We start from the raw sequence: 57,041 nt of genomic DNA on the forward strand, positions 1-57,041 counted from the left end.
CCAGAACCGACGTTCATGCTCACGCGGCAGATCGGGCTTGGTGAACTTCCTCATCACAACTCCTCAGACGAGGTGTTGCGTCACTACCTAGAACTCGCCGCACGTGCGTCTACCCCTGGTGCACCAGGCCCGCCCGTCGTGCGGATGTCGACCACGTCATCGAGTACGACCACGACGCGGAGGCCGAAGGTCGCGACCAACCCGGCCCCACGACCACCTCCAACCTGGCCTGCCTGTGCCGGTTCCACCACCGGCTCAAGACCCACTCCTCGTGGCGCTACACCATGGTCGCGCCAGGTGTGTTCGAGTGGACCAGCCCCCACGGCCACCGCTACCTCCGTGATCGATACGGAAGCCGCGCGATCGATGGACCGGGTCTCGTGACGGGCGCCAGGGCGCCCTCCTCGACCAACGAAGAGCCCGAGCGACCATGACCCCGCCCCGCACCCCGCCAGTCCCGACGATGGCGGGGCCACAATCACGTTCGGAGGTCCAGCGCTCGGTGACCCCGTACCGGAGTTCCGGTGCGTCCATCGACAGCTATCCGGTGGGGACAGTCCCGCTCGAGCCGTCGTGCTCGGGCTGCCACCGAAGCAGCTCCACCAGGAGGTCTTCCTGGCTGGCAGCGCTGTCGAGGCGCAGCACCGGCTGATGGCGATCCTGCATCCACCTCTCGTGGACCACGCGGCTCCGCCCGCCGAACGCGGGGTCGTCGTACCCTCGCGCCCAGTCCATGAACGCCGTCCACGCGGCCTCGTCGAATCCTGCCCCGGCCCTCCGGTGGACCTCGCGAGCTTCCAGGCGTCGCAGCCTCTCTGCGGGGTCGAGCGTCAGGAACACGATCGCGTCGCACTCGTCGACGACCTCGTCACCCCAGCCCACCATCGACCCCGACAACACCCACGCCTCGCGCGGGACGAACAGGTCGCGCATCAGGGTCACCCGCTCGGAGTCGCGCCGCCGGTCGACGTACGGCGGATCGGTCGGCACCCAGAAGTAGTCATCGGCGTCGGCGTGCGGGACCGACCAGTGGTTCGCCAGGGCCCGCGCCAGCGTGGTCGTCCCGGAACCGCTGGCGCCGAGCACATGGACTCTGCATCGCCTCATGGCGCCAGGCCTGCCGCTGGACAGGAGTGGGACGAGGGTCGACGCACCACGGAGGCGGGCGCGGAGATCAGCAGGCCAGCCACAGTGGGAAGGGTCGTGCTCCTCCGTCGGGGAGCCGCACCCAGCGGTAGCCGACCTCGGCGGCGACCTTCTTCCCCTCTCGCAAGCACGGTGGGTCGCCCTGACCCTCCTGCCCGCCGGCGGACCAGGCGACGGACTCGACGTCGAACCCGAGCTGCGTGCCGTCACGCCCCTGGAAGCTCGCGAAGCCGCTCGCCTCGTCCTGCAGGACGACGACCCCCTCCTCGACGCTGAGCGGCACACTGCCCCACGGCAGTCGGGAACCCACGACCAGTCCGACGACCGCCGCGGCGAGCACGGCGACGATCACCAAGGGCATCCGAAGGGTTCGCGACACAGCTGGCTCGATTCGCTAGGCGGGTCGCGATCGTAGTACCAGCGGGGCGCGCACGCTATGGAAGCCGGACGGTGCCGCAACCCGAGATCGCTCCAGGTGGTGCCAGCGAGAAAGCGACGGTCCGGACCTCCCGCCAGGTGCGGTCAGTCCTGCCACCACCCCAGGACGGACTGACCGGCGGGCGAGACGAGGAAGGCCGCGAACGTCGCCGCGGTGACGAGCACGGCCACGTGGAGGTGCCGCGTGGTGCCGCCCGGGCCACCGTCACGGAGCAGTGCCAGCAGGCTCGCCGCAGCCGCGAGGCCCGCTCCCAGCGGAGCGAGGACCACGGCCAGCGGTCCACCGACGCGCCACAGGACGTCCGTGCCGGCCGGGGGAGCGAAGCCAGTGACGGCGTACGGGAGCACGACGAGGGCGACGAACCCGATCACGGCTGCCACGACGATGGTGACGGCCAGCCGCGCGTCCGACGTCGCCGCACGGTCGACGGCGGCTCTCGTCGGCGGGAAGCGGCGCTCCATCGAGCCATGATGGCGGAGGCGGACCGGGGCCACAACGGTCGCTCGCACGGCCGCGTGCTCCCGCCCGAGCCGGACGGCCGGCGCGAGCGCACCCGGGTGGCGCGCGCAGCCGCGCACCTAGGATCGCGGCATGGCCGACCCGCTGCTCGAGATCGCCGACGAGCTCTACGCCCTGCCGTTGGCCGACTTCACCCCGGCTCGCGACGCGCTGGTCAAGGAGCACAAGGCCGACAAGCCGCTCGCCGCCTCGATCAAGGGGCTCCGCAAGTCCTCCCTCGCCGCATGGGTGGTCAACCTGCTCGTGCGCCGCGACCCCGACCAGGTCGACCAGGTGCTGGCCGTCGGTGCCGCGCTGCGCGAGGCGCAGGAGAACCTCGACGCCACCCAGCTGCGGGAGTTCACCAAGCAGCGGCGCCAGCTCACCGCCTCGGTGACGACCGCCGCGCGGCGCATGGCCCGTGAGGAGGGCGTCAAGGTCACCGAGTCGGTGGCCGACCAGGTCGAGGCGACGCTGACGGCGGCGATGCTGGAGCCGGACGCCGCGAAGGCCGTGCGCAGCGGGATGCTCGTCACCGCGCTCGAGGCCACCGGGCTCGGCGACCTCGACCTCAGTGGCGCGGTGGCGCTCCCCGCAGCGCTCGGGTTCAGCGCGAAGGCCCGCCCCGCCCCGGCGCCGGCCCAGGGCCGGCCCCAGCTGCGCGTCGTACCCGACCCCGATGCCGACGCCAAGGCACGTGCCGCCGCCGACGAGCGGCTCGCGGATGCGCGCTCGGTGCTCTCGGACGCGGAGAAGGAGCAGCGTGCGGCCCGGCGGTCGGTGGAGAAGCTCCAGGCGAGGACGCTGCAGATCCAGTCGGAGATCGACGAGCTGCGCACCCGGATCGCCGGGCTCGAGACCGACCTCGAGGAGGTCGACGACGAGCTCGGTGAGGCCGAGGCCGCGCAGGCCGAGGCGCAGGAGGCCGTCGACGAGGCGAGGAGCGAGGTGGACGACGCGAAGGCCGCCCGCGACCGGCTCTAGCCCCAGCCCTTGGCGCGCTCGACCGCGTCGTTCCAGCGGGCGTACGACGCGTCGAGCGCCTCGCGGTCGCCGCCCGGCTCGAAGCGGCGGTCCAGCGCCCACGTGTCGCGGAGCTCGTCGGTGGACGACCACACCCCGGTGCCGAGGCCCGCGAGGAAGGCGGCGCCCAGGGCGGTCGTCTCCACGATCTCGGGTCGCTCGACGGCCTTGCCCACCTGGTCGGCCTGGAACTGGCACAGCAGGTCGTTGGCCGCGGCGCCTCCGTCGACACGCAGCGTGGAGAGCTCGGGCAGGGTCTCGAGCACGTCGCGCACCTCGTAGGCGATCGCCTCCAGCGTGGCCCGCACGATGTGGGCGCGCGTCGTGCCGCGGGTGATGCCGATGATCATGCCGCGGGCGTGCGGGTCCCAGTGCGGGGCACCGAGGCCGGTCAGGGCGGGCACGAACACCACGCCGTCGGTGTCGTCGACGGTCGAGGCGATGGCGGCGGTCTCGGCTGCGCTGCCCACGATCTGCAGTCCGTCGCGCAACCACTGGACCGCGGAGCCGGTCACGAAGATCGCCCCCTCCAGGGCGTACGTCATCTCGCCGGCGGGGGAGCGCCAGGCGGCCGTCGAGAGCAGGCCGGCGTCGCTGCGCACCACGGACGAGCCGGTGTTGGTGAGGATGAAGGAGCCCGTGCCGTAGGTGCACTTCGACTCGCCCTCCTCGAAGCAGGTCTGGCCGAAGAGCGCCGACTGCTGGTCGCCGGCGATCCCGGCGATCGGGAGGGAGAGCCCCAGGAAGGACTTCGGGTCGGTCGGCGCGACCTCGCCCCAGTTGGGCACGAGGTCGGGGAGCGCGTCGCGCGGCACGCCGAAGAGGCCGCACAGCTCGTCGGACCAGTCGCCGGCCTCCAGGTCGAAGAGCAGGGTGCGGGAGGCGTTGGACACGTCGGTGACGTGCCAGGTGCCGCGGGTCATCCGGGCGATCAGGTAGGAGTCGACGGTGCCGACGGCGTACCTCCCGGACTCCACCAGGGCCCACGTGTGCGGCTCCTGCTCGGCCAGCCAGGTGAGCTTCGTGCCGGAGAAGTAGGGGTCCAGGCGCAGGCCCGTCAGCTCGCTGACGCGATCCTCGTGGCCACCGGCACGGAGCCGGTCGCAGATGTCGGCCGTCCGGCGGTCCTGCCAGACGATGGCCCGCCGGGGCGACCCGAGGGTCTCGCGGTCCCACAGCACGACCGTCTCGCGCTGGTTGGTGATGCCGAGCGTCGTGAGCTGCGACGCGTCGACCTTGCCGAGCACCTCGCGCGTCGCCTCGAGCGTGGCCTGCCAGATCTCCTCGGGGGAGTGCTCGACCCAGCCGGGGTGCGGGAAGTGCTGCCGGAACTCCTGGTAGCCCTTGGCCTCGATGCGACCGTCAGGGGTCACCACGACGGCTGTCACGCCGGTCGTGCCGGCGTCGATCGCGAGGACGCTCACTCGGGGCCCCCGCGGCGTTGTTCGACGGAGGAGCGGAGCGGGGGAGGAGAAGAACGTCGTGGGGTGTTCACGACTGCTGCTCCTCGCCGCCGCGGATGATGGCGAGGATGCGGCGGTCGATCCACGCGGGTCGGAGCCCGGGGGCGACACGCATCTCGTAGTTCTCCGAGCCGACCCACTCCCGGAAGTGGTCATGGCCCTCGGCCTTGGCCAGCGCCTCCAGCTCGATCATCAGCGCGTCGTCGACCGGCACCTGCTCCTCGGGCGTGGAGGCGGTCAGGTAGAGCTCGTTGAGGTCGACCAGCCGGGCGAGCTCGGTGACCGGGTCGGCGTGGTCGTCGACGCGCAGGTCGACCGCCACGTCGTCGTGCCCGCCGTAGCCGGCCCCGTCGCGTACGACGAGCAGCGCCGCGGCCTGCCGGCCGCGGCTGTCACCACCCGCGCTGTCGCCCGCCGCCAGGGCGGCGAGCAGGCGCCGCTCGATCGACTGGCCCTCCGAGCCCTGCCAGGCCTGCTCCATGGCGTCGACGACCTCCGGGCCGGTGAGGATGTTGCCCTGGATGGCGTAGCCGCCCCGCTCGCCGCTGCGACCGGTCACCCCGCCCGCCCAGGCGAAGCACTCGGTCCCGGTGTAGGTCGCGGCGTTGCCGTCGGAGTCCACGATCCCGACCTGCCGGTGCTCGCGCCCCTCGTCCTCCTCGACGAGGCGGTCGAGCGCCACCTGGGCGGTCGCGCCGTCGTCGAGGTGGGCCAGTGCGAGGTACTTGAAGGAGAGGTTGGCGTCGGCCTGCGTCGCGATGGCGCCCACCCCGGCGGCCGCGGCAGGGACGGCCGACCCGACGGCCAGGAACTTCGAGGCGACGGCCACGCCCCACGACTCGCCGTCGTCGGACCGGGCCACGATGGAGAACGTCATGTGTCGAAACATAGCCGGGGAAGGCGCAGTCCTAGGGTGAGGTCGTGCTGACGCGTCTCGGATTCCCCCACGTGGGGGAGCACCGCCGCTTCGTGACGGCGATCGTGGCGGACACCGTCGGCAGCGGGCTGTTCATGCCGATCACGCTGCTCTACTTCCTCGCGATGACCGACCTGTCGCTCGTGCAGGTCGGGTCGGCCCTGTCGCTGTCCGCGCTGCTGACGATGCCCGGCGCGTTCGTGATCGGCAGCCTGGTCGACCGCTTCGGCCCGCGCCGGATGATGCTGATCGGCAACCTGGTGCAGGCGCTCGGCATGGTGGCCTACCTGTGGGCCGACTCGCTGGTCGCGGTGGCGCTCTGGACCACCTTGCTCAACATCGGGCGCCAGTCGTTCTGGGGCTCCTTCGGCAACGTCGTCACCGCCATCTCCGCGCCCGGTGAGCGGGAGCTGTGGTTCGGGTTCCTCCAGGCGGTGCGCAACCTCGGCTACTCCGTCGGCGGCGTGCTCGCCGGCATCGCCCTCCAGGTCGGCACCGACGTCGCCTACCAGTCGGTCGTGGTGATCAACGCCGTCACGTTCGTCCTGGCCTTCTTCCTCCTGCTCGACGTGCCCGACCACCGGGTGGCGACCGCGGACGACGCCCCGGTGGAGGGCTGGGGCACGGTCCTGCGCGACGGCCCCTACCTGCGCCTCGTCCTCGGCCAGATGGGCTTCGTGGCGGGGATGATGGTCCTCAACTTCGCCCTCCCGGTCTACGTCGCCGAGACGATCGAGCTGCCCGGCTGGGTGGTCGGAGCCATCTTCACCGTCAACACCGCGCTCGTCGGTCTCGGCCAGGGACTCGTCGTGCGCCGCATGACCGGGCAGGTCCGTGCCCGCATGATGGGCCTGGCGCAGCTGGTCTTCGTGACGAGCTACGCGATGTTCGTCGTCGCCGGCTGGCTCCCGGTCTGGCTGGCCGTCGCGGTGATGCTCGTCGGTGCCGCCGTCTACACCGGCGGCGAGCTCGTGGGCGGCCCGGTCTTCAGCGCCACCGCCGCGGAGGCGGCCCCCGACCACCTGCGTGGTCGCTACCTCGGCCTGTTCCAGCTCAGCTGGGGCATCGGCGGCGCGGTCACCCCGGTGGCCTTCACCTGGCTGCTCGCCCACGGCGCGACGACCCTGTGGTGGGTGCTGGTGGCGGTCGCCCTCGCCAGTGCGGCCTACCTCCAGACCATGCCGCGCACCCTCCCCGCCGCCGGGCTCCGTGTCACCCACCGGGCGGGGGAGGACGCCTCCTGAGGGTGGCGGCGGACGCTGCTCAGGCCTGGCCGGTGGCCGCGAGGAGGTCGGCGAACCAGTCCTGCGTCGCGTCGAACGGCTTGTGCCCGGCGATCCGCTCGAACTCGATGGCCCGCAGCTCGTCGCCCCGCTCCTCGTCGTGGCCGATGACACCGGGCGTGCCGTCGAGCGCGCAGGCGACCGCGAGCTCCGCCATCTCGCGGATCAGGGCCTTGTCGGTCTCGTTGGCCGGGGCGGAGCGGGAGAAGTAGCCCGACTTCTGGACCATCCGCTTCTCCGCGCCGATCGCCTCGGAGAACCGGTCGGCGAAGTAGCGGCCGGGGTTGATGGTGTCGATCTTGACGTGGCCGAAGGGGTCACGCCCGACGGTCTCGCCGGAGGACTCGAGGTCGGCCACGATGTCGTCGATGCCGGCTCCCTCGGCCAGGAAGATGTTGACGCAGCCGATCTCGTCCATCACCGCGCGCAGCCGGTCGGCCTCCGCGCCGAGGTCGATGCCCAGCTCGGGCACGTAGACCGCGTGGATCGCCCACCGACGCGGGTCGAGGCCGATGCCGGGCAGCCACTCCTGCTCGGCGTGCCAGGCCATGTAGTCGCGTGCCGCCGCGGCAGTGAGCCAGCCGCTTGCGCGGCCCATCACCTCGTGCACGATGAGCATGCGGGGGTTCGAGCCGTGCTCGGCGAGCACGTTCTGCGCGAACCGCGACGCCTGCTCGGCGGCCGTCTGCGCACCCAGGCTCTGCCGGATCGGCACGATGTCGTTGTCGATCGTCTTGGGCAGCCCGACCACCGTCAGCTCCGAGCCCTGGGTGCGCAGGTACGCCGCCAGGTCGGCCGCCGCGGTGTTGGTGTCGTCACCGCCGATGGTGTGCAGGACGTCGACCCCGTCGGCCTGCAGGCGTGCCGCGGCGACCGCCAGGGCCGTCTGGCCCTCATCGATGAGGCCGCGGCGACGGCAGTCCTCGTCGTTGGTGAGCTTGACCCGGCTGTTGCCGATCGGGCTGCCGCCGAAGCGGTGCAGCAGGCTCGCGCCCGCCCGCTCCTCGGGCCCGATCACGAGGCTGTTGCCGGTGAGCAGGCCGTGGTAGCCGTGCTTGTAGGCGATCAGCTCGATGGACGGATCGGTGGCGTCGTAGGACTCGATGAGGGCACCCACGGCAGAGGACAGGCAGGGGGCATAGCCACCGGCCGTCAGGAGGGCAACACGCTTCGGCATGGGCAGCAGGGTAGTTAGATCGATCAAAGTCGGGAAGGCCGACGGGCCGTCGTTCCTCGAACGTCGGTTGACCATCCGCGGCCCATCCGTGGCCCATCCGCTGCTCGTCCGTCGCGACACGGCGCGCACCCCGACCTTCGGGTGGTTGCCCGCGGGGCCACGCACGCGTCAGGGTGAGGGACCACCGTGCTCGGGCACGGTCCGACCCAGGGAGTCCCGATGAGCGCGACCGAAGCCAGGCAGCCCGACGTCAACGGCCCGGAGGACACCGACCTCAAGCGGGTGCTCGGCCCCCGGCTGCTGCTGCTCTTCATCGTCGGCGACATCCTCGGCGCGGGCGTGTACGCCGTCACCGGCAAGCTCGCCGGCCAGGTGGGCGGCATCGCCTGGCTCCCGTTCCTCGTCGCCTTCGCGGTCGCGACCATCACGGCGTTCTCCTACCTCGAGCTGGTCACCAAGTACCCCCAGGCGGCCGGTGCGGCGCTCTACACGCACAAGGCCTTCGGCATCCACTTCGTCACGTTCCTGGTGGCCTTCACCGTCGTCTGCTCGGGCGTGACGAGCGCCTCCACCTCGTCGAACCTGCTGGCCGCCAACCTGCTCATCGGCTTCGGCAACGACGACCCGAGCTCGGGTGCCACGCTCGTCACCGCCCTCGTCTTCATGCTGGTGCTGGCCGCGATCAACCTGCGCGGCGTGGGGGAGAGCGTCAAGTTCAACGTGCTGCTGACCATTGTGGAGATGACGGCGCTCGCGATCGTGATCCTCATCGGCTTCTGGGTCATCGCCCGCGGCGACGGCGACCTCGGCCGGATCACCGTCTTCGAGAGCCCCGACGACAAGGGCCTCTTCATGGCCGTCACGATCGCGACCGCGATCGCGTTCTTCTCGATGGTGGGCTTCGAGGACTCGGTCAACATGGTCGAGGAGACCCAGGACCCGATGAAGATCTTCCCGCGCACGATGCTCACCGGCCTGGGAATCGCGGTGGTGATCTACATGCTCGTCGCGATCTCGGTCGTCGCGGTCATCCCGGCGGGCCAGATCGCCGAGCCCACCAACGCCGAGGCCGGGATCCTGCTCGACGTGGTCAAGGTCGGCGCGCCCGACCTGCCGATCGACAAGCTGTTCCCGTTCCTGACCGTCTTCGCCGTCGCGAACACGGCCCTGATCAACATGCTGATGGCGAGCCGGCTGATCTACGGCATGGCGCAGCAGGACGTCCTGCCGCGCTCGCTCGGCAAGGTGCTGCCGGGGCGCCGGTCGCCCTGGACGGCGATCATCTTCACCACGCTCCTCGCGCTCGGCCTGATCAGCGTGGTCACGCTGGACTCGGAGTCGTCGGTGGTGTCGGCACTGTCGGGCACGACGGCGCTGCTGCTGCTGGCGGTGTTCACCATCGTCAACATCGCCTGCCTGGTCCTGCGCCGCGACCCCGCGCCCGACGGAGCCTTCCGGGCGCCGTCGCTCCTGCCTGTCCTCGGGGCGGTCTTCTGCGGCTACCTGCTCGGCCCGTGGGCGCGCCTCGAGGCCGACATGGTGCAGTACAAGATCGCCGCCGGGCTGCTCGCGGTCGGCGTGGTGCTGTGGGTGCTGACCTGGCTGACCAACCGCGGCGTGCGCGCCAAGCGGACCGGTTTCCGCGACATCGACCACCTCGAGCACGACTGAGGCCGCCCGGCCCCGCCGGACAGGCGACACGGCCGGTACGACCACGGGCAGCTGGGGTGTGGCGTCTACGGTGGTCCGGTGACACGACGACCTCTCGGGCCGCTGACGGCTGTGCTGATCGCCTCCGCCCTCGGATGCTCGTCGGTCACTCCCGCCTCGCCGTCGGCGAGCGCCACCCCGGACGACTACCCGCCCGCGAGCGTCGCGTCCGACGGGCCGTCCGACAGCCCCACTGCCAGCCTGGAGCGTGGCGGTCCGCGCGACCGGCCGCTGGTGCCGCGGGCACCCGAGCTGACCGACGCCTACCGCTTCATCTCCACCCCCGACTTCCTCAACCAGGACGTCGCCGACCTCACCGCCGACGGGCGTCGGACGTTCGTCGACCGCCGCACCGGTGAGGTCGCCAACTCCACCAACGACGAGTACGACGCCGCGCTCGACCACGTGCTGAGCGAGATGGCCTCCCACGACACCGACGACGTCCTCGTCGCGGGCGACCTCGTGGAGGGCCGCTGGGGCCGCGACGACTCGCACACCGGCGTCTTCGGGCCGGTGCGCACCCAGGCCCAGCGGCTGCGCGCCTGGCGCCGGGCGGCCGCGGTCTACTACCCGGCCTACCGCGAGCGCTTCGAGTCCCACGGCCTGACGACGTACACCGCGCTGGGCGACCACGAGATCGGCGACGACCCCTGGCGCCGGGGGCGCGACGCGTGGATCGACTTCAAGCGGCGGCACGTGCCGGTGTTCAAGAAGATCTACGCCGACCACATGCTGTCCGACGCCGACGGCAAGCCGCGCTTCACCGACCGGCCGCCCGGCCCGGCCCACGACACCGCCTACGTCGAGCGCCTCGACGACGACGTGCTCCTGGTCACCATCGACGTCTTCGAGCGGCGGGGGGGAGACGTGCACCAGTCGGTCGACCCGCAGCAGCTGCGCTGGCTCGAGAAGGTGCTGCGCCGGGCCCGCAAGGACGACGTCCCGTGGGTCATGGTCCAGGGCCACGTGCCGATGACCGGCAAGGTCCGCACCCGCAACTCCAGCCACCTCGTCTACGAGAAGGGCTACCGCTCCGACCTGTGGAAGGCGATGGTCCGCGGCGGCGTCGACGTCTACCTCAGCGGCGAGGTCCACGACCAGACGGTGCGCGAGCGCGACGGCATCGTCCAGGTGTCGCACGGCTCGCTGCTCTACCGCGGCGAGGCGTCCTACGTCGTCGGACAGGCGACCGCCGACGAGCTCGTGCTCGAGAACCACCAGTTCCGCGGCACGATCGGCTTCGAGGACCGGCTCTGGACCACGTCCCGGTTAGGTGCGCCGGGCCACATCAGCTACCCGGGTGCGTCGGTCGTGACCGGCACGCTCGAGGCGCACCGGACCGCCTCGGGCGGCGTGGAGGTCGACGAGGCCGCCGGGGTGCTGAAGCCCCAGCGCTGAGCCGCCGGCGCCGGCGGCGTTCAGGGGACGGTCACGGTTCGGGTGGAGCGCGCTGGGCGCCGTACCCTTGTCGGGTGAGCTCCATCCCCTCCCTCGAGCAGCTGCACTCCCTCGGGCCCAAGCAGCAGCCGACCTATCCCGATGCCGGGGCCGTCGACGCTGCCGTGGCCCGACTGCGGACCGCGCCGCCGCTCGTGTTCGCGGGCGAGTGCGACGACCTCACCGAGAAGATCGCGGCGGTCACCCGGGGTGAGGCGTTCCTGCTCCAGGGCGGCGACTGCGCCGAGACCTTCGCCGGCGTCACCGCCGACAACGTCCGCAACAAGCTGCGCGTGCTGCTCCAGATGGCCGTCGTCCTGACGTACGCCGCCTCCGTGCCGGTCGTGAAGCTCGGCCGCCTCGCCGGGCAGTACGCCAAGCCGCGCAGCTCCGACATGGAGACCCGCAACGGGGTCACCCTCCCTGCCTACCGCGGCGACGCGGTCAACGGCTACGACTTCACCCCCGAGGCCCGGATCCCCGACCCGCAGCGGCTGGTGGACGTCTACAACTCGTCCGCGGCGACGCTCAACCTCGTCCGGGCGTTCGTCACCGGCGGCTACGCCGACCTGCGCCAGGTGCACACCTGGAACACCGACTTCGTGCAGAGCTCGCCGTTCGGTCAGCGCTACGAGGCGATGGCCGACGAGATCGAGCGCGCGCTCACCTTCATGAAGGCGATCGGCGCCGACCCCGACGAGTTCCACCGGGTCGACTTCCACTCCAGCCACGAGGCGCTGCTGCTCGAGTACGAACAGGCCCTGACCCGCATCGACTCGCGCACCGACCTGCCCTACAACGTCTCGGCCCACTTCGTGTGGATCGGCGAGCGCACACGACAGCTCGACGGGGCCCACGTCGAGCTGCTCTCGCGGATCAAGAACCCGATCGGCATCAAGCTCGGCCCGACCACCAGCCCCGACGACGCGCTGGCCTACGCCGCTCGCCTCAACCCGGAGAACACCCCGGGCCGACTCACCTTCATCACCCGCTTCGGCGCGGGCAGGATCCGCGACGGACTGCCTGCCCTCGTGGAGAAGGTCACCGCCGAGGGCCTCAACGTCGCGTGGGTCTGCGACCCGATGCACGGCAACACCTTCGAGGCGTCCTCGGGCTACAAGACCCGGCGCTTCGACGACGTGATCGAGGAGGTGCAGGGCTTCTTCGACGTCCACCGCAGCCTCGGCACCTGGCCGGGCGGCGTGCACGTCGAGCTCACCGGTGACGACGTCACCGAGTGCGTCGGCGGCGGCGAGGAGATCGACGAGGTCGGCCTGGCCCACCGCTACGAGTCGGTCTGCGACCCGCGTCTCAACCGGGTCCAGTCACTCGAGCTCGCGTTCCTCGTCGCAGAGATGCTGCGCAAGGCCTGAGGCAGCGACCGCCCACCGGGTGAGCGTGGCCGCCCTCAACGGGGCAGATCCGCTTCGATCCGACTAGCCTGCGCGGGTGACCAAGACCCGTGTGCGCGTGACGGCCTGGGTGGCCCTTGCTCCGGCGGTCGCCGTGTTGGTCTGGGGTCTCGTCCACACGGTCAGGGAGGTCTTCTTCCACGGGTTCGCCCCCAGCTGCAGCGACGGGCACCCCGAGTACGACGCCCGGTACTGCGAGCTCCCCGGTGGCCCCTCGTCCCTCCTCGTTGCCGCTTCCGTGGGCGTTGTCGTGCTCGCCCTGGTGGTGCTCTGCTGTGCCCGGCGACGCTCGGGTCGCGCCGGGCTCGCGGGCGCAGACACAGTCGACGCCACTCAAGCCTGAAGTCCGGTCATCGGCAGTTCCGTGCACTCATCGCGCCAGATCCGGGCGTTCTAGGATCAGCACCCGTGGACTTCTATGGGGTTGTGACTCTCTTGGTCGCCGTTGCTTTCGTCGGCCTCCTGGTGGCCGGTCGACGGGACATCGCAAGGGGAGCCAATGCTGCCGTCGCCAGCGGCGCGATGCTGCTCGTCGTCGCAACCATCGTCGGAGTGCTGTTGCTTCAGATGTTGTCCTACTACGTCTGACGACAGGTTCGGCGACCTCCGCTCCATGAGCTCTCGAAGCACCGGGAGCCAGCGCCGGTCGGATCGTCCGGGCATCGGCAGATCCGGTCGTCTGGAGCGTCAACGACGTCACGCAGTGACGGCACCTCGAAGGTTCTGGCTGCTGGCGAGAGCTCCCGCGCGCACCGCTCTGCGGTACCTCGGAGGCGGCTGGTTGGATGACGGTGTGATCGACCTGCGCTCCGACACCCTGACCCGGCCGACCGAGGCGATGCGCGCGGCGATGGCCGGCGCCGAGGTGGGCGACGACGTCTACGGCGAGGACCCCACGGTCGCGGCGCTGGAGGAGCGGGTCGCCGGCATGTTCGGCCACGAGGCCGCGCTGTTCACCCCCACGGGCTCGATGGCCAACGTGCTGGCCGTCGCATCGCTGGTCGCGCCCGGCCAGGAGGTGCTGTGCGAGTCCTCCGCCCACATCGCCCGCGCTGAGCTCGGCGCCCACGGCGCCATCTCGGGCATCACGATGCGCACCTGGACCCATCCGCGCGGTCAGGTCGACCTCGGTGCCATCGAGTCGATGTACGCCCCCGACATGGGACCGTTCTTCGTCCGCACCGCCGCGGTGTCCGTCGAGAACACCCACAACTTCGCCGGGGGCACGGTGCTGCCGCTCGAAGACCTGCGCGCGCTGCGTGCGTGGGCCGACACCACCGGGGCGAGGATCCACCTCGACGGCGCCCGGCTCTGGAACGCCCACGTGGCCACGGGCACGGCGTTGGCCGACTACGGCCGCATCGCCGACGTGCTCGCCGTCTGCCTGTCCAAGGGGCTCGGCGCCCCGATCGGGTCGCTCATGGTCGGCTCGGCGGACGCGATCGCGGAGGCACGCGTGCGCCGCAAGCGCATGGGTGGCGGGATGCGGCAGGTGGGCGTGCTGGCGGCTGCAGGGGCGTACGCCCTCGACCACCACGTCGAGCGAGTGGCCGACGACCACGCGCACGCGCGGCTGCTCGGCGAGGCGCTCGGCCTCGACCCGGAGAGCGTGCAGACCAACATCGTGGTCGTCGAGCGTCCCGACGCCCCCGCGTTCGTGGCTGCGGCCGCCGACCAGGGTGTCCGGATCGCGGCGGTCGGGCCGCGCGCCGTACGCCTGGTGACGCACCTCGACGTCACGCGTGCCGACGCCGACCGCGCTGCCGCCGTGCTGGCACGACTCGGCTGATCGTCAGCCGGCTGCGCGCCACTCCCAGCGGCAGATGACCTCGCCCTCGTGGAGGCTGGCACGGTCACCGGTGTCGGTGAAGTCGCGCGCGAGGTAGAGGCGCCGTGCCCGCCGGTTGGTCTCGCGGGTCCAGACCGAGAGCCGCGTCCATCCCGGGCCGTGCTCCCCGCGTTGCAGCGAGCGGACGAGGGCGCCGGCGACGCCGCAGCCCCACACGGCCGGGTCCACGAACACCATCGACAGGTGCCCGCACGCGGCGTCGGGCCCGTCATCGCCCAGGAAGGGCTCCGCGAGCAGCATCCCGGCCGCTCGCTCGCCGTAGTGGGCGAGCAGGGCCACCTCGCCGGACCCGACCGCGCGTGCGACCTTGGCCGCGACGCGCTCGGTGCGCGCCGGCGTCGGTGCGTTGTCGGTGGCCCGGCGCGCCGCCTCCCACACCGCGACGGCCTGCCGTTGCGACGGCTCGTCCGCGACGGGCGTGATGAGCGTGCGCGGCATGCGTTCAGGCCGCGTTGCGGCCGATGAGCGTGACCTCGCTGATGGCTGTGTAGTCGCGTCCGAGCGGACCGGCCCCCGGAGGGGTCACGGACGTGATGGTGAGGGTGACCGTGCTCGTCTCCACCGGCGGCACCTTGAGCCGCTGCATCGCCGGCCGCTCCGCGAAGGTCTGCTCGACCGAGGTCCCGTCGTCGAAGGTCCAGGTGGCACTCAGGATCCGCCGGTTGTTGGGGTACCAGTCGACGCCGGCGACCTTCTTCGCGTAGCCGTTGACCAGGCCCACCCGGTTGACCACGCCGGGCGCGGCGAGGGTGATCGTGATCGACTGGCCGGACGCGTCGCCGGCCATCCGCCAGGTCGTGGCGGGGTTGCCGTCGCCCATCTGGCCGGCCTCGTAGGCGACCAGGTTGCCGTCGAAGTCCTGCGTCGGCGGGGCGGTGGCGGGGGCGGTGAAGGTGGCGGACTCGGCGAGGTCGAGCCGCTTGCCGACTCCCTGCGGTGCGGCCGAGGTGCCGGAGTCGTCGGGCTCGTCCGAGGTGGCGCCGTCGGGGTCGGCTGCGGCGCTCGACCCGCTTCCCGGCTGCTCGCTGGTGGTGTCGTCCACGGGATCGCTGTCGAACACCTGCAGCAGGACGAGGACCAGCGCGACCAGGGCCAGGGCGCCCCCCACCCAGAACATCCAGGCCGTGCCGGTCAACGGCGCATCCGGCTCCAGCTCGTCGACCTCGTGGTAGGGGAGCAGGTCCCGCTCGGGGTCCCACTCGACGACCGGAGCGGGCGGCAGGGGAGTGGGATCGGCCGCCTGCACGGGAAGTGCGACGGGCGGGCCCTCGCTGACCTCGGCCTCAGGCGCGGGGGCGGGCGGCTGGGGAGCCGGGGCCTTCTCTGCGGGCTCGGCGACCCCAGGCTCGGCGACCGCGGGTCGGCGCACCACGGTCTGCGACGGGGCCACGTGGGGCACGGCCGGAACGGGCGCCCCGATCGGGTGCCCGCAGTTGAGACAGAACCGCCCCACACCGAGGTCGGCCCCGCACTGCACACACGTGTCCACGTGGTCACGATAGGCGGCCCCACCCACCATCGGGCGTTGTTCGCCGCTCAGACGGCGATGTGGGGCACTTCTCCCTCGACCACACGGCGGGGCGCGAGCTCGACGGTGAGCATCGCGACGAGCACCATCGAGCCGCCCAGGAGCAGGCGGGTGGTGAGGTCCTCACCACCGAGCCACACCGCGAAGAACGACGCGAAGACCGGCTCCATGCTCATGATGATGGCGCTGCGCGTCGGCGGCAGGTGGGCCTGAGCCCACGTCTGGCCGAGCAGTCCGAGGGCGCCGACGACGACCGCCATGTAGCCCACCGAGACCCAGTCGGACGTGCGGTCGGGCAGCACGATCCCGTCGTGCACCGTCGCCAGCGTGCAGACCAACGCGATCACCATGATCTGCAGGATCGTCATTCCGACGGCGTCCTGGGCCGTCGACCAGGCACCGAGGCCGACGATGTGGAGGGCGTAGAGGACGGCCGACGACAAGGTGATCAGCTCGCCGTAGCCGATGCTGAAGCCGTTGAGCGCCAGCACGCCGAGGCCGACCGTGGCCAGCGCGACGGCCACCCACGTGATCGGCGGGATGCGGGTCCGCAGGATCGCGGCGGCGAGGAGCGGCGTGCAGACGACGTACAGGCCCGTGACGAAGCCGCTGATGCTGGCCGGGGTGTGCGCGAGCCCGGCCGTCTGGAGGATCTGGGCGACGCCGTAGAGCAGGCCCAGCACGACCGCGTGGCGGCGCACGACCGGGGAGAGCCGGCCGAGCGCCTTCGGTGCCACCAGCAGCAGGGCCAGTGAGGCGATGGCGAAGCGGACCGCGAGGAAGTCGAGGGTCGGCACCCGGTCGAGCAGGTCCTTGATGAGGAAGAACGTCGAGCCCCAGCAGGCGGCCACCGCCAGCAGCGCGACGGCTGCGAGCAGGGTCGTACGACGGTCGTGCGCGGGGTCCACGGACGCAATCTAGGGCGTCAGATGAGGAACAGCGTGATCGTGGAGCCCTTCGGCACCTGCTCGCCCTGGTCGGGGTCGGAGCTGAAGACGAAGCCGAGGCCGAGGTAGTTGTCGGCCTCCTCGGTGCGCACCTCGAAGCCGAGACCCTGGAGCAGCTCGGTGGCGGCCTCGGCGCCCATCGCCCGCACCCGGGGGACCTCCACGAGCTCGGGGCCCTGGGAGACGACGAAGGAGACGGTGTCGCCTCGGAAGAGGGTGCCGGTCGTGGGGTCCTGCGAGATCACGTCGCCCTCGGGCACCGTGTCGCTGTACTCCTCGCCGGTGACGCTGACCTCGAGCTGGCGCTTCTCCAGAGCCGCCTTGGCGGCGTCGAAGGACTTGCCCGTCCAGTCCTTGACGGTGATGGGCTTGCGGCCCTTGCTGAGCACGAGGTCGACGGCGGCGCCGGGCTTCACCGTGGTGCCGGCCTTGGGCGAGGTGCGGATGACCTGCCCCTCAGGGACGGTCTCGCTCCACCGTCCGACGCTCTTGCCGAACACCAGGTTGGTCGCGGCCAGCGCGTCCTGGGCCTGGTCCTCGGTCTGCCCCTCGAGCGGCGGCACGTCGTAGCGCTCGGGGCCGAGCGAGAGCGTCAGGGTCACGGTGCCGCCGTCGAGCACCTTGCCGCCGGGCTCGGGATCGGTGGCGATGACCAGGCCTGCAGCGACGTTCTCCGAGTACGCCGGGTCGCCGGCCTCCGCGTCGAGACCGGCTCGCTCGAGCAGCGCCCCGGCAGCGGACTCGTCGAGGCCGAGCACAGCAGGGGTGGTGGTGTAGCGGGCCCAGCCGAACCAGTACGCGCCGACGCCGACTCCAGCGACGAGCAGGAGGGCCAGCAGCAGCACGACCGGTCCCTTGACGGAGCGCCGCCTGGCCGTGGTGGTGACCGGTGCGACCTTGCTCGGTGCGCGCGGAGGCTTGCGGGTCGGCGCTGGCGTGCGGGCGGTGGTGCCGTCGGGTCCGCGGACGGGCATGGCCGTGGTGACCGGCGCCTCGTCGACCACGGGGGTGACGGGTGCCGCTGCCGCGGGATGGCGCTCCAGGGCGGTGGTCCGGTCGGGGCTGCCGTCGTCGACGAGGCCGGACTCCTTCGGGTCGACCTCGGTGAGCAGCGCCAGGGCCGCGGCGTCGAAGGGCTGGGGCATGGTGTGGTCGACGCCCTCGTCGGCACCGTCACTGACGTCCGGTGCGCGGCGGGGCATCAGGTCGGCGGCCAGCTCCGGGTCGGACTCGAGGCCCTCCCGCAACGCCTGCGCGACCCGGTGCACGTGGTGCAGCAGGACCGACGCGTCCGCCGGTCGCTGGCTGCGGTCACGCGAGGTGGACCGGGCGACCAGCGCGTCGACGTAGTCGGGGATGCGGGGCTCGGCGAGCGAGGGGAGGGGCACGTCGTGGTGGACGTGGCGGTAGGCGACCTGGATCGGCGACTCGCCCTCGTGCGGTTTGCGACCGGTGAGCAGCTCGTAGAGCACGACGCCGACCGCGTAGACGTCGGCGCGGGCGTCGGCCCGGCCGTCGACGACGAGCTCGGGCGCGAGGTAGGAGACCGTACCGATCAGCACGCCTCCGGTGGCGGTGTGCTGCGTGTCCGCGCTGACCGCCTTCGCGAGGCCGAAGTCGGCGACCTTCACCTGGCCGCCGTGCGCCTCGTCGGCGATGAGCACGTTCTCGGGCTTCACGTCGCGGTGGACGAGCCCCGCGCGGTGGGCCGCGGCGAGCGCGGAGACCACCGGCTCGAGCAGCGCGAGGGCCCGGGCCGGAGTCATCGGCGACTCCTTGCGGATCACGTCGCGCAGCGTGTGGCCGGGGACGTACTCCATCACGAGGAAGACCGTGTCGGTGCCGTCGGAGGTGTCGTCGCCCTGGTCGTAGACCCCGACGACGTGCGGGTGGTTGAGCCGGGCCGCGGCGCGCGCCTCGCGGACGAAGCGGGCGGCGAAGTCCTCGTCGTCCCCGAGGCCGGGGTGCATCACCTTGACCGCGACGGTGCGGTCCAACCGGGTGTCGGTGGCCTCGTAGACACTGGCCATGCCGCCGCGCGCCACGCGTGGGCCGATGCGGTAGCGACGGTCCAGGAGCCGTCCGACCAAGGGGTCGCCGGCTGCACCGGGCGCCGCTGCGCGGGCGTGCTCGGGTGGCTCCACAGTCGACCTCCAACGCCGGACGGGGAAGGACCCGGCGCGACCATCGTACGGAAACAGCCCGGCAGGCTGCTCCCTGTCACCGCTCCGGCGTGGCGTCCGGACGCGCCGGACCTCCCTCAGCAGGCGTCGGCGTACGTGCTCAGCTCGAGCTGCGGCGCCTTGATCGAGCGCTCGTTGGGCGCGCGCATCGTCCAGTAGCGCATCCAGTCCATCTGCATCCGGGCCGGGTGCATCTTCTTGCCACCCTGGGCGCGCAGCTCGAACTTCAGCTGGCGGCGCACCGGGTCGAGGGCCGCGTCGCGACGCTCGGTGCGCACGACGTGGGCGTCGACGAACCACGAGATGTGGTCCTCGGCGACCTCGACGGCGTAGGTGTGCCAGCGCTCGTTCTTCAGGTGGCGGTCCTTGAAGCCACGGAAGGAGTTGTTCGGCAGCGTGTGCACGTAGGACTTCACGGTGTTCCTGCCGAGCGTGAAGTTCTCCAGGGCGATGTCGCGACCGCCGCAGTGCTGGTCGCGGTCGCCGGCGGGCACGAGCTCGGTGACCACCTTGTAGTTGCTGCCGCCCGGGGTGGTGCCCGTGCGGCGGGCGCGCGCCCGGATCTCCCAGCGGCCATAGGTGTGACCGGGCAGGTCGAGCTTGGCCGAGACGCTGCCCCGTCGCGTCGTCATCAGGGTGAGCATGCCGTTCTGAGTCCGCACCACGCCGCGGCCCGCCGTCTTCCAGTACGCCGGCTTGGCGCCGACGAACTCTTGGCGGAACACGCCGTACTGGTACCAGCCGTAGGTGTTGCCGGCATGGATCGGGCCGGGCGCACCGTGCACGTGGTCGGCCGCGGCGGGGGAGGCCACCGGCGAGAGCGTCAGGGCCAGGAGCCCCACGAGCGCAGCGGCGAGGGCGGATCGGAGGGAACGCATCCGGACACCGTACGAACGCGCCCGTCCGCCGACAAGTCCGCGCCGCCCGCCCGGGCGCGCGTCAGGCCGGCGGCCGGCCGTCCTCGAGCCGTCGCTTGATCGCCTCCACGTTGCCGACGTAGTCCCGGGTCTCGTCGTAGAGGCCGTGCCGGCGGACCGCGCCAAGGCCTTGGTAGTAGGCGCCGATCGTGTGCGCACGACGGTCGGTGTGGGACGCCAGGACCCGGAGCAGGAGCACCCCCGCCGCGGCGTTGTCCCCGAGCGTGCGCAGGTCGAGCGGGCGTCCGGCGTAGTGCTCCATCCACCGCCCGGTCGAGGGCAGCACCTGCATCGCTCCGATGGCACGGGCATCCGACACGACGCCCATCTGCCAGCCCGACTCCTGCCAGGCGACCGCCAGCGCCAGCTGCGGGTCGACGCCGTGGTTGCGGGCGGCTCCGGCGATCACCCGGCGCACCTTCTCCCGGTCGCCGTCGGGGTGCTGCCACATCGTCGTGCGACCACCGCCCCGCGCACCCTTCGCCACGACGGGGACCACGATGCGCTGCCCGACCCGCAGGTGCCCGTCGCGACCGAGGTGGTTGTGGGCGATCAGCTCGGCCGTCCACGCGTGGAACCTCGTCGCGAGCCCCGACGCGGTGTCGCCCGGCTGCACGACGTACGGCACCGCGCGGCGGCCGTCGGGCAGCTGCTCGTGGTCGGCATGGGCGGGTGCCGCGACCAGCGTCGCGGTGGCCAGGCCGAGGGCGAGCCCGGCAACGGCGCGGGGGAGCCGTGCGGCTCCTCGGGGTCTGGCTGGTCGGGGTCGGGTCTCGCGGGGCATGGCTGCTCCTCGTCCCGTCCGCTGCGCCTACGGGGCCGAGGCCCGTAGGGGGGAAGCGCGCGAACGAGCACTCGACGTTAGCGACCGGGCCAGCCGGACGCGAGGCGCCGGATGGGTCGGGCGTGTCGCGCGTGACAGACTCCGCCCATGAGTGACGCCCCCCTCGCCGACCGTGACCTGGCCGCCCTCGTGCCCGAGTGGCTCGAGTGGGGCGAGGTGGCCCAGCTGCTCGGTGTGACCCCCGCCAAGGTGCGCTCGATGGTCAAGGACCACGAGCTCGCGCAGGCCGTGCCCGTCCCCGGCGCGGGCCCCCGGGTGCCGGCCGCCTTCATCCAGGACGGCCAGGTCGTCAAGGGTCTCCCCGGCCTGCTGACCCTGCTGCACGACCACAGGTTCGACGACCGCGAGTGCATCGCCTGGCTCTTCACCGACGACGACCTCCCGGGCCGCCCGATCGACGCGCTGCGGGAGAACCGCGGCAGCGAGGTCAAGCGCCGCGCGCAGGTGCTGGAGTACTGATGGCGGCGCCGGTGACGGGCCGCCAGCGCTTCCAGTGGGGCCTGCTCCTCCTGGTCGCGGTGATCCTCCTCGCCTGGCTGTTCGTCGACGACACCGGCCAGGACGCCCCGAGCGGCTCGTCCTCGTCCCCCTCGTCATCCCCCTGGTCGTCCCCCTCGTCGTCCCCCTCGTCGTCCCCGAGCGAGGGGCTGACGACCCCCGACTCCTCCACGGGCCCGACCGACGACACGGGCGGTGACGGTGGCACCGACCCCGAGAGCGGCCTGCCGATCGTCCAGCTGGCCGACCTCCCGCCGGAGGCTGCCGAGACGCTCGACCTGATCGACGCCGGCGGGCCGTTCCCGGAGGACCGCGACGGCGTCACCTTCGAGAACCGCGAGGACCTCTTGCCCGACCACCCCGTGGGCTACTACAAGGAGTACACGGTCCCCACTCCCGGCTCCGACGACCGCGGCGCTCGGCGCATCGTGGTCGGAGAGGACGGGGAGCTCTACTACACGGGCGACCACTACAGCTCCTTCTCACGCATAGCGAGGTAGCCGACATGAGCGGACTGGCAGCGGTGCTGGCGGGCCACGAGCCCCCCGGCATCCACCTCTGGCACGGCGCGTTCGCCGTGGGCGACGTACGCCACACGGTGGAGCACGCCGGCTGGGCCTTCGGCCACGTCGACGGCTGGACGACGGCCGACACCAAGGCCGGCTTCCTCGCAGCAGTGGGCGAGACCCTCGACTTCCCCGACCACTACGGCCAGAACTTCGACGCCCTCGCCGACTGCCTCCACGACGTGGGCACCGGCGTCGCCGGGGTGGTGCTGCTGTGGGACGGTTGGGCGACCCTCGCCCGCGCGGACGAACGTGCCTTCAGCATCGCGCTCAGCGTCCTCGGGTCCCGCGTCAACGCCGACCGCGGCGTGCCCTTCGCCGTCCTCCTCCGCGGCGACGGCCCGCCCGTGCCGGGGATCACCAGTCTGGACTAGGAGAGCACCAGTCCGCAGCGCACGGATCGCCCCAGCCTCCTCAACCCACGCGCGAGCGGAGCGAGCGCCAACTACACCGTTCTCTGCGTCGCTGCAGCGGCGAGCTCGGTGAGGACGGTGCGGGCGTCGGGGTCGACGTCGGCGGCGTGGAGGGCCTCGACGGCGCGGTCGGCGAGGTGGCCGATGACCTCCTCGACCTGGGCGCGCGCGCCGGAGTCGTCGATGATGCCGCGCAGCTCGTCGACGTCGGCGGCCGTGAGCGGCGTGCCGAGGGCGTCGTCGAGGCGCTTGGCCTGCGCCGGGGGAGCGGCGTCGAGCGCGAGGGCCACGAGCACGGTGCGCTTGCCCTCCACCAGGTCGTCGCCGGCGGGCTTGCCGGTCTCCGCGGGGTCGCCGAAGACGCCGAGCAGGTCGTCGCGCAGCTGGAAGGCCTCGCCGAGCGGCAGGCCGAAGCGGGTGAGCTGCTCGAGCTGTACGCCGGTGGCGCCCGCGAGGCCCGCACCGATGTGGAGCGGGCGCTCGATGGAGTACTTCGCCGACTTGTAGCGCAGGACGGTCATCGCGGTGTCGACGTCGGCCCGGCCCCGGGCCTGAACGGACACGTCGAGGAACTGCCCGGCGATGACCTCGTTGCGGCACAGCTCGAAGAGCCGGAGCCCTGACGCGACCTCGTCGGGGCCGAACCCGCTGTGGCGCAGCATGTCGCCGGCCCAGCCGAGCTGGAGGTCGCCGAGCAGGATCGCGGCGGCGGCGCCGTACTGGGCCGCGTCGCCCCGCCAGCCGGCCTCCCGGTGCTCGGCCTCGAAGGCGCGGTGGGTGGCCGGGCGTCCGCGACGGGTGTCGGAGGCGTCCATGTAGTCGTCGTGCACCAGGGCGCTGGCGTGCAGCATCTCCAGGGACGCGCAGGCGCGCGCCAGCGCGGCGGCGTCCTCGACGTCCGGCCGGATGGCGCGGTAGCCCCAGTGGCAGAAGGCGGCCCGGAAGCGCTTGCCGCCGCGGACCGCCGTACGCGCTTCGGTGATCAGGCGGGCGGCGTCGGGGCCGAGCACGGCCAGCTCGGCCGCGCGGTCATCGAGGAACGCGTCCAGCACCTCCTGGACCTCGTCGCGGAAGGCTGCGGGGTCCCAGGTCGTCACCTATTCAGCCTAAACATGGGACGGCACACCCCGGACGCCGCATCCCTCCGTAGGCTGTTGCGTATGACGCACGCACGGGGACTGAGCATGCGCGAGCTGCTCGCGCGCGGAGACCGATCCTTCTCCTTCGAGTTCTTCCCGCCCAAGGACGAGGCGGGGGAGCAGCAGCTCTGGCAGGCGATCACCGAGCTGGAGCCCTACGACCCGACCTTCGTGTCGGTCACCTACGGCGCCGGTGGCACCACGCGGGACCGCACCGTGGCGATCACGGCGCGCATCGCCCGCGAGACCGGCATGCTGCCGGTCGCCCACCTGACCTGCGTGGGGCACACGACCGGCGAGATCGAGGCCATCCTCGACGACCTGGACGCCGCGGGGGTCCGGCACATCATGGCGCTGCGCGGCGACCCGCCGAGCGGTCCCGGCACGCCCTGGACGCCCACCGACGGCGGCCTGACCTACGCCAGCGAGCTGGTGGCGCTGATCCGGCGGCGTCCCGACATGCGCATCGGCGTCGCGGCCTTCCCCGAGGGCCACGTGGACGCGGCCGACCTCGACCAGGACGCCCGCGTGCTCAAGGCGAAGTACGACGCGGGGGCCGAGTTCGCGGTGACCGACATGGTCCTGCGGGCCTCCGACTACATCGCGCTCCTCGAGCGGGCCGAGGCTGTCGGCGCCGACCTGCCGATCATCCCCGGCATCATGCCGATCCTGAACCTCCGCTCGATGGAGCGCATGGTCGAGTTCTCGCGCCGCCAGCTGCCGCAGGAGGTCCGCGACCGTCTCACCCCGTACGCCGAGGACCCGCAGGCGCTGCGGTCGGAGGGGATCGCCATCGCGACCGAGCTGTGCGAGGCGCTGCTCGACGCCGGGGCCCCGGGCCTGCACTTCTACACGCTCAACCGGTCGAAGGCGACCCGCGAGATCTTCGACAACCTGCGCATCACCGTCTGAGCGCTCGCACCCTCGCGGGCGCACTACGGTGACGACATGCGCACCGTCACCGTCACTGGGACCGGCACCGCCACGGTGGCACCCGACAGCGCCGTCGTGCGGGTCGCCGCGGTGGCCCGCGGCGCCGGCGTCGCCGAGGCCTACGACGCCATGACCGCGGCCGCGGCCGCCGTCGTCGAGGTGGCCGGCCGCCACACCGAGCCGCGCCGCATCGGCTCGACCGGCATCTCGGTGTGGCCCTTCCACGACCACGAGGGCCGCCGCCAGGGCTACGAGGCCCGCCACGCCTACGCGATCGCCTGCGCCGACCTCGCCGGTGCCGGCGAGATGCTCGGGGAGCTGGCCCGCGCGGTCGGCGACGGTCTCGCGGTCGACAGCGTCGGCCTCGAGGTCACCGAGGACCACGGCGCCGGAGCGAAGGCGCGCGAGGCCGCGTTCCACGACGCCCGGGAGAAGGCGGCCGCCCTCGCCAGGATGGCCGGCGCGGGGCTCGGTGCCGTCCAGTCGGTCGCCGAGGGCGGTGCCGGCGACGGCCCTGGCCCGATGCCCAAGCTGGCCATGGCGCGTGACTCCGGCGGCACGATCGAGCCGGGCGAGTCGACGGTGACGACGACCGTCACGGTGGTGTGGGAGCTGGCCTGATCAGGCCCGACCGACCAGCTCGGCCACCAGCGCCGCGCTGAGCCCGGCAAAAGGCAGCCCGGAGCCGGTCGTGGCATGGGCGCCGGCCGTCAGCACGCCCGGCACCGGTGTGCGGGGGCCGAGGCGGGCGCGAGCGGTGCGCGGTCCCTGCCACAGCACGCCGTGGGGCGAGCCGCCCCACTGCTCGACGAGGTCGCGGGGGGAGCGGTCGACCCGGGTGACCACCTGCCGGCGGACGTCGAGGCCGCGCCGGGCCAGCGCGAGGAGCGGGTCCTCGGCCAGTCGGCCCCGACCGAGCACCGTCCAGGCCGCCCCGCCCTCCGGGGCCCGGCCGCCCGTGCGCACCACGAGCAGCGGGTCGCCGTGCAGGACCACCTCGTGGGCGAGGTCGGGCACCTCGCCCTGCAGCCCGACGTGGCACACGACCGGCGGGATCGCCGGCATCGTCCTCCTGACGTACGTCGCCAGCGCGGGGAGGCGGCGCGGGTCGATCGCGACCACGACCCGCTCGGCAGGGACCTCGCCCTGCGCCGTACGCACTCCGGTGACCCCTGCGACGCCGACCGCGAGGTCCACGGCCTCGGTGCCGGTGAGGACGGTGACGCCACGCAGGGCCAGCCGCTCGGCCATCGCGGTGCCGAGCGCGGCGAGCCCGCCCGGCACGGTCCAGGCACCGAAGCGCTGCTCGAGGTAGACGTCGACGCCCGCGAAGACCGGGACGTCACCCAGGTCGTGGCCGTCCATCACCAGCCGGTGCCCGGCCACCAGACGCAGCCGCTCGTCGGTGAAGGTGCGACGCAACCGCTTGTGCAGCGACTCCCGGCGGCCGAGCAGGTCGGTGAGGGCGCGCGGCGCCACGTCGGCGTCGAAGGGCCGCTCGAACCACTCCTTGCGCAGCAGCTCCCACACCTCGCCGTACGCCGCCACGTGCTCGACCCACTGCCGGCCCAGTCCGGGCGCCAGGGCGTCGACGGCGTCGAGCTGCGCCGCCCGGGAGCCCCCGGGCAGCCGCAGCGCCGTGCCGTCCTCGAAGCGGTGCTCGCGCACCAGGTCGAGCGGCTGCAGGTCGACCTCGCGCTCGAGCGGGCGGCCGGACTTGCGGAACATGTCGCGCACGACGGCCGGCAGCAGCGTCGTCGACGGTCCGGCGTCCCAGGCGAAGCCGTCGCGCTCCTCGGTCGTGAGCGCGCCACCGAGGTGCGCCGACCGCTCGAGGAGCGTGACCTCGTGACCGAGCTTGGCTAGCCGGGCAGCCGCGGCCATGCCGCCGAAGCCGCCACCGACCACCACCACGCGCGTCACGGAGGGACACCCTAGGTGTGCGGGTCCTCACACGACCTGGCGGACCGGGTCCCTGTTCTTCCAACGTCGCCAGCCGCGGCGGACCAGCCGGCCCAGCACGAGCAGCATCACGAGCCCCGCCAGCAGGAGGACACCGGCGATCGCGGCAGCGGCCTCGGGGTGCTGGAGGGAGAACCAGACGACGCCCAGGACCGCCACGTCCTCGGAGAGGCTGGCCACGACGTTGGTCACCGGCTCCGGGGAGGAGTTGATGGCCAGGCGGCCTCCGGCCTTGGCGAGGTGGCTCAGCAGCGCGGTGCCGCCGCCCACGACGCCGAGGACGGCCTGGTCGAGCGAGTCGGCGTCACCGGCGAGCAGCACGCCGATCACGGCGCCCGCCGTCGGCCGCACGGCGGTCGAGATCGCGTCCCACGTGGAGTCGATGTAGGGGATCTTGTCGGCGATGAACTCCATCGCGTAGAGGAAGCCGGCCACGGCAAGCACGTCCCAGCGCCCGAGCACGTCGGGGACGTCGGTGAACGACCCCACCCGGTCGGCGATGCCGAGGACGAGGACGACGAGGTAGGCGTTGATGCCGCTCGCCCAGCCGCTGGAGAAGGTGAGGGCCAGGGCGTCCACGGTGCTCTCCTCGGGATCGGTCGGGCGATGGGGCGAAGGTAGCGTCTCCGGGTCGTCAGTCGACGTCGACCTCGACGGCACCGGTCATCTCGACCAGCTCGTCGTAGGTCGTGGAGAAGACCGCTGCCGGGTGCCCGGCCGCGGCCCACACGACGTCGTGCCGGCGCAGCCACGGGTCGATCCACGTGCGGACGGGCGCGGGGTGGTCGATCGGGGAGACGCCCCCGATCACCTGCCCGGTGTGCCGGCGCACGAAGTCGGGATCGGCGCGCTTCAGGCGCCCGACCCCGATGCGCTCGGCGACCTTCGCGGTGTCGACGCGGTGGGCGCCGGAGGTGAGGATCAGGACCGGCTCGCCCTCGGCGTCGAACAGCAGGCTGTTGGCGATGGCGCCGACATCACACCCCAGCGCGGCCGCGGCGAGTGCCGCGGTGTGGGCGCTGTCGGGCAGGATGACCACGTCACCCGTCCCGCCGCGGCGGGACAGCTCGCCTCGAAATGAGGTGATGGATGTGTGCTCGCTCGACATGATGGCGAGCCTAGCGACGACGACCGATGAGCCGAGGGAGTGTGCATGGCGCGCGACGTGCCTGGATCCGTGGTCAACAGCATGCGAGTGCTGGGACTGATCGTGGCGACCTCGGCGGTGATCACGCTGCTCATCTGGCTGATGCGCGACGACGTCATCCTCGGCTGGGCCGAGGGCAACCCCTCGGCGCAGGAGCTCCTCGCGCAGGGGGGCATCGACACCCTGCGGGGGAGCCCGATCGTGCCCGGCTTCGTGGCGCTCTCGGTCGTGGCCTTCGTCGGGTTCGCGGCGCTCGCACTGGTGCTCGCCTCGTTCTTCCTCGGCGGTCACGGGTGGGCCCGGATGGTGCTCACCGCCACGGCCGGCGTCGGCGTGCTGGTGGGCGCCGTCGCCCTCGACTCACACCTGCCGACCGTCTTCGTCGTGCTGTCCGCGCTCGTGATCATCGAGGGGCTGGTGCTCTCCTTCTTCCTCTGGCACCGCGACACCAGCGCCTACCTGCGCCAGGTCTGAGCGCCGAGGCCGCCGACCGCGCCCCGCTCGTCCTCCGGGTTCGCCGATTCGCTTGACGCGTTGTCGGTGCGGGGTAGTACCGTTCTGGGTGTTCGAACAGATGTTCGATGCGACCCGGTGGCGGTGACCTCGACCCCCATCGCCACCGGGTCGACCCCGGGGTCGACGGACGTGTCGAGGAGGCGCAATGAGGCAGTACGACGACCCCGTCGAGGTGCGACGAGGCGAGACCGAGGACCCCGACCAGTTCCTGTGGCGCGGGCGGCTGTGGAAGGTCCGCGCCGTGGTGGCGCACTGGGTGGAGACCGGGCCGTGGTGGCAGGCCGCGGTCCGCTCGGGCGGTGGCGGGGCCGAGGCGGCGGCCGTCGACCTGGTCGCGGAGCGCGAGCTGTGGCGGGTGGAGGCCGGCCGCGGGATGCCGAGCGCTGCGCAGGAGTCCTACGGCGTCTTCGACCTGTCCTTCGACTGGACCGACGGGCGCTGGCAGCTCGTCGGCTGCCTGGACTGAGGGCGCCGCGATGACTCCCCACCTGCTCCCGGCCACCGCCCACTCCTACCTCGAGCGCTCGGCGACGTCGCTGCGCGACGCGATCACAGCCCGTGACGTGCCCACGCGCTATGCCTGCGCCCACGTCGCCGCGCTGTGCGCCGCCGCTGCCCTGCTGGCGGCCCGGGCCCGGCCGGCGCCACGGGCACGGCGCCAGAAGAACGCCTGGGTCCTGCTCACCGAGGTCGCTCCCGAGCTCTCCGAGTGGGCGAGCTTCTTCGCCGCGGGGGCGTCCAAGCGCGCCGCCGCCGAGGCCGGCTCGACCCGTGCGGTGACCGAGCGTGAGGCCGACGACCTGGTGCGTGACGCCGACCGGTTCCTGGCCGTGGTCGAGCAGGCGCTCGGTCTGGTGCCCCACGCCAGCGTCGCCTGAGGGAGCGTGGTGTCACCCGACCCGTTCGTCCACCTCCACGTCGCCTCCGGCTACTCCTTGCAGTACGGCGCGTCCCATCCGCACGTGCTGGTCGAGCGCGCCGCCGAGCAGGAGATGGACGCCCTCGCCCTCACCGACCGCGACGGCACCTACGGCGCGGTGAAGTTCGTCCGGGCAGCCCGACGCGCCGGCATCAGGCCGGTGCTGGGCGTCGACCTGGCGGTCGCGCCCGGCGCCACCCGGGCGCACACGGCCCGTCCGCGTCGCACCCCGGCGCGGGGCGGCGCGGTCCGCGACCAGTCCCTGCAGCAGGGTGGCAGCGGCCGGGTCACCTTCCTGGCCAGTGGCCGGGCGGGCTGGGCGGCCCTGTGCCGGATGGTCTCCGCGGTGCACCTGTCGGGGGAGCGCGGCCGACCGGTCGCGACCCTCGACGTGCTCGCCCCGCACCTCGCCGCCGGCGACGTGCTGGTCCTCCTCGGTCCCGGCTCGGAGCTGGGGGCGGCCGCCACCCGACGGCGCGACGACCTCGGTCTGGCCGTGATCGCGCCGTGGCTCGAGCTGGTGCCACGCACCAGCCTCGTCGTGGAGCTGGTCTCGCACCGGCTCGGCGGTCGCGGAGGGGAGTGGGGGCCCGGCACCTCCTCGCACGCCGCACGGATGGCCGGCATCGCCCGCACCGCCGGGCTCCCCACGGTCCTGACCAACGCGGTGCGCTACGCCGACCGCCTCGATGCCCCGACGGTCGACGTCCTCGACGCGGCCCGGCGGCTGGTCCCGCTCGGGTCGGCCAGCCTGCGTGACATCGGCCCCGGGACCAGCCGCGGCAACGCCGAGGGGTTCCTCAGGACGGGCAAGCAGATGCACGAGGTCGCCGAGGAGGTCTGCCGGCTCTCCGGGCTCGCGCACGACAGCCACGGTGAGGCCCGGCGGCTGCTCGCCCGCACGCGGGCGGTGGCCGACCGGTGCGCGCTCGACCCCCGCACCGACCTCGGCATCGGCGAGGTGCACTTCCCCGAGCTCGAGCTCGCGCGGGGCGCGTCGCCAAACCAGATGGCTGATGCGTTGCTCCGTCAGCGGTGCGAGGCGGCCATCGGCGACCGCTACGGCTCCGCGCCCCGGATGCGGATCTGGACGCGCCTCGACGACGAGCTCGAGACGATCCGGGTCCTCGGCTACGCGTCGTACTTCCTCACCGTCGCCGACGTCACCGACCTCATCGGGGAGATGGGCGTGCGCCGGGCGGCCCGGGGGTCGGGCGCCGGCAGCCTGGTCAACTACCTCCTCGGCGTCTCCGGCGTCGACCCGATCCGCCACGGCCTGCTGATGGAGCGGTTCCTCTCGCCGCTGCGCACCTCGCTGCCCGACATCGACGTCGACGTCGAGTCCGCCCGCCGCGAGGACGTCTACCGCGCGATCCTCGACCGCTTCGGCGGGGAGCGGTGCGTGTGCGTGTCGATGATGGACACCTACCGCGTCCGCCACGCGGTGCGCGACGTCGGCGCCGCCCTCGGGATGCCGCCGGGGGAGGTCGACGCCATCGCCAAGGCCTTCCCCCACGTCCGTGCCCGCGACGCCCGCCAGGCCCTGCGCGACCTGCCCGAGCTCCGGGCCAGCGGCCTCGGCGACGGCGCTCTCGACCGGTTCTTCGGGCTCGTCGAGCGGCTCGACGGGCTGCCGCGCCACATCGCCGTACATCCCTGCGGGGTGCTGCTGTCCGATGCCACGCTGCTGGACCGCACCCCCGTCGAGGCGTCGTGGGCGGGGTTCCCGATGAGCCAGTTCGACAAGGACGACGTCGAGGAGCTCGGCCTGCTCAAGCTCGACGTGCTCGGCATCCGGATGCAGTCGGCGATGGCCCACGCGGTCGCCGAGGTGCGGCGCGTCGACGGCGTCACGCTCGACCTCGACGACGAGTCGCAGGTGCCCTTCGACGATCCCGACACCTACGCGATGATCAGCCAGGCGCGGACCCTCGGCGTCTTCCAGATCGAGTCGCCCGGCCAGCGCGAGCTCGTCGGCAAGTCCGGCATCGAGAGCTTCGAGGACATCATCACCGACATCTCGCTCTTCCGGCCCGGCCCGGTCAAGAGCGACATGATCACCCCCTACCTCGAGGCCAAGCACGGCTGGACGACCGCCCACTACCTCCACGACGACCTCCGCCCGATCCTCGAGCAGACGCGCGGGGTGGTGGTCTTCCACGAGCAGGTGATCGAGCTGATCGCCCAGCTCGCCGGCGTCTCCCTCGCCGAGGGCGACGAGAAGCGGCGGTCGCTCGGCCACCCCGAGGGCATGGCCGCGACCAAGGCGTGGTTCTTCCCGCGCGCGCTCGGCCAGGGCTACGACCTCTCCCTGGTCGAGCAGGTCTGGGCGGTGCTGGAGGCCTTCGCGTCGTTCGGCTTCTGCAAGGCCCACGCCGCCGCGTTCGCCCTCCCGACCTACCAGTCGGCCTGGCTCAAGGCGCACTGGCCGGCACACTTCCTCGCCGGAGTGCTGACCCACGACCCCGGCATGTATCCCAAGCGCCTCATCCTCGACGACGCGCGCCAGCTCGGCGTCGGCGTGCTCGGGCTCGACGTCAACGCGAGCACGTCGACCTACGTCGTGGAGCGAGGGGAGTCGGAGGAGCGGCACGCCATCCGGCTCTCGCTCACCGACGTCAAGGGGATCAGCCAGGCCGAGGTCGCGCGCATCGTCGAGGCGCGCGACGGCGGCCCCTACGTCTCTCTGTCCGATTTCTTCCACCGGGCGCGCGTCTCGCGGCCGGTGCTCGAGCGACTCGTCCTCGCCGGCGGCTTCGACCGGGTCTACGGCATCGGCCCGGGCGACCAGGCGGTCCACCGTCGCGGACGGGTGACACGACGCGACCTGCTGCTCCAGGCGGCCGAGCTCGACCTGCTCGCCCGGTCCATCGACCGGGCGTCGCGGACCCGCGGTCGTGGGCTGTCCGGCACGCGGTCGGCGCCCCCAGCGACCGCCGCGGCGGCCGAGGCCGCGGTGCGCAACAGCTCCGACCCGTCCGTCCGGCAGGGCGCCGACCCGACCGAGCGCCATGCCCTGGCCGACGGCGGCGTGTGGGCACGCGCGTCCGCCCAGTCGCAGGCGCCGCGAGCGGTGACGGCCGCCGACTCGGTGCAGCTCACCCTGCGGTTGGGCGACGAGCCCGGCGAGCCGGGGGAGCGGTCGACCGGGCTGCCGGAGATGACCACCGCGGAGCGGATGCGCGCCGAGCTGGAGATCCTCGGCCTCGACGTGAGCCAGCACGCCGTGGCCGGCTACGACCCGTTCCTCGACGCGCTCGGCGTGACCCGCAGCCGCGACCTGCTGCGTCGCCGCAGCCGCGCCGAGCTGCTGGTCGCCGGGGTCAAGGTCGCCACCCAGACGCCACCGATCAAGTCCGGTCGCCGGGTCGTCTTCCTGACCCTGGACGACGGGACCGGCCCGGTCGACGCGACCTTCTTCGAGGACGCCCAAGGGCCCTACGCCGCGACGGTGTTCTCGTCCTGGCTGCTCCTCGTGCGGGGCGAGCTGCGTCGCACCGGCCGTCGTGGTGTCTCGCTGCGGGCGACCGGCGCGTGGGAGCTCCCGGTCCTGCATGCGCTGTGGCAGCAGGCGCCCACGTCCCAGGACGGCATCGAGCGAGTCCACGCCGAGCTGGCACGGGTGCCCGAGCGGGTCGCAGCCGAGCCGGACACCCGGCGGGTGCTCGTCCACACCAGCGGGTTCCGGGTCTCGCCCTACTCTGACGTCCAGCCGGCCGGTGACCCCGCCAAGGACGTCGCCCGCCGGTTGTGGCACCGCAGTCCCGGGAGCCCGGGATGACGCGCGCCACGGCCTTTCCTCGGACCGCCCGCACCCGTGGGGCCATCCCGACGCACGACCTCGCCGGGACGCACCGGTCGCACGCACTAGGGTTGCCTCCATGGCCCAGCCCTCCGCCAGCGACCGTCGCCAGTCCGTCCGCACGGGCGTGGTCTGGGACGGCGTACGTTCCCTGCTGGGGGGCGGAGAGCTCGGTGCCGAGCAGGCGCGCATCGTCGACATCGGCGGTGGCACGGGCGGTTTCGCGGTGCCGCTGGCCGAGCTCGGCCACACCGTCCAGGTCATCGACCCCAGCCCCGACGCCCTGGCCGCCCTCGACCGCCGCGCCCGCGAGCGCGGGGTCGCCGACCGCGTCAGCGGCCAGCAGGGCGACCTCTCCGACCTGCCCGACCTGGTCGACGAGGTCGACCTCGTCCTCTGCCACGGCGTCCTGGAGATGGTCGAGGACCCTGCCGCCTCCCTCGCCGCCATCGCTGGCGTGCTGCGCAGCGGCGGTCACCTCAGCCTCCTGGTCGCCCAGCGCCACGCAGCCGTGGTCGCGCGCGCCATGGCCGGCCACTTCCAGGCCGCGCGCGAGCTGCTCGACGGCGACCGCGCGACCGGCCGCGGTGGTCACCGCTTCACCCACGACGAGGTTGTCGACCTCCTCGGCGCGGCCGGCTTCGAGCAGCCGAGCGTCCAGGCCGTCCGGGTGTTCGCCGACCTGGTGCCCGGCAGCCTGCTCGACCTCGAGCCCGGTGCCACCGGGGCCCTCGTCGAGCTGGAGCGTGCCGTGGCGACCCGCCCCGAGTACCTCCCGCTGGCCACCCAGCTGCACGCGCTCGCCCGCCGCTGACCGACCCGCGGTCGGGGGACCACGATGACCGACACCCCGATCCTGCACGTCGACATGGACGCCTTCTACGCCTCCGTGGCCCTGCGCGAGCGCCCCGACCTCGTCGGTGAGCCGGTGGTGGTCGGTGGCAGCGGGCGCGGCGTGGTGCTCGCTGCCAACTACGTCGCCCGCCGCTACGGCATCCGCTCCGCGCTGCCGATGACCCGCGTCCGGCGGCTCTGCCCGCACGTCACCGTGCTCGAGCCCGACTACGACACCTTCACGAGCGTCTCCGCCTCGGTGATGGAGACCTTCCGCGAGGTCACCCCAGTGGTGGAGGCGATGTCGCTGGACGAGGCATTCCTCGACGTGCGGGGCTCGCTCCGGCGTCTCGGGCAGCCTGCCGAGATCGCCGAACGGCTCCGCTCGACGATCCACGACGAGCAGGGCATCACGTGCTCCGTCGGCGTCGCTGCGTCGGTGTCGGTGGCCAAGCTGGCCAGTCGGCGGGCCAAGCCCGACGGTGTCATCGTGGTGCCGCCCGCCCGGGTCACCTCGTTCCTGCACCCCCTCGACGTCGGCGAGCTCTACGGCGTCGGGGAGAAGACGCAGGCGCTGCTCCACCGCTTCGGACTGCTCACCGTCGGCGACGTGGCCCACACCCCGCTCGACACCCTGCAGCGCGCCGTCGGTGTCCATCTCGGCCGTCACCTGCATGACCTGGCATGGGGCACCGACCGCGCCGAGCTCAACCCGACCTCCGGCCCCCACGAGCCGGAGCGCTCGATGGGGGCCGACGAGACCTTCGGCCGCGACACCGACGACCGCGACGTCATCGTGCGCGAGCTGCTGCGCCTCTCGGCCCGGGTCGGCGGCAGGATGCGGGCGGCGGGCGTGGCCGGGCGGACGGTGACCCTCAAGGTGCGGTTCGCCGACTTCACCACCATCACCCGCTCGCGCACCCTGCCCGAGGCCACCGACGTGACGGTGGAGATACATCGTGCGGTGACCCGCCTCTACGACGCCCTCGGCCTGCAGCGGGCACGGCTGCGACTGGTCGGCGTCCGCGTCGAGGGACTGGTCGCACGGGCATCCGTGCAGCGCCAGCTGGTGCTGGGGGAGCCCGAGCACGGCTGGGCCGAGGCCGACCGCGCCGTCGACCTCGCGACGCGGCGGTTCGGCTCCGCCGCCGTGCGTCCGGCGAGCCTGGTCTGAGCGCCGGAGCCGCTCCGCGTCGGCCGGTGTGACCAAGTCGCCCCTGCGTGGGGGTGATTTTTCTGAGGACGCCTACCGTAGGGGCACCGGCGTGCCTAGACTTGGCCGTAGAGGTGAGGAGGAACCGTGGAGCTCTCCGAGGAAGAACTGCGACTGCTCGAGCAGATGGAGCGCGCCCTCGTCGAAGAGGACCCGAAGCTCGCCTCCACCCTGCGTGGCACGTCGTTCCAGCGCGCTGCCCGCCGGCGGATGATCCTCGGCGGCGTCATCCTCGCCGCCGGTGTCGGCCTGCTCATCCTCGCGGTGCTGCTCGACCAGGGCGTCGTGGTGCAGACAGTCGTCGGTGTCCTCGGCTTCGTCGTCATGCTCGGCGGCGCGATCCTGGCCCTCACCTCGGCGCGCGGCCCCGGCGCGGCCCCCGTGGCCAAGGGCCGCCCCCACGGCCGTCCCGGGTTCAGCGTCATCGACGGCGGCCGGGCCCACCGCCCCTCCCGCCAGCGCAACGGCAGCCCCTTCATGGAGCGTATGGAAGAGCGGTGGCGCCGCCGCCGCGAGCGCGGCTTCTGATCCATCGGGCGGTTCGTCCCCGTCCTGACCGTCGACCGGGCGGTTCCTCCCCGTCCTTACCGCCGAGCAGGCGGCTCCTCCCCGTCCGGGCGCGCTGTCGCGCGAGGGGAGTCCCGGTCACCGTCTGGGACGGGGACGAAGGGGGGAGGTCAGCCGACGAGCTCGTCGACCGTGCGGCTGGTCTCGTGGTCGACGGGGGTGGCCGTGGTGCGCGAGCCGCCGGACCGCGACGGCCGCCAGGACGTACGCCGTCCCACGACCGAGGCCGGCCACCACTGGGCACGGCGTACGACGCGGGGCGTGACGCCCGCGGCCAGGGACTCCTCGACCAGGGTGGCGTCGGCGTGGAAGCGTTCGGCGGAGTAGGTCTCCGGGTCGCGGGCATAGCGGCTGCGCTCGAGCGCGGCCACGAGCCGGTCGAGGGCATCGGCCGCCTCGGGTGCCTGGTCGCGACCGCGACGCGGGCGGTCGGGACGGGCGGAGCCGTCGGACGGCCTGGCCAGCAGCCGCCCCAGCCACTCGCCGGCCCGTCGTGGTGAGCGGCCCACGGGCCAGGCGTGCCCGAGGTCCTGGGCCACGTCGCGCAGCTCGACCCACAGGTCCTCGATGTCACCCGCGAGCCGGCGACCCCGGCGCGCCCGGCGCACGAGCCGGGGGGTGAGGAGCAGGAGGGACACCAAGGCCAGGCCGGCGATCCCGGCGAGGATCGGGAGCCACGGGATCGAGGAGGTCTCCTCGTCGGAGGTCCCGGCGTCGGCGCTCGCGGTCTCGCCGCGGTCGGGGAGCAGCTCTGTCGAGCGGCTGGCGCTGGGGGAGGGACTCGCGGTCACCGGCGCGAACTCGGCGGTCGTGTAGTCGGGCACGTTCTCCGCGCGGTCGGACGGGGTGGGCTCGAAGCGCACCCAGCCGGATCCCGGGAAGTAGAGCTCAGGCCACGCGTGCAGGTCGTGCGCCGAGAACACCCAGGCCCCGTTGGTCGCCCGCTCCGGCTCGAGGAACCCGACGGCCACCCGGCTGGGGATGCCCAGCACGCGCGCCATGATCGCCATCGACGCGGCGAACTGCTCGCAGTAGCCCACGCGGTCGTCCATGAACGCCATCAGGTCGGCCCCGCCGTTGCCGGCCGACTCCACCTGCGCCTGGTCGTAGCGGAACCCACCGTCCTCGCGGAACCACTGCTGGAGGAGCTGCGCCTTCTGGAACCGCGTCGGGGCGTCGGCGGTGACGCTCGCCGCCAGCCGGCGGATCTCGTTGTTCAGCGCCGGAGGCACGTCGGTGAAGATGCCCGCGACGGTGCCCGCACCGGAGACGGCGCTGTTCATGCTGTCGGCGTCGTAGGTCAGCTGGACGCCGGTGAAGTCGTAGCTGCTGTTGGCCGTGGTCACGTCGTCGCGCGCGGCGATGAAGTCGCGCGTGCTGGTGTCGTAGCGCCAGTCGGTGCCGGCCGCGATCCGGGTGACCTGCGCGGTCGTCGGCAGCCACGTGGACGCGAAGTCGGGGCCGACGCGGACGTCGTACTTGGACTCCTTGCGCGCCACCGACGAGCTGACGCCGTCGAGCGGGGGCAGGGGACCGGTCGCGGTCTGGGACTCGGGGATCTCGCGGTCGCCCGGCGTCCACTGCGAGCCGTTGAAGTTCGCCAGCACCGAGAGCCGGAGGTACGTCGGTCGGGGCCCGGACGTGGTGACCCAGAGCAGCGGGATGTCCTCGCCACGGCTCAGGTCGCGGCGCAGGTCGACCATCGGGTCCTTGACCTCGACCTCGCGGGCGCCGGGGCCGTTGCCGTCGAAGACGGTCATCCGCATCGTCGGCACCGCGGCGGGGATGACGACCGCCAGCGCGATCGCGGCTGCGCCGAGGGCGACGGCGGTGTTGCCGATCGCTCCCGTGCGCACGGAGAACGAGCCCCGGTCGCCGTCCGCGGCGCGACCCCAGCTGGCGACGTGGTCGCTGTGCTGGATGAAGACGAGGCTGAGGAACAGGCCCGCGATCACGACGAACAGCCACCACGAGACGGCCTCGCCGGTCACCGCGACCGGCAAGGTGTACGCCGCCAGCAGCACGAGCCCGGCCACCGGGGCGCGACGCAGGGAGCAGGCGACGAAGTCGACCAGCACCACCACGAGCGTGCCGCCCACCAGCAGCAGCGGGTGGACCGGGGGCACGCCGGCCTGCACGGGCGCGGCGTACTGGCGCGAGGTCTCGAGCGCGTCGCGCAGGGCCGCGAGCAGCTCGTCGACGTTGTCGGGGGTGGGGAGCGGGGAGCCGGTCGTCGTCCCGAGCACGAGCAGGGCGCCGACGACGAGCTGGCCGGCGAGGATCGCGAGCACCGGCACGCGGCTCCAGCGGGCGAGCGCGCCGCCGCCGGCCAGCACCACGCCGATGAACAGCAGCGGGAAGCCCACCTCGGCGAAGCCCTCGGTGAGCACGCGCCACGACAGCACCGTCGTCCAGGCCGCGAGCATCGCCAGCCCGGCCACCCTGAGCTGGTGGGGGAGGTTGCTCCAGCTCGCCCTCATCGCGCGGCCCCCGCCGACGCGGTGGCACGGCTCTGCATCAGGCCGAGCTCCTGCCACGCGGTGTCGAGCCGGTCGCGCGGACCGAGCGTGATCGAGCGCCACCCCGTCGAGGTGAGGTGGGCCGCCGAGCCAGGACCGGGCTGGACGGGCAGGTGTGGCGCCCAGGCGTCGACGTCGAGCGCGATGGCCAGGCTCGAGGACGCGTGGTGCTGGAGGCGGCGCAGGAACGGAAGGTCCGGCTCGCCGAGGCCGCCGAAGACGCCGACGACCAGGCCGCCGTGCCCGGGCTCGGCGAGCCACTGGGTGTCGGGGGCGGGGGCGTGGTCGAGCTGGACCACGGCGAGCGCCTCGAGCAGCGGGATGGTGCTCGCCTCGGCGGTGTGCGAGTGCCAGGTCGTCTCGCGGCTGTCGCCGGAGGCGGTCACCAGGCGGACGGTGTAGCCGTGGTGCGTCAGGTGGACCGCGATGGACGCGGCCGCCGACACCGCGCCCTCGAGCGAGCTCGCGGCGCCCTGGCCCCGGTGGGCGGTGCCGCGGTTGTCGAGGAAGACGGTGGCACGCGACTGCCAGGGCTGCTCCTCGCGGCGCACCATCAGCTCACCCACCCGCGCCGAGCTGCGCCAGTGCACGCGACGCAGGTCGTCGCCCCGGCGGTACTCGCGGACGGTCACGTCCTCGGCGCTGCCGGTGGCGAACGCGCGGGGCCGGTTGTCGCCCGACCCCGTCCACGCGCCGCCGAGCGGGATGCTCGGGAGGGTGGTGGTGCGCGGCGTGACGGTCAGCCGCGTGGTGGCGTGGAAGGTGCGGCCGAGCTCGACGAGGCCGAACGGGTCGGTGACGCGCACCGACATCGGGCCGATCTCGAACTGGCCGCGCAGCTCCGAGCGCACCTGGTAGGTGGCGTGCCGGCGCCACCCGTGCCCCAGGCCCTCGAGCACGAAGCGGGGACGGGTGCCCAGGACGTAGGGGAGCCGCTCCTCCAGCAGCAGCACGCCGGTGGGGGTGCGCGACTCGTTGGCGACGGTCAGCTCCACCGTGGCGGGCTGCCCGGCGACCACGAGCTGCGGCGACAGCGTGCGCACGAGCGCCAGCCGGTAGCGCGAGCGGCCGACCCACCACGCGGTGAGCAGCGGGAGCGCTGCCACGAGCACCCCGATGCGTACGACGGAGGAGTGCCCGACCACGATCGCCGCGACGACCGTCGTGATGCCGGCGGCCAGGAACGCCCGTCCGCGGACGGTCAGCGCAGCGAGGGCCTCACGCACGGCCGGCGTCGGGGACCGGCACCGACTCGACGATCCCCGAAAGGATCGCCGACGTGGTGCGCCCGCTCATGGTCGCCTCGACATTGGGCAGGAGCCGGTGCGCGAGCACCGGCGAGGTGATGCCGTGGATGTCGTCGGGGAGGACGTAGTCGCGACCCTGGGTCGCGGCGACGGCCTTGGCGGCCCGCACCAGGTGGAGCGTCGCGCGGGGCGAGGCGCCGAGGTGCAGGTCGTTGCTGGTGCGGGTCGCGGTGGTCAGTGCGACGGCGTAGCGGTGGACCGCGGAGGAGACGTGCACGCGGCCGACGATCTCGATCACCTTGCGGATCTCGCCGGCGTCGGTGACGGGCTCGAGGTCGTCGAGGGGGTTGTGGGCGGTGTGACCCTCGAGCATGGCGATCTCGGCCGCCTCGACGGGGTAGCCGACCGACACCCGCGCCATGAAGCGGTCCCGCTGGGCCTCGGGGAGGGCGTAGGTGCCCTCCATCTCGATGGGGTTCTGGGTTGCGATCACCATGAACGGCTTCTCGAGCATGTAGGTCGCGTTGTCGACGGTGACCTGACGCTCCTCCATGCACTCCAGGAGCGCCGACTGCGTCTTGGGGGAGGCGCGGTTGATCTCGTCGCCGACCACGATGTTGGCGAAGACGCCGCCGGGCCGGAACTCGAACTGCCGCGTGTCCTGGTTGAAGACCGACACGCCGGTCACGTCGGAGGGCAGCAGGTCCGGGGTGAACTGGATGCGGCGGACCGAGCAGTCGATGCTGCGGGCCAGCGCCTTGCTCAGCTGCGTCTTGCCGACGCCCGGGACGTCCTCGATGAGCAGGTGTCCCTCGGCGAGCAGCACCACCAGCGCGGCGTTGACGACATCGGGCTTGCCCGCGATCACGCGCTCGATGTTCTGGCGGACCACACCGGTCACCCGCCTCACCGTGTCCAGGTCAGGTGCCTGCCCAGATGCCCCAGTGGTCACGTCTCGTCATCCCCTCGTTCGTGCTGCCCCACCACGGTATGTGGTGCGCGCAACATACCCGTCCACAGCAATCGGACGGCGGCCCAGCGCCCGATCGTTGCCGGACTGCGCCCTGGTGCCGGGGTGCCAGTCGACGTCCGCAGCACCACCGGACCCCACCGCGCTCCCCGTTCCTCCCCACTTCCCTCCACCGAGGGCGTACGTCGTCCCCCACCCGCGCTCCACCGGGCGGCCGTCGAGCGTGGACCGGAGCAATTTCACGCTCAGACCACGCGTGACAGGCATCCGCTCGAGCCTGCCGCCACGGGGGAGCGGATCGGGTGCCCGAGCGCCGACATCGCCGAAATTCGCGCCTGCAACACGCGCAATCTGGTTGACGGTGGAGCGAAGTGGAGTAATGTGGGGCGAAGTGGGGGGCAGGGTCGATCTACCCGCCGAGCCAGGGGAGGTGCCGGATGTTCTTCGGCACCTACACGCCCAAGCTCGACGAGAAGGGCCGCCTCTTCCTCCCAGCGAAGTTCAGGGACCAGCTGACGGAGGGACTCGTGGTGACCCGAGGACAGGAGCGCTGCCTCACTGTCTGGTCACTGGAGGACTTCGGCCGGCTGACCGACCGGCTCCGTGAGGCGCCGGTCACGCAGAAGAGCACCCGCGACTACGTCCGCATGCTGTTCGCCGCCGCCAGCCAGGAGGTGCCGGACAAGCAGGGCCGGATCAACATCCCCGGCCCGCTGCGGGACTACGCGTCGCTCCGCAAGGAGTGCGTGGTCATCGGGTCTATGAACCGGATCGAGATCTGGGACCCGACGGCCTGGGCGACCTACTCCGAGGAGCAGGAGCAGAAGTTCTCCGAGCTCAGCGACGAGGTCTTCCCGGGTATCTGAGCAGACCAGCACCACCACCGCACCACCAGCAGCACCTTCACCGCAGCACCTTCACAACAGCACCTTCACAACAGCACAGCTGACATCCGGACCCGCATCACCAGGTCTCGAGCCCGCTCCCTCGCGTGCCATCTGGGGCACTTCCCCGGCACCAGAGGGCATCCCATTCGCAATCCCATGCAAGGGAGCGGGCAGGGACCTGGTGCGGCGGCTCACCCCGTGCCACTGGGCGGGGCGTGTCAGCCGCACCGCCAACCCGCACCAGTCAGCACCAGCCAGCAGCACTCAGTCAGTGGGGTCGAGACCATGAGCAGCACCCAGTCCTGGGCACGCACCCCGGCGGCACCGCCGCTGCGGGTGCGCGACCAGGCGCGCGAGGCGGCCGTCCTGATCGCGTTCTCCGCCGCCACGGCGTCCTGCCTGGCCCTCGCCCTGATGGTGCTGGCCCACCTGGGACACCAGGGCTGAGCATGACGACTCCCCGCCACGCCCCGGTGCTCCTCGACCGGGTCGTCGCCCTGCTGAGCCCTGCGCTCGAGGCCGACGGCTCCGTCTACGTCGACTGCACGCTCGGCCTCGGCGGCCACAGCGAGGCGGTCCTCGAGCGCTGCCCGCAGGCACGGGTCATCGGCATCGACCGCGACCCGGCCGCCCTCGAGATGTCGACCGAGCGGCTCGCGCCCTACGGCGAGCGCTTCATGGCCGTGCACGCGGTCTACGACGAGCTCCTGGAGGTCGTCGGCAGCCTCGGCCTCGACCACGTCGACGCCGTCTTCTTCGACCTCGGCGTCTCCTCGATGCAGCTCGACGTGCGCGACCGCGGCTTCGCCTACGCCGAGGACGCACCGCTCGACATGCGGATGGACCCGACCACCGGCCACACGGCGGCCGAGCTCCTCAACACCGCCTCCGCCCAGGAGCTCACCCGCATCCTGCGCGAGTACGGCGAGGAGAAGTTCGCCAGCAGGATCGCCCGCGAGGTCGTACGCCGCCGCGAGTCGACCCCGTTCACGACGAGCGCCGACCTGGTCGAGCTGCTCTACGCCACCATCCCGGCGCCTGCCCGGCGTACCGGTGGCCACCCGGCCAAGCGCACCTTCCAGGCGCTGCGGATGGCGGTCAACGACGAGCTCGCCGTGCTGCGCCGTGCCATCCCGGAGGCGATCGCCGTCATCGGCGTCGGCGGCCGCGTGGTGGTGGAGTCCTACCACTCGCTGGAGGACCGCCTGGTCAAGCGTGCCTTCGCCGACGCCACCCGGCTCGACGTGCCGCCGGACCTGCCCTTCGTCCCCGAGGGCGCCGAGCCGGCCCTGCGCCTGGTCACCCGCGGTGCCGAGCGGGCCGACGAGCGCGAGATCGCCGAGAACCCCCGTGCCGCCTCCGTGCGGCTGCGCGCCGTCGAGCGCATCCGTCCCGCCTCCCCGTCCACTTCCCCTCTTCCCCAGGGAGCCGTCAGATGAGCAGTCCCGCCCTGCAGGCACGTACCCGTGTCACCCGGATCGCCCAGGAGGCCGTCGACAAGGCGCGCCTGACCGTCGTCCCGCGGATGCGCACGCGGGCCCCGCGGGTGCCGTTCGTGACGCTGGTCAGCCTGGTGCTGGTCGGTGGCATTGTCGGGCTGCTGCTGTTCAACACCTCGATGCAGCAGGCGTCCTTCGCAGCGTCCAACCTCGAGGAGCAGGCGGACACCCTGGCGGCCCGCGAGCAGACGCTGCGCATGGAGCTCGACGAGCTGCGCAACCCGCAGCGCGTGGCGACGGAGGCGCAGCAGATGGGCATGGTCATCCCGAGCGCGCCGGTGTTCCTCGACCTGAAGACCGGCAAGACCAGCGGGGTCCGCACCCCGGCCACCCGGGAAAACGCGATCCAGCTGCTCCCGCCGGCGCCGATCAAGCCGAAGGTCCTCGCGCCCGACCCGACGATCGTAAAGGTCCCCGCGACCACCACCGAGGTGCCGCCGACCACGACCGACGCGAAGCAGCGCGCCACCGACGGCAGGCAGAAGCAGCGGAAGAACCGCAGCCGGTGACGGCGCGGAGGCGCGGATCGACCCCGGTCCCGCTGTAGAAATGTCGTCAGGAGCCACCGACCGGTGGAGCCGGGAGAGAGGGAGAGCAGTGCCCAGCACCCGCACCAGGCGTGGCGCGTCGCGCGGCGCACCCATGCTGCGCCTGCGCATCGGATTCGTGCTCATCGCGATGGTGCTGTCCTTCTTCGGCGCCCGGCTGGTGCAGCTCCAGGGCGTCGACCCGCGCTCGTACGCCGCCATGGCCGCGTCCGAGGGCGCGGTGCGGGTGCCGCTGCTGGCCGAGCGCGGCGACATCCTCGACCGCAACGGCATCCCCCTGGCCGACTCGATCAAGGGCAAGGTCGTCTTCGCCGACCCGTCGCTCACGGCCGACAAGGCGCCCGAGATCGCGCGGCTGCTCTCCGACCGGCTCTCCGTCGACTACTTCAAGACGCTGACCGCCCTGCGCGGACGCCACGACGGCAGCCGGTACGAGTACATCGCCCGCCGGGTGCCCAGCACGCTGGCCACCGACACCGTCGCCGAGCTTGAGGAGCTCGGCTACACCGGCGTGGGCACCGACGACGACCCGATCCGCGACTACCCCGCGGGCGACGTCGCCGCCAACCTGATCGGCTACATGGGTACCGACGAGCCCCTCGGCGGCTTCGAGCGCACCTTCGACAAGCAGCTGGCCGGCACCGACGGCGAGGCCACCTGGCAGTCGTCCTCCAGCAAGAGCGTGCGCATCCCGCTGCGCGAGAGCACGACCAAGGAGCCGAAGGACGGCGCGCCGCTGCGCACCACCATCGACCGCGACCTCCAGTGGTTCACCCAGAAGGTCCTCGCCCAGACCGTCGCCCAGTACAAGGCGGCGAGCGGGTCGGCCGTCGTGCTCGACACCCGCACCGGTGAGACGCTCGCGCTGGCCGACGTGCCGACGTTCGACGCCAACCACCCGGCCGACGCGAAGGAGGAGGACCTCGGCTCGCGGGCGATGAGCGAGACCTACGAGCCCGGCTCCGTGGAGAAGGTCCTCACCGTCTCGTCGCTGATCGATGCCGGCAAGGCCTTCCCGCGCCAGAAGTTCAAGGTGCCGCCGAACCTGGCCCGTCAGGACCGGGTGATCGGCGACTGGTGGGACCACGGCCCGATCCGGCTGACGCTCGCCGGCATCATCGCGCAGTCGTCGAACATCGGCACCGTGCTCGCGGCCGACGCCTTCACGCCTCCGCAGCTGGTCGACTACCTGCGCAAGTTCGGCCTCGGCCAGCGCACCGACGTCGGCGTCCGCGGCGAGACCGCCGGCATCCTCACCCCCGGCGACCAGATGACCTCGCAGACCAAGGACCGCGTCGCCTTCGGTCAGTCGGTGTCGGTCAACGTGCTGCAGATGGCGGCCGCGGTCAACGCGATCGCCAACGGAGGCGTCCGCGTGGCGCCCAGCCTGATCTCGGGCCGGGCCGTCACCGACGACGGTGTCGTCGTCGGCACGGACGTCGCCACCCGCACCCGCGTGGTCAGCAAGGAGGCCGCCCGCGCAACCGCGAAGATGATGGAGAAGGTCGTCGACCCCGAGGACGGCGTCGCGCCCCGGGCCCAGGTGCCGGGCTACCTCGTCGCCGGCAAGACCGGCACGGCGCAGCGGGTCAACCCGGTCACGGGCCTCTACGACGGCAGCACCTCGCTGTCGTTCGGCGGCTTCGCGCCGGCCGACGACGCCCGCTTCACCGTCTACGTCGTCATCCACGCCCCGCAGGTCGACGGTGGCGGTGGCTCGGTGGCAGGCCCGGTCTTCTCGCGGATCATGGGCTACGTCCTGGGTCGCTACGGCGTGGAGCCCACCAACGGCAAGCCGTCCCGTCTCCCCGTCGAGTGGTGAGTCGATACCCTCGCTCGGTGGATGCGTCAACGAGCCCGACCCGGCCCCGGTCGGCGCCCTCGATCCCGGCGAGCGAGCTCGCCGCGTGGCTGGGTGGCACCACCGACGTCGCGGTCCACGGCGACCTCGACGTCGCCGTGTCCGGCATCTCGCTGAGCACCGCACGCGTTCGGCCCGGTGACCTGTACGCCGCCCTCCCGGGCACGCGTGCGCACGGCGCCGACTTCGCCGCACAGGCCCTGGCCGCCGGTGCGGTGGGCGTGCTGACCGACCCGGCCGGCCTCGACCGCCTGCCGGACGGCACCGCCGCGATCGTGGTGCCCGAGCCGCGGCGGGTGCTCGGCGTCCTGGCCGCCCACCTCTACGGCGACCCTGCCACCGGCCTGCGGACCATCGGCGTGACCGGCACCCAGGGCAAGACCACCACCACCCGGGTGCTCGAGCAGGGCCTCACCGCCTCGGGCGTCACGTCCGCGGTGATCGGCACGGTCGGCACCCGCATCGCCGGCGAGGCGGTCAAGACCCAGCTCACCACCCCGGAGGCGCCCGACCTGCACGGCCTCTTCGCGGTGATGCGCGAGCGGGGCGTCGACACCTGCGCGATGGAGGTCTCCAGCCACGCGCTGGTGCTCGGTCGGGTCGACGGTGTCGTGTTCGACGTCGCGACCTTCCTCAACCTCGGTCGCGACCACCTGGACTTCCACGCCGACCTCGACGACTACTTCGCCGCCAAGGCCAGCCTCTTCACGCCCGAGCGCGCCCGGGTCGGCCTGACCAACGTCGACGACGACTTCGGCCGCCGGCTCCTCGACGTGGCGACCGTGCCGATGTCGACGTACTCCTCCCGGGGGCAGGACGCCGACTGGCGGGCGACCGACGTGGTGCTGTCGCCGGCGGGCGCGTCCTTCACGGTCGTCGGGCCCGGCGTCGAGGTGGCGGCCGGGGTGAACATCCCCGGCGAGTTCAACGTCTCCAACGCCCTGGCCGCGATCGCCTCCGCGGCGCTGGCCGGGCTCGACCCGGCCCTGGTGGCTGACGGCATCGCGCGCGTCGGCGGCGTGCCCGGTCGTCTCGAGCAGGTGGCGGAGGGGCAGCCCTACTCCGTGGTCGTCGACTACGCCCACAAGCCCGACGCCCTCGAGGCGGTGCTCACCACCCTGCGACCGCTGACCCAGGGCAAGGTGGTGGTCGTGGTGGGGGCTGGCGGGGACCGCGACACCCTGAAGCGTCCGGTGATGGGCGAGATCGCCGCCCGGCTCGCGGACCTGGTGATCGTCACCGACGACAACCCGCGCACCGAGGACCCTGCGGCCATCCGGGCCGCGGTGCTCGCAGGGGCGCACGGCGGCCGTGCCGAGGTGCTCGAGATCGGCGACCGGCGTCTCGCCATCCGCGAGGCGGTGCTGCGCGCCGAGCCCGGCGACGTCGTGCTCGTCGCCGGCAAGGGCCACGAGACGGGCCAGGAGGTCCACGGCGAGGTGCACCCGTTCGACGACCGGGTGGTCGCGTCCGAGGAGATCCTGGGCCGAGGGGACGTGGTCCGGTGATCGAGATGACACTGGCCGAGGTCGCGGAGGCGGTCGGGGGAGTCGCCCACGGCGAGGCGACCGTCACCGGCGGGGCCTTCCTCGACACCCGCACGCCCGAGCCCGGTGGCCTCTTCGTCGCGGTCGCGGGGGAGCGCGTCGACGGCCACGACCTCGCCGCCGCCGCAGGTGAGGCCGGCGCTGTCGCGGTCCTCGGCAGCCGACCCACCGACCTGCCCACCGTGGTGGTCGACGACGTCACGGCCGCGCTGGGCCTGCTGGCCCGCCACGTCCTCGACCGGCTCCCGGACGTCGTCGTCCTCGCGATGACCGGATCCCAGGGCAAGACCGGCACGAAGGACTACCTCGCCCACGTGCTGGGCGAGGCCGGTCCCACCGTGGCCACGCGCGGCAACTTCAACAACGAGCTCGGCGTGCCCCTGACGGTGCTGCGGGCCACGCCGGAGACGACCTACCTCGTCGTCGAGATGGGCGCGCGGGGCGTCGGGCACATCGCCGACCTGTGCGCGATCGCGCCGCCGCACGTCGCCGCCGTCCTCAACGTCGGCACCGCCCACATCGGCGAGTTCGGCAGTCGCGAGGCGATCGCGCGGGCCAAGGGCGAGATCGTCGAGGCCCTGGGCGCCGACGGCACGGCCGTGCTCAACGCCGACGACGACCTCGTCGTCCCGATGGCGTCGCGGACCGACGCGCAGGTGATGACCTTCGGCGGCGCCGGGGCCGACGTCGCCGTCGGCGAGGTGACCAGCGACGAGCTCGGCCGGCTGTCCTTCGAGCTGCGCCACCGCGGCAGCGGCGCGACCGTCCACCTCGCCCAGGTCGGCACCTACCAGTGGCGCAACGCCGCGGCGGCCGCGGCGATGGCCCTGGCCGCGGGGCTCGACCTCGACACCGTCGCCGACGCGCTCTGCGACGCGATGCCCACGAGCCGATGGCGCATGGAGCTGCGCGAGCGCCCCGACGGGCTGGTCGTCGTCAACGACGCCTACAACGCCAATCCCGAGTCGATGAAGGCCGCGCTCGACACGCTCGCGGACGTCGGCGCGCGCAGCGGTCGGCGTACGGTCGCGGTGCTCGGCGAGATGCTGGAGCTCGGGCCCGGGTCCGCCGACGCCCACACCGGCGTCGGGGCGTACGCCGCGCAGGCCGGTGTCGACGTGCTCGTCGCCGTCGGGTCCGCCGCGGCTGCCATCGCGGCCGGGTTCGAGGCGGCCGGTCCGAGCGGTGTGGCCATCCCCACGGCGGGGCGTGACGCGGCGTCGGACTGGCTGCGGCACAATGTCTCGGCTGCTGATGTCGTCCTGGTGAAGGCATCACGGGGGGCTGCGCTGGAAGTGATCGCCGACGAGCTCCTCGCACAGGAGGATGAAGGGAGAAGCACGAGATGAGGGCCATCCTGGTCGGAGGAGGACTCTCCCTGCTGATCTCGCTCCTCGGCACGCGCTACGCGATCCGGTTCTTCACGCGGCAGGGCTTCGGTCAGCCGATCCGCGACGACGGACCCACGACCCACCACACCAAGCGCGGCACGCCCACCATGGGCGGCGCGGTGATCGTGCTGGCCACCGTCGTGGGCTACGTCGCCGCCAAGGTCGTCACCGGAGCGGCGCCGACCGCATCGGCCCTGCTGCTGCTGTTCCTCTTCGTGGGCCTGGGCACCGTCGGGTTCCTCGACGACTTCCTCAAGGTGAGCCGGCAGCACAACCTGGGCCTGCGCAGCCGCGCCAAGATGATCGGCCAGACGCTCGTCGCGGTCGTCTTCGGCTTCCTGGCGCTGTCGCCGGCGCTCGAGGACGAGCGCGGCTGGCGGCCGGCCTCGGCCCACATCTCCTTCATCCGCGACTACGAGGGCTTCGCCCTGCCGATCGTGCTCGCGATGGTGCTCGTGTGGTTCTTCGTCACCGGCTTCAGCAACGCCGTGAACCTGACCGACGGCCTCGACGGCCTCGCAGCCGGGTCGTCGATCCTGGTCTTCGCCGCCTACACGCTGGTCAACATCTGGCAGAACAGCCAGTCCTGCGCGCTCGAGGCCGGCGCCAAGTGCTACGAGGTGCGCGACCCGCTCGACCTCGCCGTGGTCGCCGCCGCCATCACCGGCGCGTGCTTCGGCTTCCTGTGGTGGAACGCCTCGCCGGCCCAGATCATCATGGGCGACACCGGGTCGCTCGCGCTGGGCGGGGCGATGGCGGGCTTCGCCATCATGACCCGCACCGAGCTGCTGCTGGTCGTCATCGGCGGCCTGTTCGTCGCGGTCACGCTCTCGGTGATGATCCAGGTGTCGGTCTTCAAGGTGAGCCGCGCCAGTGGGCTCTTCCGCAGCATCTTCAAGGTGCAGCCCGGGCACCGCGTCTTCCGGATGACCCCGCTCCACCACCACTTCGAGATGCTCGGCTGGGAGCAGGTGACGATCGTCATCCGCTTCTGGATCATCACCGGCCTCGCCGTGGCCACCGGCCTCGGCATCTTCTACGCCGAGTGGGTCGCCGGAATCGGATGACCACCCACGACATCGACGCGCTCGGCCGCACGAGCGACTGGTCCGGCGTCCGGGTCGTGGTCGCCGGGTTCGGCGTCTCCGGCTTCGCGGCCGCCGACAACCTGCTCTTCCTCGGGGCGCAGGTGACCGCGCTCGACGACGCCACCAGCGCCGAGAAGGCCGAGAAGGCGCAGCTGCTGGAGACCCTCGGCGCGACGGTGCGCCTCGAGCCCGGCGCCACGGCCGTGCTGCCCGACGACGTGGACCTCGTCGTCACCTCGCCCGGCTGGAAGCCGTCCGCGCCGCTGCTGGCGCAGGCCACGGAGCGCGGCATCCCGGTGTGGGGCGAGGTCGAGCTGGCCTGGCGGCTGCGCGACCCCGAGCAGCCCGCGCCCTGGCTGGCGGTGACCGGCACCAACGGCAAGACCACGACGGTGCAGATGCTGCAGTCCATCCTCACGGCTGCCGGCCTCCGTGCCGCGGCGGTGGGCAACGTCGGTCTGCCGATCGTCGAGGCCGTCATGGACCCCGAGCCCTACGACGTGCTCGCGGTCGAGCTCTCGAGCTTCCAGCTCCACTACACGTGGTCGATGTCGGCCGAGTCCGCGGTGGTCCTCAACCTCGCCGAGGACCACCTCGACTGGTACGACGGCCCCGACGGCATGCGCGACTACGCCGCCGACAAGGCCCGCGTCTACGAGCGCGTCCAGCGTGCCTGCGTCTACAACCTGGCCGACCCCGCGACCGAGGAGATGGTCCGCGAGGCCGACGTCGTCGAGGGCGCCCGCGCGGTCGGCTTCACCCTCGGCACGCCGTCGCCGGGCAACCTCGGCGTGGTCGATGACCTCCTCGTCGACCGCGCGTTCATCGAGGAGCGCTCCACCAGCGCCGCCGAGCTGTGCACCATCGGTGACCTGGCGTCACCTGCCCCGCACTTCGTCGCCAACGCGCTGGCCGCGGCCGCGCTCGCGCGGGCCCACGGCGTCAGCCAGCAGGCCGTGCGCGACGGGCTGAGGGCCTTCGCCCCCGACGGCCACCGCATCGCACGGGTGGCGGAGGCGGACGGCATCACGTGGGTCGACGACTCCAAGGCCACCAACCCGCACGCCGCCCAGTCGTCGCTCGCCGCCTACGACCCCGTCGTCTGGGTCGCCGGCGGGCTGGCCAAGGGCGCCCGCTTCGACGACCTGGTGCTCGCGGTCCGCGATCGGCTGCGCGGCGTCGTGCTGCTTGGGAAGGACCGCCAGGTCATCGCCGACGCTCTTTCGCGACACGCGCCCGATGTGCCGGTCATCGATGTGGGCGCCGACGAGACTGGTGCTCCGATGGAGCGCGTGGTCGACGCGGCCGCCGGGCTCGCCAGGACTGGCGACACCGTGCTGCTGGCGCCGGGATGCGCGTCCATGGACATGTTCACCAACTACGGCGCCCGCGGCGACGCGTTCGCGGCGGCCGTGCACGCCCACCTGGACAGCACCGCCTGACACCGACCGACACCGACCCGAGGGGAGCGCGAGCGATGACCACCGCGAACCCCGAGGACGTCGGAGGGGTGCCTCGCCGGTCGCGTGCACCGCTCGGCTCCGGGATCGTCGCCGGGTGGCGCTCGGTGCGCGACGCGCTCGACAAGCCGCTCGCCTCCTACTACCTCCTGCTCGGCGCGTCCGCGCTGCTGCTCACCATCGGCGTGATCATGGTGCTCAGCGCATCCAGTGTGCGCTCCTACCTCACCTACGGCGACTCCTACGCCGTGGTGAAGCGGCAGCTGATGTGGGTCGCTCTCGGCGTGCCCGCCGCCTGGGTCGCCTCCCGGATGCCGATCAAGCACATCCGCCGGCTGGCCTACCCCAGCTTCCTCGCGGCGCTCGTGCTGCTCGGCCTGGTCGCCCGGTTCGGCGTGCTGGTCAACGGCAACAAGAACTGGCTGGCCATCGGTCCCGTCCAGATCCAGCCCGCCGAGATCGCCAAGCTCGCGATCGTGCTGTGGGCGGCCAACATCTACGCCCACAAGGAGCGCCGCCTCCGCGAGCTGCACCACCTGCTGGTGCCCGTGGTGCCCGGTCTCTTCGCCGTCATCGGGCTGGTGCTCGTCGGTCACGACCTCGGCACTGCGATGGTGCTCGCCGCGATCCTGCTCGGGATGCTCTGGGTGGTCGGTGCGCCCCTGCGGCTCTTCGGACTGAGCCTGTCGGTGCTCGGCGTCGCCGCGGTGGCGCTCGCCGCCACCGACCCCGAGCGCCTCCAGCGCATCACGCACTTCACCGACCCGTTCAAGGACTACACCAACGCCGGCTGGCAGCCGGCCCACGGGCTCTACGCCCTGTCCAGCGGGGGCTGGTTCGGCCAGGGCATCGGCGCGTCGACCCAGAAGTGGGGCGACCTGCCCGAGGCGCACACCGACTTCATCTTCGCGGTGCTCGGCGAGGAGCTCGGCCTCGTCGGCACGATGCTCGTGGTGCTGCTGTTCTTCACCATCGCCTATGCCGCGATCCGCGTCGCGCTGAGCACCGAGGACCCGTTCGTCCGCTACGCCACCTTCGGGATCGTGGTGTGGCTGCTCGGCCAGATGATGATCAACGTCGGCATGGTGCTCGCCGTGCTGCCGGTCATCGGCATCCCGCTGCCCATCGTGTCCTACGGCGGGTCGGCCCTCGTGCCCTCGCTGGTCGCGCTGGGGCTCGTCATCGGCTTCGCGCGCCGCGAGCCGGAGGCGGCTGCCGCGCTGGCCGCCCGCAAGCGCAACCGCTCGGCGGGCCTCTCCGCTGCGTCCATGTCCGACCTCCGCCGCTAGATTTGGCCTGATGCGCGTTCTCCTCGCCGGCGGCGGCTCCGCCGGCCACACCTCACCCCTGCTCGCCACGGCCGACGCACTGCGCCGGCTGGACCCGGCGACCGACATCGTCTGCCTCGGCACCCGTGAGGGCCTCGAGGCGCGACTCGTCCCGGCGGCCGGCCTGCCGCTGGAGGTCGTGCCGCGTGTGCCGCTGCCGCGCCGTCCCAGCGCCGACCTGCTCCGCACGCCGGCGCGGCTGCGCGCCGCGCGCCGGGCCGCGCTCGAGGTCGTCGACCGGGTCCGCCCCGACGTCGTCGTCGGCTTCGGCGGCTACGTCTCGGTCCCCGCCTACCTCGCCGCGCGCACGCGCCGCCTGCCGATCGTCGTGCACGAGGGCAACGCCATCCCCGGCATCGCCAACAGGCTCGGCGCGCGGATGACCACCCACGTGGCGACGAGCTTCCCCGACACCGAGCTCGCGCACGCGGTCTGCACCGGACTGCCCATCCGTCGCCTGGTCTCGACGATGGACCGCGACGCCCTGCGCGCCGAGGCGTTGACCACGTTCGGCCTGCGCGACGACCTGCCGACCCTCCTGGTGACCGGCGGGTCGCAGGGCGCGGCGCGGATCAACGCCGCGGTCTCCGGCGCTGCCGGGGCGCTCGCCGACGCCGGGGTGCAGGTGCTCCACGTCGTGGGTCCGAAGAACGAGCTCACGGTGCCGTCGGGCGACGTGCCCTACGTCGTGCTCACCTACGTCGACCGGATGGACCTCGCCTACGCCGCAGCCGACGCCGTGCTCTGCCGCGCCGGCAGCAACACCGTCACCGAGGTCTCCGGCGTCGGGCTCCCTGCCGTCTACGTCCCGCTGCCGATCGGCAACGGCGAGCAGGCGCTCAACGCCCGGCCCGTGGTCGACGCGGGCGGTGGCCTCCTCGTCGCCGACGGCGCGCTCACCCCCGAGTGGGTCGCTGCCAGCGTCCCCGGCCTGCTGGCCGACCGCGAGCGTCTCGCCCGGATGGGCGCGGCGGCCCGCGGGGTGATCCCGCTCGACGCCGACGAGAAGCTCGCCCGGATCATCCTCGACGCCGCGGCGGAGAAGGCATCGTGAGGATCGCGGTCCCCGACGAGATCCTTCCCGCGGCGGAGCTGGGCCGGGTCCACTGCGTCGGCATCGGCGGCGCCGGCATCTCCGCGATCGCCCGCATCATGGCCGCCCGCGGCATCACGGTCACCGGCAGCGACGACCACGACACCCCGTTCCTGCCGGCCCTGCGCGAGCTCGGGGTCACCTGCCACCTCGGCTACGCCGCCGCCCACGTCGGCGACGTCGACACGCTCGTGGTCACCACCGCTGCGCGCGACGACAACCCCGAGGTGCTCGAGGCCCGGCGACGCGGCCTGCGGGTCCTGCCGCGCTCGGCCGGGCTGGCCGCGGTCATGGCGGGCTCGCGCGTGCTCGCGGTCGCCGGCACGCACGGCAAGACGACGACCACCGGGCTGCTCACCTCGGCCCTGCTGGCCGCCGGCGCCGATCCGTCGTACGCCGTGGGCGGGGTGCTCACCGCGACCGGCCGCAACGCCGACGCGGGCGGCGACGACCTGTTCGTTGCCGAGGCCGACGAGAGCGACGGCGCGTTCCTCGTCTACCGGCCCCACGCGGCCATCGTCACCAACGTGGAGGCCGACCACCTCGACAACTGGGGCACCGAGGAGGCCTACCACCGAGCCTTCGACGACTTCGCCGACACCGTCGACCGCGACGGCTTCCTGGTCTGCGTGGTCGACGACCCCGGCGCCGCCCGGCTCGCCGCCACGGCCCGCGCGCAGGGCCTCGAGGTCGTCACCGTGGGGGAGTCGCCCGACGCCGACCTGCGCATCCACGACCTCGCGCTCGCAGGCTCGACCTCCTCGTGCCGCGTCTCGCGCGACGGCGCGGACCTCGGCGACCTCCGGTTGCGCATCCCGGGACGCCACTACGTCCTCGACGCCGTCGCCGCGCTGGCCATGGGCCTGCGGCTCGGCTTCGGCTTCGACGCCCTGGCCGACGGCCTGGGGCAGTTCACCGGCACCGGGCGTCGCATGGAGCTCAAGGGCGAGGTCGGCGGCGTGCGCGTCTACGACTCCTACGCCCACCACCCCGTCGAGATCCGCGGCGACCTCGAGGCCGCGCGTGCGCTGGCCGGCGCAGGCCGCGTGGTCGCCGCCTTCCAGCCGCACCTCGTCTCGCGCACCCGCATCTTCGGCGAGGCGATGGGTCAGGCGCTCGGCGCGGCCGACGAGGTCGTGGTGCTCGACGTCTACGTCGCCCGCGAGGACCCCGACCCTGCGGTGACCGGCCGCCTCGTCGCCGACGCCGTACCCCTTCCCGCGGAGCGGGTCGCCTACGTCGACGGGCTCGACGCCGCGGCCCGGGCGCTCGCCGACCGGGCCCGTCCGGGCGACCTCGTCATCACCCTGGGGGCGGGCGACGTCACGGGCGTGGGCCCGCAGGTGCTCGCGCTCCTCGGGGGTGCCTGAGTGGAGGACGAGGAGCGCGCCGCGAGGCGCACCCGGCGACGGTTCGCGCGCCGGCAGTGGGCCCGCCGCTGGCTCTCGCTGCGCTACGTCCTGGCCTTCGTGCTGGTCGTCGGAGTGCTGGCGACGTCGGTGTGGCTCGTGTTCTTCTCCGCCACCTTGCAGGTGAAGCGCGTGGAGGTCGTCGGCAACGACTTGCTCAGTGACGGCCGGGTCCGCGAGATCGCCGACATCCCGCTCGGCGAGCAGCTCGCGCTGGTCGACCTCGCCCGCGCCGACGCGCGTGTCGGATCGCTCGCCGAGGTGAAGTCCGTCGACGTGACGCGCACCTGGCCCGACGCCGTACGCATCCAGATCGTCGAGCGCACCGCCGTCGCCGTCGTGGAGCTGGCCGGCCGGCTGCGCGGCCTCGACGCCGACGGCGTGGTGTTCCGCGACTACAAGACCGCGCCGAAGGGGATGCCCCGCGTCCGCCCCGGCAGCAGCGCGGGCACCGACGCGCTCAAGGAGGCCGCCACCGTGGTCTCGGCGCTGCCCGAGGACCTGGCCACCCGCGTCGACCACGTCGAGGTCGCCACGGTCGACCAGATCACCCTGGTCATGCGCGACCAGCGCCAGGTGCTGTGGGGGAGCGCGGAGCAGTCCGAGCTCAAGGCCGAGGTGGTCGACCGTCTCCTCGCCGCGCAGAAGGCGACCGTGTACGACGTCAGCGTCCCCGGGAACCCCACCGTCCGCTGACGCGACCGCCGGGGTGGTCCACCGACGTACGGCCGGGGTGGTCCACCGGCCTGTGGTCGTCGTGGGGCCGGGCGGACAGCCACTTCCCGGTGGACTACCGACAGACGGAACCAGAAATGCACGCCGCGCCGGGCGTGTTGCCACAGCCAGGTGTCGCGCGCTGCCTATGGTCGTGCCAACGACGAGGTTGACATAACTATAACCCTCAGGTTCACGGTTAGGGTTCCGCGGATCCCGGGGGTGGTGGATGTCCGGACCTCGTCAGTTCCCCAGCAACCGAACATTCGTCGTTCACACAGACCACTCGAGGAAGGCCCCGGAGCCGTGGCAGCAGCGCAGAACTACCTGGCGATCATCAAGGTCGTGGGCATTGGTGGAGGTGGCGTCAACGCCGTCAACCGGATGATCGAGGTCGGCCTCAAGGGCGTCGAGTTCATCGCGATCAACACCGACGCCCAGGCCCTTCTCATGAGTGACGCCGACGTCAAGCTCGACATCGGCCGCGAGCTCACCCGCGGCCTCGGCGCCGGCGCCAACCCCGACGTGGGCGCCAAGGCGGCCGAGGACCACGCCGACGAGATCGAAGAGGTCATCAAGGGCGCCGACATGGTGTTCGTCACCGCCGGCGAGGGTGGCGGCACCGGCACGGGCGGCGCGCCTGTCGTGGCGCGCATCGCCCGCTCGCTGGGCGCGCTGACGATCGGTGTGGTCACCCGGCCGTTCGCGTTCGAGGGCCGCCGGCGCGCCAACTCCGCGGAGGAGGGCATCAGCCAGCTCCGCGAGGAGGTCGACACCCTCATCGTCATCCCCAACGACCGACTCCTGTCGATCACCGACCGCAGCGTGTCGATCCTCGACGCGTTCAAGCAGGCCGACCAGGTGCTGCTGCAGGGTGTCTCGGGCATCACCGACCTGATCACCACGCCCGGCCTGATCAACCTCGACTTCGCCGACGTGAAGTCCGTGATGGCCAACGCCGGCTCCGCCCTGATGGGCATCGGCTCCGCTCGCGGCGAGGACCGCGCGGTCGCCGCCGCGGAGATGGCGGTGTCGAGCCCGCTGCTCGAGGCGAGCATCGAGGGCGCGCACGGCGTGCTGCTGTCCATCGCCGGTGGCTCCGACCTCGGCCTCTTCGAGATCAACGAGGCCGCGGCGCTGGTGTCGCAGGCTGCGCACGCCGAGGCCAACATCATCTTCGGTGCCACGATCGACGACGCCCTCGGCGACGAGGTGCGCGTGACGGTGATCGCGGCCGGCTTCGACGGCGGGATGCCCAAGCGCCGCTCGGACGGCAACGTGCTCCGCCAGAACCCGCCCGCGCAGACCCAGGAGCAGACGCGCGCCGCCGCGCAGCAGATCGCCACCAAGGCCGCTTCTCCGGCGCCCAGCGCACCTGCGTCCACCCCGGCTCCCACGACGTTCAACCCGTCGCCCCCCGAGGGCCAGCCGGCTCCCGCCCAGCAGGCCGCGCCGTCGCGGCCGGCCCGACAGGTCCAGTTCGACGACGACGAGCTGGACGTCCCCGACTTCCTGAAGTGAGCGTCCCTGACGCGACGGGGCTCCTGCGCCACCGCGACCGGATCGAAGGCGACCTCGTTGTCGAGGTCGCCTTCACCGACGTCTCCCTCAGCCTCGGAGACGCCGCCGCGGCCGGCGTGCGCACCGCCGCGTTGGACGCCCTGGCCGGGGCGACCGGCGCGACGCCGGTGCTGATGCACCAGGTGCACGGCGCCGAGGTGTCGCTCATGGGCGGCGAGGTCGGCGCAGCCATGCCGTCGTGCGACGCGATGGTCACCTCCCGGCCCGGGGTGGCGCTGCTGGCGCGCGCCGCCGACTGCGTGCCGGTGCTGCTGGCGGATCCCGCCACCGGCTGGATCGCCGCGGTGCACGCCGGACGGCCCGGCCTGGCCGCCGGCGTCGTGCCGGCCGCGGTCACGCGTCTGCGCGAGCAGGGCGCCGCACCGTCCGTCGCCTGGGTCGGTCCCCACGTCTGCGGCGCCTGCTACGAGGTGCCCGCCGCCCTCCAGGAGGAGGTCGCCGCCCTCGTGCCCGAGGCGCGCTCGACGACGTCGTGGGGCACGCCCGCCCTCGACCTCGGTGCGGGCGTGCGGGCGCAGCTCGCCGCGGCCCGGATCGCCGACGTCAGGGTCGTCGACGTGTGCACCCGCGAGGACGCCAGCTGGCCGTCGTACCGCCGTGACGGCGCGGCCGCCACCC

54 protein-coding genes (1 of these 54 running past the window's edge) are annotated in these 57,041 nt (G+C 72.8%); 35 read left to right on the forward strand and 19 right to left on the reverse strand.

Annotation, left to right across the window (positions count from 1 at the left end):
* Positions 1–540: 540 nt before the first annotated feature.
* From ASC64_RS04200 to ASC64_RS04210, 3 genes are all read right to left on the reverse strand, one after another.
* Positions 541–1,107, reverse strand: coding sequence for an AAA family ATPase (locus tag ASC64_RS04200; protein WP_056906293.1), 567 nt, complete (start codon positions 1,105–1,107; stop codon positions 541–543).
* Between the two features lie 67 nt (positions 1,108–1,174).
* Positions 1,175–1,507, reverse strand: a complete 333-nt coding sequence (locus ASC64_RS04205; protein WP_056906294.1) for a hypothetical protein — start codon at positions 1,505–1,507, stop codon at positions 1,175–1,177.
* Positions 1,508–1,668: 161 nt separating this feature from the next.
* Positions 1,669–2,046 carry a hypothetical protein gene (locus tag ASC64_RS04210; RefSeq protein WP_056906295.1) on the reverse strand — a complete coding sequence of 126 codons (378 nt, stop codon included), beginning with the start codon at positions 2,044–2,046 and terminating at the stop codon, positions 1,669–1,671.
* 130 nt (positions 2,047–2,176) lie between these two features.
* Between ASC64_RS04210 and ASC64_RS04215 the strand changes: the two genes are divergently transcribed.
* Positions 2,177–3,067, forward strand: coding sequence for a hypothetical protein (locus ASC64_RS04215; protein ID WP_056906296.1), 891 nt, complete (start codon positions 2,177–2,179; stop codon positions 3,065–3,067).
* Here ASC64_RS04215 and glpK read toward each other — a convergent pair.
* Positions 3,064–4,530 carry a glycerol kinase GlpK gene (glpK, locus tag ASC64_RS04220; protein ID WP_056906297.1) on the reverse strand — a complete coding sequence of 489 codons (1,467 nt, stop codon included), beginning with the start codon at positions 4,528–4,530 and terminating at the stop codon, positions 3,064–3,066. The genes ASC64_RS04215 and glpK overlap by 4 nt on opposite strands.
* A 67-nt stretch (positions 4,531–4,597) precedes the next feature.
* Positions 4,598–5,446: a DUF1028 domain-containing protein gene (locus ASC64_RS04225; RefSeq protein ID WP_056906298.1), complete on the reverse strand. Its 849-nt coding sequence runs from the start codon at positions 5,444–5,446 to the stop codon at positions 4,598–4,600.
* A 44-nt stretch (positions 5,447–5,490) separates the two neighbouring features.
* Between ASC64_RS04225 and ASC64_RS04230 the strand changes: the two genes are divergently transcribed.
* Positions 5,491–6,729, forward strand: coding sequence for an MFS transporter (locus ASC64_RS04230; protein WP_200937466.1), 1,239 nt, complete (start codon positions 5,491–5,493; stop codon positions 6,727–6,729).
* Between the two features lie 19 nt (positions 6,730–6,748).
* On the opposite strand, the gene ASC64_RS04235 is transcribed toward ASC64_RS04230, so the two are convergent.
* The gene (locus ASC64_RS04235; RefSeq protein ID WP_056906300.1) at positions 6,749–7,945 is read right to left on the reverse strand and encodes a pyrophosphate--fructose-6-phosphate 1-phosphotransferase; all 1,197 of its coding nucleotides are present in this window, start codon (positions 7,943–7,945) and stop codon (positions 6,749–6,751) included.
* Between the two features lie 219 nt (positions 7,946–8,164).
* On the opposite strand from ASC64_RS04235, the gene ASC64_RS04240 reads away from it, so the two are divergent.
* From ASC64_RS04240 to ASC64_RS04265, 6 genes are all read left to right on the forward strand, one after another.
* A complete protein-coding gene (locus ASC64_RS04240; protein WP_056906301.1) occupies positions 8,165–9,616 on the forward strand; it encodes an APC family permease in 1,452 nt (483 codons plus the stop codon).
* A 78-nt stretch (positions 9,617–9,694) separates the two neighbouring features.
* Complete coding sequence (locus ASC64_RS04245; RefSeq protein WP_156385014.1) at positions 9,695–11,053, forward strand: metallophosphoesterase family protein; 1,359 nt, start codon at positions 9,695–9,697, stop codon at positions 11,051–11,053.
* Between the two features lie 74 nt (positions 11,054–11,127).
* Positions 11,128–12,465: a class II 3-deoxy-7-phosphoheptulonate synthase gene (locus ASC64_RS04250; protein ID WP_056906303.1), complete on the forward strand. Its 1,338-nt coding sequence runs from the start codon at positions 11,128–11,130 to the stop codon at positions 12,463–12,465.
* 76 nt (positions 12,466–12,541) lie between these two features.
* On the forward strand, positions 12,542–12,847 hold the full coding sequence (locus ASC64_RS04255; RefSeq protein ID WP_156385015.1) for a hypothetical protein: 306 nt from the start codon (positions 12,542–12,544) through the stop codon (positions 12,845–12,847).
* A gap of 65 nt (positions 12,848–12,912) precedes the next feature.
* The gene (locus ASC64_RS04260; protein WP_056906305.1) at positions 12,913–13,092 is read left to right on the forward strand and encodes a hypothetical protein; all 180 of its coding nucleotides are present in this window, start codon (positions 12,913–12,915) and stop codon (positions 13,090–13,092) included.
* A 205-nt stretch (positions 13,093–13,297) separates the two neighbouring features.
* Complete coding sequence (locus ASC64_RS04265) at positions 13,298–14,293, forward strand: threonine aldolase family protein (protein ID WP_056906306.1); 996 nt, start codon at positions 13,298–13,300, stop codon at positions 14,291–14,293.
* A gap of 3 nt (positions 14,294–14,296) precedes the next feature.
* On the opposite strand, the gene ASC64_RS04270 is transcribed toward ASC64_RS04265, so the two are convergent.
* The 6 genes from ASC64_RS04270 to ASC64_RS04295 form a co-directional block, all read right to left on the reverse strand.
* Positions 14,297–14,791 (reverse strand): GNAT family N-acetyltransferase, encoded by a 495-nt coding sequence (locus tag ASC64_RS04270; RefSeq protein ID WP_056906307.1) that lies wholly within the window; start codon positions 14,789–14,791, stop codon positions 14,297–14,299.
* Between the two features lie 4 nt (positions 14,792–14,795).
* Positions 14,796–15,752: an NADase-type glycan-binding domain-containing protein gene (locus ASC64_RS04275; protein WP_156385016.1), complete on the reverse strand. Its 957-nt coding sequence runs from the start codon at positions 15,750–15,752 to the stop codon at positions 14,796–14,798.
* Positions 15,753–15,889: 137 nt separating this feature from the next.
* Complete coding sequence (locus ASC64_RS04280; protein ID WP_056906309.1) at positions 15,890–16,789, reverse strand: DMT family transporter; 900 nt, start codon at positions 16,787–16,789, stop codon at positions 15,890–15,892.
* A gap of 17 nt (positions 16,790–16,806) precedes the next feature.
* Entirely contained in the window at positions 16,807–18,972 is a 2,166-nt protein-coding gene (locus ASC64_RS04285; protein WP_056906310.1) for a Stk1 family PASTA domain-containing Ser/Thr kinase, read from the reverse strand.
* Between the two features lie 116 nt (positions 18,973–19,088).
* Positions 19,089–19,889 (reverse strand): glycoside hydrolase family 16 protein, encoded by an 801-nt coding sequence (locus ASC64_RS04290; protein WP_056906311.1) that lies wholly within the window; start codon positions 19,887–19,889, stop codon positions 19,089–19,091.
* A 61-nt stretch (positions 19,890–19,950) separates the two neighbouring features.
* Entirely contained in the window at positions 19,951–20,712 is a 762-nt protein-coding gene (locus ASC64_RS04295) for a lytic transglycosylase domain-containing protein (protein WP_056906312.1), read from the reverse strand.
* A gap of 147 nt (positions 20,713–20,859) precedes the next feature.
* Between ASC64_RS04295 and ASC64_RS04300 the strand changes: the two genes are divergently transcribed.
* Genes ASC64_RS04300 through ASC64_RS04310 form a run of 3 tightly spaced genes read left to right on the forward strand, consistent with a single transcriptional unit; the run spans position 20,860 to position 22,210 of the window.
* On the forward strand, positions 20,860–21,231 hold the full coding sequence (locus tag ASC64_RS04300; RefSeq protein ID WP_056906313.1) for an Rv2175c family DNA-binding protein: 372 nt from the start codon (positions 20,860–20,862) through the stop codon (positions 21,229–21,231).
* Complete coding sequence (locus ASC64_RS04305) at positions 21,231–21,770, forward strand: ribonuclease domain-containing protein (RefSeq protein WP_056906314.1); 540 nt, start codon at positions 21,231–21,233, stop codon at positions 21,768–21,770. Before ASC64_RS04300 ends, ASC64_RS04305 begins: the two co-directional genes overlap by 1 nt.
* A gap of 5 nt (positions 21,771–21,775) precedes the next feature.
* Positions 21,776–22,210, forward strand: coding sequence for a barstar family protein (locus tag ASC64_RS04310; RefSeq protein ID WP_056906315.1), 435 nt, complete (start codon positions 21,776–21,778; stop codon positions 22,208–22,210).
* Between the two features lie 71 nt (positions 22,211–22,281).
* Here the strand turns inward: ASC64_RS04310 and ASC64_RS04315 are convergent, their stop codons facing one another.
* Positions 22,282–23,346 carry a polyprenyl synthetase family protein gene (locus tag ASC64_RS04315; RefSeq protein WP_056906316.1) on the reverse strand — a complete coding sequence of 355 codons (1,065 nt, stop codon included), beginning with the start codon at positions 23,344–23,346 and terminating at the stop codon, positions 22,282–22,284.
* A gap of 63 nt (positions 23,347–23,409) precedes the next feature.
* Here ASC64_RS04315 and metF point away from each other — a divergent pair, with 63 nt between their 5' ends.
* Entirely contained in the window at positions 23,410–24,300 is an 891-nt protein-coding gene (metF, locus tag ASC64_RS04320; RefSeq protein ID WP_056906317.1) for a methylenetetrahydrofolate reductase [NAD(P)H], read from the forward strand.
* A 36-nt stretch (positions 24,301–24,336) separates the two neighbouring features.
* Positions 24,337–24,942 (forward strand): SIMPL domain-containing protein, encoded by a 606-nt coding sequence (locus ASC64_RS04325; RefSeq protein WP_056906318.1) that lies wholly within the window; start codon positions 24,337–24,339, stop codon positions 24,940–24,942.
* Here ASC64_RS04325 and ASC64_RS04330 read toward each other — a convergent pair whose 3' ends face one another.
* Genes ASC64_RS04330 through ASC64_RS04340 form a run of 3 tightly spaced genes read right to left on the reverse strand, consistent with a single transcriptional unit; the run spans position 24,943 to position 27,391 of the window.
* Positions 24,943–26,244, reverse strand: coding sequence for a phytoene desaturase family protein (locus ASC64_RS04330; RefSeq protein ID WP_056906319.1), 1,302 nt, complete (start codon positions 26,242–26,244; stop codon positions 24,943–24,945).
* Between the two features lie 27 nt (positions 26,245–26,271).
* Positions 26,272–26,862 carry a DUF4126 domain-containing protein gene (locus ASC64_RS04335; protein WP_056906320.1) on the reverse strand — a complete coding sequence of 197 codons (591 nt, stop codon included), beginning with the start codon at positions 26,860–26,862 and terminating at the stop codon, positions 26,272–26,274.
* Positions 26,863–26,917: 55 nt separating this feature from the next.
* On the reverse strand, positions 26,918–27,391 hold the full coding sequence (locus tag ASC64_RS04340) for a YbaK/EbsC family protein (RefSeq protein WP_056906321.1): 474 nt from the start codon (positions 27,389–27,391) through the stop codon (positions 26,918–26,920).
* A gap of 45 nt (positions 27,392–27,436) precedes the next feature.
* Here ASC64_RS04340 and ASC64_RS04345 point away from each other — a divergent pair, with 45 nt between their 5' ends.
* The 7 genes from ASC64_RS04345 to ASC64_RS04375 all read left to right on the forward strand — a co-directional run bounded on the left by ASC64_RS04345 (position 27,437) and on the right by ASC64_RS04375 (position 35,242).
* On the forward strand, positions 27,437–27,904 hold the full coding sequence (locus ASC64_RS04345; protein ID WP_056906322.1) for a hypothetical protein: 468 nt from the start codon (positions 27,437–27,439) through the stop codon (positions 27,902–27,904).
* A 187-nt stretch (positions 27,905–28,091) separates the two neighbouring features.
* The gene (locus ASC64_RS04350; RefSeq protein WP_056906323.1) at positions 28,092–28,412 is read left to right on the forward strand and encodes a DUF6504 family protein; all 321 of its coding nucleotides are present in this window, start codon (positions 28,092–28,094) and stop codon (positions 28,410–28,412) included.
* Positions 28,413–28,422: 10 nt separating this feature from the next.
* Entirely contained in the window at positions 28,423–28,824 is a 402-nt protein-coding gene (locus ASC64_RS04355; protein WP_056906324.1) for an SAV_6107 family HEPN domain-containing protein, read from the forward strand.
* A gap of 9 nt (positions 28,825–28,833) precedes the next feature.
* Complete coding sequence (locus ASC64_RS04360) at positions 28,834–32,646, forward strand: DNA polymerase III subunit alpha (RefSeq protein ID WP_056906325.1); 3,813 nt, start codon at positions 28,834–28,836, stop codon at positions 32,644–32,646.
* A 100-nt stretch (positions 32,647–32,746) separates the two neighbouring features.
* Positions 32,747–33,481: a methyltransferase domain-containing protein gene (locus tag ASC64_RS04365; protein WP_056906326.1), complete on the forward strand. Its 735-nt coding sequence runs from the start codon at positions 32,747–32,749 to the stop codon at positions 33,479–33,481.
* Positions 33,482–33,505: 24 nt separating this feature from the next.
* On the forward strand, positions 33,506–34,675 hold the full coding sequence (gene dinB / locus ASC64_RS04370) for a DNA polymerase IV (RefSeq protein ID WP_056906327.1): 1,170 nt from the start codon (positions 33,506–33,508) through the stop codon (positions 34,673–34,675).
* 126 nt (positions 34,676–34,801) lie between these two features.
* Positions 34,802–35,242 carry a DUF3040 domain-containing protein gene (locus ASC64_RS04375; protein WP_056906328.1) on the forward strand — a complete coding sequence of 147 codons (441 nt, stop codon included), beginning with the start codon at positions 34,802–34,804 and terminating at the stop codon, positions 35,240–35,242.
* A gap of 149 nt (positions 35,243–35,391) precedes the next feature.
* Here the strand turns inward: ASC64_RS04375 and ASC64_RS22960 are convergent, their stop codons facing one another.
* From ASC64_RS22960 to ASC64_RS04390, 3 genes are read right to left on the reverse strand one after another with little or no spacing between them, the layout of a single operon-like run.
* Entirely contained in the window at positions 35,392–37,761 is a 2,370-nt protein-coding gene (locus ASC64_RS22960) for a transglutaminase family protein (RefSeq protein WP_156385017.1), read from the reverse strand.
* The gene (locus ASC64_RS04385; protein WP_056906330.1) at positions 37,758–39,026 is read right to left on the reverse strand and encodes a DUF58 domain-containing protein; all 1,269 of its coding nucleotides are present in this window, start codon (positions 39,024–39,026) and stop codon (positions 37,758–37,760) included. Before ASC64_RS04385 ends, ASC64_RS22960 begins: the two co-directional genes overlap by 4 nt.
* Positions 39,019–39,999, reverse strand: a complete 981-nt coding sequence (locus ASC64_RS04390) for an AAA family ATPase (RefSeq protein WP_056906331.1) — start codon at positions 39,997–39,999, stop codon at positions 39,019–39,021. Before ASC64_RS04390 ends, ASC64_RS04385 begins: the two co-directional genes overlap by 8 nt.
* Before the next feature lie 455 nt (positions 40,000–40,454).
* Between ASC64_RS04390 and mraZ the strand changes: the two genes are divergently transcribed.
* From mraZ to ASC64_RS04460, 15 genes are all read left to right on the forward strand, one after another.
* Positions 40,455–40,883, forward strand: a complete 429-nt coding sequence (mraZ, locus tag ASC64_RS04395) for a division/cell wall cluster transcriptional repressor MraZ (RefSeq protein ID WP_056906332.1) — start codon at positions 40,455–40,457, stop codon at positions 40,881–40,883.
* A 306-nt stretch (positions 40,884–41,189) separates the two neighbouring features.
* Positions 41,190–41,351 (forward strand): hypothetical protein, encoded by a 162-nt coding sequence (locus ASC64_RS21920; RefSeq protein ID WP_156385018.1) that lies wholly within the window; start codon positions 41,190–41,192, stop codon positions 41,349–41,351.
* A 2-nt stretch (positions 41,352–41,353) separates the two neighbouring features.
* Positions 41,354–42,343 (forward strand): 16S rRNA (cytosine(1402)-N(4))-methyltransferase RsmH, encoded by a 990-nt coding sequence (gene rsmH / locus ASC64_RS04400; RefSeq protein WP_056906333.1) that lies wholly within the window; start codon positions 41,354–41,356, stop codon positions 42,341–42,343.
* Positions 42,340–42,912: a hypothetical protein gene (locus tag ASC64_RS04405; protein ID WP_056906334.1), complete on the forward strand. Its 573-nt coding sequence runs from the start codon at positions 42,340–42,342 to the stop codon at positions 42,910–42,912. Before rsmH ends, ASC64_RS04405 begins: the two co-directional genes overlap by 4 nt.
* A gap of 88 nt (positions 42,913–43,000) precedes the next feature.
* Positions 43,001–44,773, forward strand: coding sequence for a peptidoglycan D,D-transpeptidase FtsI family protein (locus tag ASC64_RS04410; protein WP_235563525.1), 1,773 nt, complete (start codon positions 43,001–43,003; stop codon positions 44,771–44,773).
* Between the two features lie 17 nt (positions 44,774–44,790).
* The gene (locus ASC64_RS04415; protein ID WP_056906335.1) at positions 44,791–46,320 is read left to right on the forward strand and encodes a UDP-N-acetylmuramoyl-L-alanyl-D-glutamate--2,6-diaminopimelate ligase; all 1,530 of its coding nucleotides are present in this window, start codon (positions 44,791–44,793) and stop codon (positions 46,318–46,320) included.
* Between the two features lie 5 nt (positions 46,321–46,325).
* Positions 46,326–47,708 (forward strand): UDP-N-acetylmuramoyl-tripeptide--D-alanyl-D-alanine ligase, encoded by a 1,383-nt coding sequence (locus tag ASC64_RS04420; RefSeq protein ID WP_235563527.1) that lies wholly within the window; start codon positions 46,326–46,328, stop codon positions 47,706–47,708.
* The gene (mraY, locus tag ASC64_RS04425; RefSeq protein ID WP_056906337.1) at positions 47,705–48,817 is read left to right on the forward strand and encodes a phospho-N-acetylmuramoyl-pentapeptide-transferase; all 1,113 of its coding nucleotides are present in this window, start codon (positions 47,705–47,707) and stop codon (positions 48,815–48,817) included. Before ASC64_RS04420 ends, mraY begins: the two co-directional genes overlap by 4 nt.
* Positions 48,814–50,280, forward strand: coding sequence for a UDP-N-acetylmuramoyl-L-alanine--D-glutamate ligase (murD, locus tag ASC64_RS04430; protein ID WP_056906338.1), 1,467 nt, complete (start codon positions 48,814–48,816; stop codon positions 50,278–50,280). Before mraY ends, murD begins: the two co-directional genes overlap by 4 nt.
* Before the next feature lie 35 nt (positions 50,281–50,315).
* Complete coding sequence (gene ftsW, locus ASC64_RS04435; protein ID WP_056906339.1) at positions 50,316–51,587, forward strand: putative lipid II flippase FtsW; 1,272 nt, start codon at positions 50,316–50,318, stop codon at positions 51,585–51,587.
* A gap of 10 nt (positions 51,588–51,597) precedes the next feature.
* Complete coding sequence (gene murG / locus ASC64_RS04440; protein ID WP_056906340.1) at positions 51,598–52,680, forward strand: undecaprenyldiphospho-muramoylpentapeptide beta-N-acetylglucosaminyltransferase; 1,083 nt, start codon at positions 51,598–51,600, stop codon at positions 52,678–52,680.
* Positions 52,677–54,089 (forward strand): UDP-N-acetylmuramate--L-alanine ligase, encoded by a 1,413-nt coding sequence (gene murC, locus ASC64_RS04445; RefSeq protein ID WP_056906341.1) that lies wholly within the window; start codon positions 52,677–52,679, stop codon positions 54,087–54,089. Before murG ends, murC begins: the two co-directional genes overlap by 4 nt.
* A complete protein-coding gene (locus ASC64_RS04450) occupies positions 54,090–54,824 on the forward strand; it encodes a cell division protein FtsQ/DivIB (protein ID WP_056906342.1) in 735 nt (244 codons plus the stop codon).
* A gap of 324 nt (positions 54,825–55,148) precedes the next feature.
* Positions 55,149–56,363 carry a cell division protein FtsZ gene (ftsZ, locus tag ASC64_RS04455; protein WP_056906343.1) on the forward strand — a complete coding sequence of 405 codons (1,215 nt, stop codon included), beginning with the start codon at positions 55,149–55,151 and terminating at the stop codon, positions 56,361–56,363.
* Positions 56,360–57,041: the 5' portion of a polyphenol oxidase family protein gene (locus ASC64_RS04460; protein WP_156385020.1), read on the forward strand. It continues 32 nt past the right edge of the window; 682 of the gene's 714 nt are visible here — the first part of the coding sequence; the start codon lies at positions 56,360–56,362; its stop codon lies beyond the right edge, outside the window. Before ftsZ ends, ASC64_RS04460 begins: the two co-directional genes overlap by 4 nt.

It is taken from the genome of Nocardioides sp. Root122 (assembly GCF_001425025.1).
Taxonomy (GTDB): Bacteria; Actinomycetota; Actinomycetes; order Propionibacteriales; family Nocardioidaceae; genus Nocardioides.

Bases quoted from the DNA above. Each gene is read 5' to 3' on its own strand.
- murG (WP_056906340.1), top strand. From the start codon at position 51,598: ATGCGCGTTCTCCTCGCCGGCGGCGGCTCCGCCGGCCACACCTCACCC.
- ASC64_RS04305 (WP_056906314.1), top strand. From the start codon at position 21,231: ATGGCGGCGCCGGTGACGGGCCGCCAGCGCTTCCAGTGGGGCCTGCTC.
- murD (WP_056906338.1), top strand. From the start codon at position 48,814: ATGACCACCCACGACATCGACGCGCTCGGCCGCACGAGCGACTGGTCC.
- ASC64_RS04420 (WP_235563527.1), top strand. From the start codon at position 46,326: ATGACACTGGCCGAGGTCGCGGAGGCGGTCGGGGGAGTCGCCCACGGC.
- ftsW (WP_056906339.1), top strand. From the start codon at position 50,316: ATGACCACCGCGAACCCCGAGGACGTCGGAGGGGTGCCTCGCCGGTCG.
- ASC64_RS04200 (WP_056906293.1), bottom strand. From the start codon at position 1,107: ATGAGGCGATGCAGAGTCCATGTGCTCGGCGCCAGCGGTTCCGGGACG.
- ASC64_RS04310 (WP_056906315.1), top strand. From the start codon at position 21,776: ATGAGCGGACTGGCAGCGGTGCTGGCGGGCCACGAGCCCCCCGGCATC.
- ASC64_RS04300 (WP_056906313.1), top strand. From the start codon at position 20,860: ATGAGTGACGCCCCCCTCGCCGACCGTGACCTGGCCGCCCTCGTGCCC.
- ASC64_RS04350 (WP_056906323.1), top strand. From the start codon at position 28,092: ATGAGGCAGTACGACGACCCCGTCGAGGTGCGACGAGGCGAGACCGAG.
- ASC64_RS04210 (WP_056906295.1), bottom strand. From the start codon at position 2,046: ATGGAGCGCCGCTTCCCGCCGACGAGAGCCGCCGTCGACCGTGCGGCG.
- ASC64_RS04340 (WP_056906321.1), bottom strand. From the start codon at position 27,391: ATGTCGAGCGAGCACACATCCATCACCTCATTTCGAGGCGAGCTGTCC.
- ASC64_RS04355 (WP_056906324.1), top strand. From the start codon at position 28,423: ATGACTCCCCACCTGCTCCCGGCCACCGCCCACTCCTACCTCGAGCGC.
- ASC64_RS21920 (WP_156385018.1), top strand. From the start codon at position 41,190: ATGAGCAGCACCCAGTCCTGGGCACGCACCCCGGCGGCACCGCCGCTG.
- ASC64_RS04290 (WP_056906311.1), bottom strand. From the start codon at position 19,889: ATGCGTTCCCTCCGATCCGCCCTCGCCGCTGCGCTCGTGGGGCTCCTG.
- ASC64_RS04240 (WP_056906301.1), top strand. From the start codon at position 8,165: ATGAGCGCGACCGAAGCCAGGCAGCCCGACGTCAACGGCCCGGAGGAC.
- mraY (WP_056906337.1), top strand. From the start codon at position 47,705: ATGAGGGCCATCCTGGTCGGAGGAGGACTCTCCCTGCTGATCTCGCTC.
- ASC64_RS04205 (WP_056906294.1), bottom strand. From the start codon at position 1,507: ATGCCCTTGGTGATCGTCGCCGTGCTCGCCGCGGCGGTCGTCGGACTG.
- mraZ (WP_056906332.1), top strand. From the start codon at position 40,455: ATGTTCTTCGGCACCTACACGCCCAAGCTCGACGAGAAGGGCCGCCTC.
- ASC64_RS04325 (WP_056906318.1), top strand. From the start codon at position 24,337: ATGCGCACCGTCACCGTCACTGGGACCGGCACCGCCACGGTGGCACCC.
- rsmH (WP_056906333.1), top strand. From the start codon at position 41,354: ATGACGACTCCCCGCCACGCCCCGGTGCTCCTCGACCGGGTCGTCGCC.
- ASC64_RS22960 (WP_156385017.1), bottom strand. From the start codon at position 37,761: ATGAGGGCGAGCTGGAGCAACCTCCCCCACCAGCTCAGGGTGGCCGGG.
- ASC64_RS04405 (WP_056906334.1), top strand. From the start codon at position 42,340: ATGAGCAGTCCCGCCCTGCAGGCACGTACCCGTGTCACCCGGATCGCC.
- dinB (WP_056906327.1), top strand. From the start codon at position 33,506: ATGACCGACACCCCGATCCTGCACGTCGACATGGACGCCTTCTACGCC.
- ASC64_RS04365 (WP_056906326.1), top strand. From the start codon at position 32,747: ATGGCCCAGCCCTCCGCCAGCGACCGTCGCCAGTCCGTCCGCACGGGC.
- metF (WP_056906317.1), top strand. From the start codon at position 23,410: ATGACGCACGCACGGGGACTGAGCATGCGCGAGCTGCTCGCGCGCGGA.
- ASC64_RS04235 (WP_056906300.1), bottom strand. From the start codon at position 7,945: ATGCCGAAGCGTGTTGCCCTCCTGACGGCCGGTGGCTATGCCCCCTGC.
- ASC64_RS04270 (WP_056906307.1), bottom strand. From the start codon at position 14,791: ATGCCGCGCACGCTCATCACGCCCGTCGCGGACGAGCCGTCGCAACGG.
- ASC64_RS04345 (WP_056906322.1), top strand. From the start codon at position 27,437: ATGGCGCGCGACGTGCCTGGATCCGTGGTCAACAGCATGCGAGTGCTG.
- ASC64_RS04295 (WP_056906312.1), bottom strand. From the start codon at position 20,712: ATGCCCCGCGAGACCCGACCCCGACCAGCCAGACCCCGAGGAGCCGCA.
- ASC64_RS04215 (WP_056906296.1), top strand. From the start codon at position 2,177: ATGGCCGACCCGCTGCTCGAGATCGCCGACGAGCTCTACGCCCTGCCG.
- ASC64_RS04225 (WP_056906298.1), bottom strand. From the start codon at position 5,446: ATGACGTTCTCCATCGTGGCCCGGTCCGACGACGGCGAGTCGTGGGGC.